The sequence below is a fragment of the Pantoea sp. AG1095 genome (assembly GCF_003208415.1).
Lineage (GTDB): Bacteria > Pseudomonadota > Gammaproteobacteria > Enterobacterales > Enterobacteriaceae > Pantoea > Pantoea leporis.
Map to the genome: position 1 here is coordinate 56,459 of NZ_QKMJ01000008.1, position 57,209 is coordinate 113,667.

Annotated in this window: 54 protein-coding genes and 1 pseudogene (2 of these 55 running past the window's edge); 19 read left to right on the top strand and 36 right to left on the bottom strand. The window is 56.7% G+C overall.

Annotation, left to right across the window (positions count from 1 at the left end):
• Positions 1-870, bottom strand: the 5' portion of a protein-coding gene (locus tag DEU53_RS16340) for an aldehyde dehydrogenase family protein (RefSeq protein WP_110867746.1). Its footprint begins 651 nt before the window's first position; 870 of the gene's 1,521 nt are visible here — the first part of the coding sequence; its start codon is at positions 868-870; its stop codon lies off the left edge, out of view.
• A 275-nt stretch (positions 871-1,145) separates the two neighbouring features.
• Between DEU53_RS16340 and DEU53_RS16345 the strand changes: the two genes are divergently transcribed.
• A complete protein-coding gene (locus DEU53_RS16345) occupies positions 1,146-2,918 on the top strand; it encodes a sigma-54-dependent Fis family transcriptional regulator (RefSeq protein ID WP_110867747.1) in 1,773 nt (590 codons plus the stop codon).
• On the opposite strand, the gene DEU53_RS16350 is transcribed toward DEU53_RS16345, so the two are convergent.
• Positions 2,915-3,406, bottom strand: a complete 492-nt coding sequence (locus tag DEU53_RS16350; protein ID WP_110867748.1) for a YajQ family cyclic di-GMP-binding protein — start codon at positions 3,404-3,406, stop codon at positions 2,915-2,917. The two genes, DEU53_RS16345 and DEU53_RS16350, sit on opposite strands and share 4 nt — an antisense overlap.
• Positions 3,407-3,531: 125 nt before the next feature.
• Here DEU53_RS16350 and panE point away from each other — a divergent pair, with 125 nt between their 5' ends.
• Positions 3,532-4,452 carry a 2-dehydropantoate 2-reductase gene (panE, locus tag DEU53_RS16355; RefSeq protein WP_110867749.1) on the top strand — a complete coding sequence of 307 codons (921 nt, stop codon included), beginning with the start codon at positions 3,532-3,534 and terminating at the stop codon, positions 4,450-4,452.
• Complete coding sequence (yajL, locus tag DEU53_RS16360; protein ID WP_101762434.1) at positions 4,406-5,014, top strand: protein deglycase YajL; 609 nt, start codon at positions 4,406-4,408, stop codon at positions 5,012-5,014. Before panE ends, yajL begins: the two co-directional genes overlap by 47 nt.
• Before the next feature lie 114 nt (positions 5,015-5,128).
• Here the strand turns inward: yajL and thiI are convergent, their stop codons facing one another.
• Positions 5,129-6,577, bottom strand: a complete 1,449-nt coding sequence (gene thiI, locus DEU53_RS16365; RefSeq protein ID WP_110867750.1) for a tRNA uracil 4-sulfurtransferase ThiI — start codon at positions 6,575-6,577, stop codon at positions 5,129-5,131.
• 237 nt (positions 6,578-6,814) lie between these two features.
• Between thiI and xseB the strand changes: the two genes are divergently transcribed.
• The 4 genes from xseB (at position 6,815) to DEU53_RS16385 (ending at position 10,907) form a co-directional block, all read left to right on the top strand.
• Complete coding sequence (gene xseB / locus DEU53_RS16370; RefSeq protein WP_101762436.1) at positions 6,815-7,057, top strand: exodeoxyribonuclease VII small subunit; 243 nt, start codon at positions 6,815-6,817, stop codon at positions 7,055-7,057.
• Complete coding sequence (gene ispA / locus DEU53_RS16375; protein ID WP_101762437.1) at positions 7,057-7,956, top strand: (2E,6E)-farnesyl diphosphate synthase; 900 nt, start codon at positions 7,057-7,059, stop codon at positions 7,954-7,956. The genes xseB and ispA overlap by 1 nt, the downstream gene beginning before the upstream one ends.
• A 19-nt stretch (positions 7,957-7,975) precedes the next feature.
• Positions 7,976-9,841 (top strand): 1-deoxy-D-xylulose-5-phosphate synthase, encoded by a 1,866-nt coding sequence (gene dxs, locus DEU53_RS16380; RefSeq protein ID WP_110867751.1) that lies wholly within the window; start codon positions 7,976-7,978, stop codon positions 9,839-9,841.
• Between the two features lie 91 nt (positions 9,842-9,932).
• The gene (locus DEU53_RS16385) at positions 9,933-10,907 is read left to right on the top strand and encodes an aldo/keto reductase (RefSeq protein ID WP_110867752.1); all 975 of its coding nucleotides are present in this window, start codon (positions 9,933-9,935) and stop codon (positions 10,905-10,907) included.
• A 166-nt stretch (positions 10,908-11,073) separates the two neighbouring features.
• On the opposite strand, the gene thiL is transcribed toward DEU53_RS16385, so the two are convergent.
• From thiL to nrdR, 5 genes are all read right to left on the bottom strand, one after another.
• A complete protein-coding gene (thiL, locus tag DEU53_RS16390; protein WP_101762440.1) occupies positions 11,074-12,051 on the bottom strand; it encodes a thiamine-phosphate kinase in 978 nt (325 codons plus the stop codon).
• Between the two features lie 46 nt (positions 12,052-12,097).
• Complete coding sequence (nusB, locus tag DEU53_RS16395) at positions 12,098-12,517, bottom strand: transcription antitermination factor NusB (RefSeq protein WP_007887007.1); 420 nt, start codon at positions 12,515-12,517, stop codon at positions 12,098-12,100.
• Between the two features lie 19 nt (positions 12,518-12,536).
• Positions 12,537-13,007 carry a 6,7-dimethyl-8-ribityllumazine synthase gene (ribE, locus tag DEU53_RS16400; RefSeq protein ID WP_007887008.1) on the bottom strand — a complete coding sequence of 157 codons (471 nt, stop codon included), beginning with the start codon at positions 13,005-13,007 and terminating at the stop codon, positions 12,537-12,539.
• Between the two features lie 90 nt (positions 13,008-13,097).
• Positions 13,098-14,201: a bifunctional diaminohydroxyphosphoribosylaminopyrimidine deaminase/5-amino-6-(5-phosphoribosylamino)uracil reductase RibD gene (ribD, locus tag DEU53_RS16405; RefSeq protein ID WP_110867753.1), complete on the bottom strand. Its 1,104-nt coding sequence runs from the start codon at positions 14,199-14,201 to the stop codon at positions 13,098-13,100.
• Between the two features lie 3 nt (positions 14,202-14,204).
• Positions 14,205-14,654: a transcriptional regulator NrdR gene (gene nrdR, locus DEU53_RS16410; protein ID WP_008103978.1), complete on the bottom strand. Its 450-nt coding sequence runs from the start codon at positions 14,652-14,654 to the stop codon at positions 14,205-14,207.
• Between the two features lie 205 nt (positions 14,655-14,859).
• Between nrdR and lysM the strand changes: the two genes are divergently transcribed.
• Together lysM and DEU53_RS16420 are read left to right on the top strand one after the other, a co-directional pair.
• Positions 14,860-15,300, top strand: a complete 441-nt coding sequence (gene lysM / locus DEU53_RS16415; RefSeq protein ID WP_110867754.1) for a peptidoglycan-binding protein LysM — start codon at positions 14,860-14,862, stop codon at positions 15,298-15,300.
• Between the two features lie 14 nt (positions 15,301-15,314).
• On the top strand, positions 15,315-15,875 hold the full coding sequence (locus DEU53_RS16420) for a DUF3251 domain-containing protein (RefSeq protein WP_110867755.1): 561 nt from the start codon (positions 15,315-15,317) through the stop codon (positions 15,873-15,875).
• Positions 15,876-15,933: 58 nt separating this feature from the next.
• Here the strand turns inward: DEU53_RS16420 and secF are convergent, their stop codons facing one another.
• Genes secF through queA form a run of 5 tightly spaced genes read right to left on the bottom strand, consistent with a single transcriptional unit; the run spans position 15,934 to position 21,372 of the window.
• Positions 15,934-16,902: a protein translocase subunit SecF gene (gene secF / locus DEU53_RS16425; RefSeq protein WP_101762444.1), complete on the bottom strand. Its 969-nt coding sequence runs from the start codon at positions 16,900-16,902 to the stop codon at positions 15,934-15,936.
• 10 nt (positions 16,903-16,912) lie between these two features.
• Positions 16,913-18,760, bottom strand: a complete 1,848-nt coding sequence (secD, locus tag DEU53_RS16430; protein WP_101762445.1) for a protein translocase subunit SecD — start codon at positions 18,758-18,760, stop codon at positions 16,913-16,915.
• 25 nt (positions 18,761-18,785) lie between these two features.
• A complete protein-coding gene (gene yajC, locus DEU53_RS16435; protein WP_008103990.1) occupies positions 18,786-19,118 on the bottom strand; it encodes a preprotein translocase subunit YajC in 333 nt (110 codons plus the stop codon).
• A 24-nt stretch (positions 19,119-19,142) separates the two neighbouring features.
• Complete coding sequence (gene tgt / locus DEU53_RS16440; protein WP_061717469.1) at positions 19,143-20,267, bottom strand: tRNA guanosine(34) transglycosylase Tgt; 1,125 nt, start codon at positions 20,265-20,267, stop codon at positions 19,143-19,145.
• A 34-nt stretch (positions 20,268-20,301) separates the two neighbouring features.
• Positions 20,302-21,372 carry a tRNA preQ1(34) S-adenosylmethionine ribosyltransferase-isomerase QueA gene (queA, locus tag DEU53_RS16445; RefSeq protein WP_110867756.1) on the bottom strand — a complete coding sequence of 357 codons (1,071 nt, stop codon included), beginning with the start codon at positions 21,370-21,372 and terminating at the stop codon, positions 20,302-20,304.
• Between the two features lie 183 nt (positions 21,373-21,555).
• On the opposite strand from queA, the gene DEU53_RS16450 reads away from it, so the two are divergent.
• The 3 genes and pseudogenes from DEU53_RS16450 to DEU53_RS16460 all read left to right on the top strand — a co-directional run bounded on the left by DEU53_RS16450 (position 21,556) and on the right by DEU53_RS16460 (position 24,480).
• Positions 21,556-22,137 carry an ACP phosphodiesterase gene (locus DEU53_RS16450; RefSeq protein ID WP_110867757.1) on the top strand — a complete coding sequence of 194 codons (582 nt, stop codon included), beginning with the start codon at positions 21,556-21,558 and terminating at the stop codon, positions 22,135-22,137.
• A gap of 92 nt (positions 22,138-22,229) precedes the next feature.
• A pseudogene (locus tag DEU53_RS16455) lies at positions 22,230-23,480 on the top strand (mechanosensitive ion channel family protein).
• Between the two features lie 190 nt (positions 23,481-23,670).
• Entirely contained in the window at positions 23,671-24,480 is an 810-nt protein-coding gene (locus tag DEU53_RS16460) for an inositol monophosphatase (protein ID WP_101762449.1), read from the top strand.
• Positions 24,481-24,814: 334 nt separating this feature from the next.
• Here the strand turns inward: DEU53_RS16460 and proY are convergent, their stop codons facing one another.
• The 6 genes from proY to phoB form a co-directional block, all read right to left on the bottom strand.
• Positions 24,815-26,170 (bottom strand): proline-specific permease ProY, encoded by a 1,356-nt coding sequence (proY, locus tag DEU53_RS16465; protein ID WP_101762450.1) that lies wholly within the window; start codon positions 26,168-26,170, stop codon positions 24,815-24,817.
• Between the two features lie 67 nt (positions 26,171-26,237).
• Complete coding sequence (gene brnQ / locus DEU53_RS16470; protein WP_101762451.1) at positions 26,238-27,557, bottom strand: branched-chain amino acid transporter carrier protein BrnQ; 1,320 nt, start codon at positions 27,555-27,557, stop codon at positions 26,238-26,240.
• Positions 27,558-27,959: 402 nt separating this feature from the next.
• A complete protein-coding gene (locus DEU53_RS16475; protein ID WP_110867758.1) occupies positions 27,960-29,063 on the bottom strand; it encodes a cobalamin-independent methionine synthase II family protein in 1,104 nt (367 codons plus the stop codon).
• A gap of 166 nt (positions 29,064-29,229) precedes the next feature.
• Positions 29,230-30,156 carry a PstS family phosphate ABC transporter substrate-binding protein gene (locus DEU53_RS16480; protein WP_110867759.1) on the bottom strand — a complete coding sequence of 309 codons (927 nt, stop codon included), beginning with the start codon at positions 30,154-30,156 and terminating at the stop codon, positions 29,230-29,232.
• 117 nt (positions 30,157-30,273) lie between these two features.
• A complete protein-coding gene (phoR, locus tag DEU53_RS16485; RefSeq protein WP_101762454.1) occupies positions 30,274-31,584 on the bottom strand; it encodes a phosphate regulon sensor histidine kinase PhoR in 1,311 nt (436 codons plus the stop codon).
• A gap of 20 nt (positions 31,585-31,604) precedes the next feature.
• The gene (gene phoB, locus DEU53_RS16490; RefSeq protein WP_007887040.1) at positions 31,605-32,294 is read right to left on the bottom strand and encodes a phosphate response regulator transcription factor PhoB; all 690 of its coding nucleotides are present in this window, start codon (positions 32,292-32,294) and stop codon (positions 31,605-31,607) included.
• Between the two features lie 197 nt (positions 32,295-32,491).
• Here phoB and sbcD point away from each other — a divergent pair, with 197 nt between their 5' ends.
• The gene (gene sbcD / locus DEU53_RS16495) at positions 32,492-33,709 is read left to right on the top strand and encodes an exonuclease subunit SbcD (RefSeq protein WP_110867760.1); all 1,218 of its coding nucleotides are present in this window, start codon (positions 32,492-32,494) and stop codon (positions 33,707-33,709) included.
• A complete protein-coding gene (locus tag DEU53_RS16500; RefSeq protein ID WP_110867761.1) occupies positions 33,706-37,389 on the top strand; it encodes an AAA family ATPase in 3,684 nt (1,227 codons plus the stop codon). Before sbcD ends, DEU53_RS16500 begins: the two co-directional genes overlap by 4 nt.
• Positions 37,390-37,490: 101 nt before the next feature.
• Here the strand turns inward: DEU53_RS16500 and DEU53_RS16505 are convergent, their stop codons facing one another.
• The 3 genes from DEU53_RS16505 to DEU53_RS16515 are packed head-to-tail and all read right to left on the bottom strand — an operon-like array spanning position 37,491 to position 39,189.
• Positions 37,491-38,144 (bottom strand): DUF799 domain-containing protein, encoded by a 654-nt coding sequence (locus DEU53_RS16505; RefSeq protein ID WP_110867762.1) that lies wholly within the window; start codon positions 38,142-38,144, stop codon positions 37,491-37,493.
• The gene (locus tag DEU53_RS16510; protein ID WP_101762458.1) at positions 38,141-38,500 is read right to left on the bottom strand and encodes a DUF4810 domain-containing protein; all 360 of its coding nucleotides are present in this window, start codon (positions 38,498-38,500) and stop codon (positions 38,141-38,143) included. The genes DEU53_RS16505 and DEU53_RS16510 overlap by 4 nt, the downstream gene beginning before the upstream one ends.
• An 11-nt stretch (positions 38,501-38,511) precedes the next feature.
• Positions 38,512-39,189 (bottom strand): CsgG/HfaB family protein, encoded by a 678-nt coding sequence (locus DEU53_RS16515; RefSeq protein WP_101762459.1) that lies wholly within the window; start codon positions 39,187-39,189, stop codon positions 38,512-38,514.
• A gap of 154 nt (positions 39,190-39,343) precedes the next feature.
• On the opposite strand from DEU53_RS16515, the gene DEU53_RS16520 reads away from it, so the two are divergent.
• Positions 39,344-39,763 (top strand): cell envelope integrity TolA C-terminal domain-containing protein, encoded by a 420-nt coding sequence (locus DEU53_RS16520; RefSeq protein WP_110867763.1) that lies wholly within the window; start codon positions 39,344-39,346, stop codon positions 39,761-39,763.
• On the opposite strand, the gene DEU53_RS16525 is transcribed toward DEU53_RS16520, so the two are convergent.
• Both DEU53_RS16525 and DEU53_RS16530 read right to left on the bottom strand, forming a co-directional pair.
• On the bottom strand, positions 39,693-40,784 hold the full coding sequence (locus tag DEU53_RS16525) for an AraC family transcriptional regulator (RefSeq protein WP_110867764.1): 1,092 nt from the start codon (positions 40,782-40,784) through the stop codon (positions 39,693-39,695). The genes DEU53_RS16520 and DEU53_RS16525 overlap by 71 nt on opposite strands.
• Before the next feature lie 151 nt (positions 40,785-40,935).
• The gene (locus tag DEU53_RS16530) at positions 40,936-41,940 is read right to left on the bottom strand and encodes a phosphotransferase enzyme family protein (RefSeq protein WP_110867765.1); all 1,005 of its coding nucleotides are present in this window, start codon (positions 41,938-41,940) and stop codon (positions 40,936-40,938) included.
• Between the two features lie 259 nt (positions 41,941-42,199).
• On the opposite strand from DEU53_RS16530, the gene eat reads away from it, so the two are divergent.
• Positions 42,200-43,564: an ethanolamine permease gene (eat, locus tag DEU53_RS16535; protein WP_061717487.1), complete on the top strand. Its 1,365-nt coding sequence runs from the start codon at positions 42,200-42,202 to the stop codon at positions 43,562-43,564.
• Positions 43,565-43,785: 221 nt separating this feature from the next.
• Here the strand turns inward: eat and mak are convergent, their stop codons facing one another.
• Positions 43,786-44,697 carry a fructokinase gene (gene mak, locus DEU53_RS16545; protein ID WP_110867766.1) on the bottom strand — a complete coding sequence of 304 codons (912 nt, stop codon included), beginning with the start codon at positions 44,695-44,697 and terminating at the stop codon, positions 43,786-43,788.
• Between the two features lie 145 nt (positions 44,698-44,842).
• On the opposite strand from mak, the gene rdgC reads away from it, so the two are divergent.
• Complete coding sequence (gene rdgC, locus DEU53_RS16550; RefSeq protein WP_110867767.1) at positions 44,843-45,754, top strand: recombination-associated protein RdgC; 912 nt, start codon at positions 44,843-44,845, stop codon at positions 45,752-45,754.
• Between the two features lie 127 nt (positions 45,755-45,881).
• On the opposite strand, the gene ppnP is transcribed toward rdgC, so the two are convergent.
• From ppnP to aroL, 7 genes are all read right to left on the bottom strand, one after another.
• Positions 45,882-46,166: a pyrimidine/purine nucleoside phosphorylase gene (ppnP, locus tag DEU53_RS16555; RefSeq protein WP_101762466.1), complete on the bottom strand. Its 285-nt coding sequence runs from the start codon at positions 46,164-46,166 to the stop codon at positions 45,882-45,884.
• Positions 46,167-46,270: 104 nt separating this feature from the next.
• A complete protein-coding gene (locus tag DEU53_RS16560) occupies positions 46,271-46,948 on the bottom strand; it encodes an AroM family protein (RefSeq protein ID WP_110867835.1) in 678 nt (225 codons plus the stop codon).
• Positions 46,949-46,950: 2 nt separating this feature from the next.
• Positions 46,951-47,883, bottom strand: a complete 933-nt coding sequence (locus DEU53_RS16565) for a DUF1177 domain-containing protein (RefSeq protein WP_110867768.1) — start codon at positions 47,881-47,883, stop codon at positions 46,951-46,953.
• A 15-nt stretch (positions 47,884-47,898) separates the two neighbouring features.
• Positions 47,899-49,458: an OPT/YSL family transporter gene (locus DEU53_RS16570; RefSeq protein WP_110867769.1), complete on the bottom strand. Its 1,560-nt coding sequence runs from the start codon at positions 49,456-49,458 to the stop codon at positions 47,899-47,901.
• A 189-nt stretch (positions 49,459-49,647) separates the two neighbouring features.
• Positions 49,648-50,400, bottom strand: coding sequence for an IclR family transcriptional regulator (locus DEU53_RS16575; RefSeq protein ID WP_101762470.1), 753 nt, complete (start codon positions 50,398-50,400; stop codon positions 49,648-49,650).
• Between the two features lie 357 nt (positions 50,401-50,757).
• The gene (locus tag DEU53_RS16580) at positions 50,758-50,949 is read right to left on the bottom strand and encodes a YaiA family protein (protein ID WP_101762471.1); all 192 of its coding nucleotides are present in this window, start codon (positions 50,947-50,949) and stop codon (positions 50,758-50,760) included.
• Between the two features lie 108 nt (positions 50,950-51,057).
• A complete protein-coding gene (gene aroL, locus DEU53_RS16585) occupies positions 51,058-51,582 on the bottom strand; it encodes a shikimate kinase AroL (protein WP_110867770.1) in 525 nt (174 codons plus the stop codon).
• A gap of 283 nt (positions 51,583-51,865) precedes the next feature.
• On the opposite strand from aroL, the gene DEU53_RS16590 reads away from it, so the two are divergent.
• Positions 51,866-52,558 carry a DUF2076 domain-containing protein gene (locus DEU53_RS16590; RefSeq protein WP_110867771.1) on the top strand — a complete coding sequence of 231 codons (693 nt, stop codon included), beginning with the start codon at positions 51,866-51,868 and terminating at the stop codon, positions 52,556-52,558.
• Here DEU53_RS16590 and DEU53_RS16595 read toward each other — a convergent pair whose 3' ends face one another.
• On the bottom strand, positions 52,559-53,002 hold the full coding sequence (locus tag DEU53_RS16595) for a YaiI/YqxD family protein (protein WP_008106050.1): 444 nt from the start codon (positions 53,000-53,002) through the stop codon (positions 52,559-52,561).
• Between the two features lie 147 nt (positions 53,003-53,149).
• Between DEU53_RS16595 and proC the strand changes: the two genes are divergently transcribed.
• Positions 53,150-53,962 (top strand): pyrroline-5-carboxylate reductase, encoded by an 813-nt coding sequence (proC, locus tag DEU53_RS16600; RefSeq protein WP_110867772.1) that lies wholly within the window; start codon positions 53,150-53,152, stop codon positions 53,960-53,962.
• A gap of 153 nt (positions 53,963-54,115) precedes the next feature.
• On the opposite strand, the gene DEU53_RS16605 is transcribed toward proC, so the two are convergent.
• From DEU53_RS16605 to DEU53_RS16615, 3 genes are all read right to left on the bottom strand, one after another.
• Entirely contained in the window at positions 54,116-55,645 is a 1,530-nt protein-coding gene (locus DEU53_RS16605; protein WP_110867773.1) for an FAD-dependent oxidoreductase, read from the bottom strand.
• Between the two features lie 125 nt (positions 55,646-55,770).
• Entirely contained in the window at positions 55,771-56,940 is a 1,170-nt protein-coding gene (locus tag DEU53_RS16610; RefSeq protein ID WP_110867774.1) for an N-acetylglucosamine-6-phosphate deacetylase, read from the bottom strand.
• Positions 56,933-57,209, bottom strand: partial view of a glucosamine-6-phosphate deaminase gene (locus tag DEU53_RS16615; RefSeq protein ID WP_110867775.1) — the 3' end only. The gene runs 497 nt beyond the window's last position; 277 of the gene's 774 nt are visible here — the last part of the coding sequence; its start codon lies beyond the right edge, outside the window; its stop codon occupies positions 56,933-56,935. Before DEU53_RS16615 ends, DEU53_RS16610 begins: the two co-directional genes overlap by 8 nt.

The following is a 57,209-nucleotide window of genomic DNA, read 5'->3' on the forward strand; positions in this document are numbered from 1 at the left end:
TAAACCTTCCACCGCCTTCTCAATAAACTCGTCCTCACCATCCATCACATCAGCGAAGTAGATATTCGGCGACTTGCCGCCCAGCTCGACGGTACAGGGAATGATGTTTTCAGCAGCGCAGGCCATAATGTGGCGCCCCACCGGCGTTGAACCGGTAAAGGCGATTTTGGCGATGCGTTTGCTGGTCGCCAGCGCTTCACCCGCTTCACGACCAAAGCCCTGCACCACATTCAACACGCCAGCCGGGAAGAGATCGCCAATCACCTCCATCAGCAGAGTAATACCGAGCGGCGTCTGTTCCGCCGGTTTCAGCACGACACAGTTGCCCGCCGCCAGCGCTGGCGCCAGTTTCCACGCCGCCATTAACAGCGGGAAGTTCCACGGAATGATTTGCCCAACCACGCCGAGCGGTTCATGAAAGTGATATGCCACGGTGGTTTCATCGATCTCCGCGGTGCTGCCCTCTTGCGCACGCAGGCAACCGGCGAAGTAACGGAAGTGATCCACCGCCAGCGGAAGATCGGCGTTCAGGGTTTCGCGAATCGGTTTACCGTTATCCCAGCTCTCCGCTACCGCCAGTTTTTCGAGATTGGCCTCAATGCGATCCGCCACCTGCAACAGGATGTTGGCGCGATGCTGCACGCTGGTTTTTCCCCAGGCATCGGCCGCCTGATGCGCCGCATCCAACGCTAAATCGATATCGCGCGCATCCGAACGCGGGAACTGCGCGATATCGCTGCCATTCACTGGCGAGGTGTTAGTGAAGTATTGGCCGCTGAGCGGCTCGACGAATTTGCCCGCAATGTAGTTGCCGTAAATCGCCTGGAATGAGACCAAAGCGCCGGGCGTACCGGGATGTGCATAACGCATCGCAAACTCCTTTATGTAGGGTCAGATATTCTGAAGGCTCAGTCGCCTTCCAGAAAACGTGCTGTCAGAGGAGCTATTGCAGCGGGCGTGCCAGCTTTTTTCATCAGACGATATTTCATTAAAAAACCAATATCATCATTAAGTTAAGAGCCGCCGCACAACATGACCTGGCTATGTTGTGCAGAAAAGTTCACCATCTGTGTTGCGTATCGCAACAGTACAGAAACCGACCCGCTACAATGTCGCAACACTTTCGCTTGGGCATGAGGTCATCAATGCAGGGACATCCATCCGCGTCTGCCGTTAACGCCAATCCGCTATTAAGCGACTCCTGGTTCCGTAGCCAGCTGTATGGTCTCGATCGCACCGCCGATGATTTTCCGCGTGTTCGCCAGGGTGAACTGGCCGATGTGCTTGCCAGCAATGCCGGGCTGCAGCAATTCGCGCAGCCGGTGATCAAACAGCTGGCGCAGAAGCTGGCCGAGAAGCAATCGGTGGTGATTTTGTCGGATGCCACCGGTTTGGTGCTCAATACCTTTGGCGATATGCCCTCGCTGGAAAAAGCCCAACGTTATGCGCTGGCGCCGGGTAATTTATGGAGTGAATGCGGGCGTGGCACCAATGCGATTGGCACCGCGCTGGCGATTGATGATGGCTGCGAGATTCAAGGTCATCAGCACTTCCTGACGCTCAATCAAGGTTTGTACTGTGCGGCGATGCCGCTGCAAATGCCCAACGGTCAGATTGCTGGCGTGCTGGATATTTCCGGCCCGGCGCACTTCCCGCATCCGCAGACCTTTAGCTGGGTGAAAGCTGCGGCGAAACAGATCGAATATTTGTGGGTGAAGCAGAGCCTGCACCCGCAGCAATGGTTGATGAGCCTGCATCTGCAGCCGCAGGGTATTGATACCAGCGATGAACTGCTGCTGGTGTTCTCGGATAACGTCCTGACCGCCGCCAATCGTCTGGCGATGCGCGAACTGGCGCTGAGCGTCGGGCAACTCGGCAGCGTGACCTTTCAACAACTGTTTCCGCAACAGCAGCAGCACGCCAACAGCATTCCCGCTCCGCTCGATTACGCTACGCAGCGCTACTATTTTCGCCTGCGAGCACCGCAGCGCAGCCATTTTGCCACGCCGAGCGAACCCGCCAGCGAGCTGCCTTTCTCGCTGGGGCGCGATGGCGAGAAGATGGTGCGACTGCTCAATGCCGGCGTTTCACTGTGCATTCACGGCGAAACCGGCAGCGGCAAAGAGTATGTCAGCCGCGCACTGCATCAGCAAAGCCGCTGGCGCGAAGGCAAATTCGTTGCCATTAACTGCGCGGCCATCCCCGAAGCGCTGATTGAATCTGAGCTGTTTGGCTATCAACCCGGCGCGTTCACCGGCGCGAGCAAGAATGGTTACATCGGCAAAATTCGTGAAGCAGATGGCGGCGTGCTGTTCCTCGATGAAATTGGCGATATGCCGCTGGCACTGCAAACCCGCTTGCTACGCGTGTTGCAGGAGAAAGAGGTGGCGCCGCTCGGATCCAGCCGCAGCTGGCCGGTAAATTTCGCGGTGATCAGCGCCACGCACCGCGATTTGGCACAGCGTGTAGCTGAAGGTGAATTCCGAGAAGATTTACTCTATCGTCTGCAGGAATTCTCGATGACCATTCCGCCGCTGCGCGCCTGGCCGGATGTGGAAGGTTTTATCCGTCGATTATGGCTGGAGCTGGGCGGCGCGGATCGCGATATTCAGCTCTCACCTGCGCTGTTGACGGCTCTGGCGCAGCTGCCGTGGCCGGGCAACGTGCGGCAATTGCGCAGCTTGTTACGCGTAATGTTGGCACTGGCGGATGAAGGTGAAGAAGTGACAGAGGTCCATTTACCGGCAGAGTATCGGCGTGCGGCGGTGCAGCCACAGTCCGATCGGCAGAGTCATGATAGGCGGTTGATCAGCGAAACGCTGCAGCGCTTCAATGGTAATATCAGTAAAACGGCGGAAGCCTTAGGCGTCGCGCGCAGCACGCTTTATCGTCGTGCGGCGCGCGACAAACGCGATTAGTCGCGGAAGTTTTTGAACTGGAAAGGCTGACCGAGGTTGCCACCGCGCACCAGCGCCATCGCACCTTGCAGGTCGTCGCGTGACTTACCGGTTACGCGCAGTTCTTCACCCTGAATCTGCGTCTGCACTTTCAGCTTGCTGTCTTTAATCAGCTTCACCAGCTTTTTCGCGATATCACTTTCGATACCTTTCTTCAGCTTGGCTTCCACCGACCAGTTTTTACCGCTGTGCACGATCTCTTCTGGCACTTCAATCGCCGCGCCTTCAATGCCACGCTTCAGCAACTTTTCGCGCAGAATATCCACCAGCTGTTTGACCTGGAAATCAGATTCGCTGCTGAGTTTGATGGTCTCGTTCTTTTCGTTGAGCTCAATGGTTGCACTCACGTTACGGAAATCGAAACGAGTTGAGATCTCGCGGTTCGCATTCTCCACGGCATTTCGCACTTCCGACAATTCGACTTCGGAAACGATATCGAAAGATGGCATCTTTTCTTCTCCTGATACTAAAGTGACATGCATAATACGCGTCTTGTGGCGCTAATAAAACACGATACGCGGAAAGCTATACTTACCCGTAACGTGAAAACAGGAACCCGCCCACGGGAGGCAAAATGAAAATTACCGTGTTGGGGTGTGGCGCCTTAGGTCAAATTTGGCTCGCCGCTCTCGCCCGTCAGGGACATGAGGTGCAGGGCTGGTTACGTGTACCGCAGCCCTATTGCTCAGCCAACGTAGTCGATCCGCAAGGCGAGGTGAGCAATCACACCTTTATTGCCAACGATCCGCTGTTCCTCGCCGAAAGCCAGCTGTTACTGGTGACGCTCAAAGCGCCCCAGGTTTCCCCTGCGGTGAAAAATCTGCAAAGCGTGCTGCCGACGCACGCGCCAATTCTGCTGCTGCATAACGGCATGGGAACGTTGGAAGAGCTGAAAGATTTGCGTCAGCCGCTGTTGCGCGGCATCACCACGCACGCGGCAATGCGCGACGGCACGGTGATTAAGCATATTGCGCACGGCATCACCCATATCGGCCCTGCTAATAGTGAGAGCGCCGCACTCAGCGATATCGCTGATATTCTGCATCAGGCGCTGCCGGATGTGGCCTGGCATGACAATATCGCCGCCGCCAGCTGGCGCAAGCTGGCAATCAACTGCGTGATCAATCCGATGACCGTTGAGCACGATTGCCAGAACGGGGCGCTGCGCGCCTGGCCGGAACAAGTCGCGCTGCTGTGCGAAGAGATCGCCTGGGTGATGGAGCGCGAAGGCCAGCACATGGCGGTGGATAATCTGCGCGACATCATTTACGACGTGATCGATAGCACCGCCGCCAATACCTCATCAATGTTGCAGGATGTGCGCGCGCAGCGTCTGACCGAAATTGATTACATCACCGGCTACCTGTTGCGTCGCGCCCGCGCGCAGGGCATTTCACTGCCGGAAAACACCCGTTTGTACGATCTGATTAAACGTAAGGAGTCCCACTATGAGCGCGAACGCATCGGTTCTGGTTTGCCTGGCACATGGAAGTGAAGAGACCGAAGCGGTCACCACTATCGATTTGCTGGTACGCGGCGGATTAAGCGTCACCACCGCCAGCGTGGAGAGCGATGGCACGCGTGAGATCGTCTGTTCGCGCGGCGTGCGGCTGCTGGCGGATGCGCCTTTGGTTGAGGTGGCGGATAACGACTACGATGCGATTGTGCTGCCCGGCGGTTTGAAAGGCGCGCAGACCTTCCGCGACAGCCCGTTACTGGTGGAAACCGTGCGCCAGTTCCATCTCTCCAGCAAGATTGTGGCGGCGATTTGTGCCGCGCCGGGCACGGTTTTGGTCGCGCACGATCTGTTTCCGGTCGGCAATATGACCGGTTTTCCCGGCCTGCGTGACACCATTCCCGACAGCAAATGGATGGAGCGCCGCGTGGTGTGGGATCCGCGCGTTAATCTGCTGACCAGCCAGGGACCGGGCACCGCAATGGATTTTGCGTTGAAGCTGATTGATTTGCTGGTGAATAAAGAGACCGCGCGTGAAGTGGCTTCACAGCTGGTGTTAGCAGCAGGGATTTATAATTATCAGGAGTTTGAAGAGCGGTAACGTTGTTACAACAGACTGCACATGATTGTAGCGGCGTGATTAATTGCGCATTTCACTGCAACACTGATGCCGCATGAAATACGCGTGATTCATCGCGCCGCTACGGTTTATCGCTTATGGACGATAAACCTTCACGTTTTTGAAGCCCTGCTCATGCAGATAGAGCGCCTGCAAGCGACTCATCACACCGCGATCGCAATACAGCAGCCAGGTTTTACTCTGGTCCAGGTCGCCAAACTGGGTGCTGAGTTTATAGAACGCCAGAGTCTTCACTTCAACGCCTTCAACGATCAGCGGATTCGCCTCCTGCTCATCGGCCGAACGGATATCCAGCACCACGTCGTTGCTGATGAAGGAGTCAACGGTTTCAACTTCCACCACTTCTTCTTCCGTCTGCTCGGCGATTTCACGGATATCGACGTTGCTGGCTTCCTGCACCACGCGATGAAGTATCTCGAAATCGAAGTTTTGCTCTTCCGCTTCGATCTTGCCCTTCACCGCTTTAACGGTTGGGCTTTTCGAAATCACGCCGCAATATTCTGGCATGGTGCGGGCAAAATCTTCGGTGCCGATCTTACGTGCCACATCAATGATGTGCTCTTTGTCATGGGAGATCAGCGGACGCAGAATCAGCGTATCGGAGGCGTTATCGATCAAACGCAGGTTGGTCAGCGTCTGGCTGGAAACCTGGCCCAGCGCTTCGCCGGTCACCAGCGCCTGCACGCCGTAACGTTCCGCCACCATTGACGCCGCACGCACCATCATACGCTTCAGCACCACGCCCATTTGGCCGTCGTCCACTTTCTCAAGAATCTCACCGACTACCGGCTCGAAGTTGATCGCTACGAAACGTACGCGGTGTGAGCGACCAAAGCGCTGCCACAGGTAATGTGCAACCTGGCGCACGCCAATCTCGTGTGCCGCACCGCCAAGGTTGAAGAAGCAGTAATGCACGCGGCAGCCGCGACGCATCAGCATGTAGCTCGACACGCCAGAATCAAAACCGCCGGAAATCAGTGACAGAACATCTTCCTGGGTACCAATCGGGAATCCGCCTAAGCCTTCATAGCGTGCGGTGATCAGCAACAGGCGATCGTCGTCGATCTCCAGATTCACCGTTTCTTCCGGACGATTGAGCTGCACGCGCGCGCTGGCGATGTGTTGGTTAAGGCCGCCGCCAACGTAGCGTTCCACGTCCTGCGAGCTGAAGCTATGCTTGCCGCGACGCTTGACGCGCACGCAGAAGCTTTTGCCTTCCAGACGCTCGCGGTTCAGCACCAGCGTCTGCTCGAAGATGTCGTGCATATCGGTGTAGGCGCGATCTTCCACCGCCAGCACATGGTGAATGCCCGGAATGCGCGTCAGTTCGGTGACAAGGGTCTCGCGCAGCGACTCATTCTTAGAACGCACTTCAATGTGGTCCCAATGGCGCACGACTTTAATCTCTTCATCCACGGTGCGCAAAATATTACGAATGCTACTGGAGAGAATTTTGATAAAACGCAGACGTACCGACTGACTTTTGATGGTGATTTCTGGAAACAGCTTGACGATAAACTTCATGGCGACAGGGGTTCGTTTGGACAAATAAGTGCTAAAAGCATCGGCACTTAACTGTTAAAATCATATAATTGCGGGTTAATTCAGGAGCCCCCGCATCCGAGGCGCAAAAGTATATCACCTTTGCCGGGTGACTGCTTTAAGCAACCTTCATCACATTCATTATTTTGCTAATTAATCCTCGTCAGCTACCATGACCGATTGCAAGATGATCTCCTAACCTGTGAGTCGACACTGATTATGCCGAAAAAAGCCGAAGCGCCTGCCAGTTTTGAAAGCGCATTAGAGCAGCTGGAACAGATTGTTAGCCGCCTGGAAAGTGGCGAGCTGCCGTTAGAGCAGGCGCTGAACGAATTTGAACGCGGCGTACAATTGGCACGTACCGGTCAGCAAACCCTGCAGCAGGCAGAGCAGCGTGTGCAAATTCTGCTTAGCGATGAGAAAGATGCCGCCCTCGCCCCTTTTACCCCGGAAAATGAGTAATGGATTTTGCTAAACTGCTGAGCGCTTACCATCAACGCGTTAATCAGGCATTGACGCGCTTAATAGATCCACTTCCTTTTCAGAGTTCTCCTCTGGTGAATGCCATGGAGTATGGGGCATTATTAGGCGGTAAGCGTCTGCGTCCCTTTCTGGTGTACGCAACAGGCGAAATGCTAAAGGCCGATGCCGCCAGCCTCGATGTGCCGGCTGCGGCCGTGGAATGCATCCATGCTTATTCCCTGATTCATGACGATCTGCCGGCGATGGACGACGATGCGTTACGCCGCGGGCAGCCAACCTGCCATATTAAATATGGTGAAGACACGGCGATTCTCGCCGGCGATGCTCTGCAAACTTTGGCCTTTTCGATTCTGGCCGATCAGCCGATGCCTGGCGTCAGCGCCGACGCGCGTATTGCGATGATTTCCGAACTGGCGCAGGCCAGCGGCGTGGCAGGCATGTGCGGCGGTCAGGCACTGGATTTGGCGGCGGAAGGCAAAAGCATCGATCTGGCGCAGCTGGAACAGATTCACCGCCATAAAACCGGCGCGTTAATTCGCGCCGCGGTACGTCTTGGCGCATTAGCCGCCGGCGATCGTGGCCGCGCCGCGATGCCGCTACTGGATACCTACGCCAATGCCATCGGACTGGCGTTTCAGGTGCAGGATGACATCCTCGATGTGGTCGGCGATACCGCCGTGTTAGGAAAAACACAGGGCGCGGATCAGGCATTGGGTAAAAGCACCTATCCTTCATTGATGGGGCTGGAAAATGCCCGCAGTAAAGCCTGGGATCTTTATCAAGAGGCGCTCGGCGCGCTCGATATTCTGGCGGCACAGTCTTACAACACACTCGCCTTACAAGCGCTGGCAAGCTTCATAATTGAACGCGATAAATAACTTTCATAATGAGTCTCTGATGAGTTTTGATATTGCAAAATACCCGACACTGGCGTTAGCCAACACGGTTCAGGAATTACGTTTATTACCGAAAGAAAAACTTCCGGAGCTGTGTGACGAACTGCGTCAGTATCTGCTGGATAGCGTGAGCCGATCTTCCGGCCACTTTGCATCGGGTCTGGGCGTCGTCGAGCTAACAGTGGCGCTGCATTATGTTTATAACACCCCCTTTGATCATCTGGTGTGGGACGTGGGACATCAGGCCTATCCGCACAAAATTCTGACCGGACGCCGCGATCGCATCGGCACCATCCGCCAGAAAAATGGCCTGCATCCGTTCCCGTGGCGCGGTGAGAGTGAGTACGACGTGCTGAGCGTAGGTCACTCCTCCACCTCGATCAGCGCCGGGCTCGGCATGGCGGTTGCCGCCGAACGTGAAGGCAAAGGCCGCCGCACCGCCTGTATTATTGGCGATGGCGCGATCACCGCTGGCATGGCGTTTGAAGCCATGAACCACGCCGGTGACATCAAGCCGGATATGCTGGTGATCCTCAACGACAACGAGATGTCGATCTCCGAGAACGTGGGTGCACTCAACAATCGCCTGGCACAGATTCTCTCCGGGAAAACCTATTCACGCCTGCGCGAAGGCGGCAAGCGTGTATTGGGCGGTTTGCCGCCGATCAAAGAGCTGGTGAAGCGCACAGAAGAGCACCTGAAAGGCATGGTGGTGCCGGGTACGCTGTTTGAAGAGCTAGGCTTTAACTACATCGGCCCGGTAGATGGTCACGACGTGCTGACGCTGGTGAGCACGCTGAAGAACATGCGCGATCTGAAAGGTCCGCAGTTCCTGCACATCATGACCAAAAAGGGCAAAGGTTATGCCCCTGCGGAAGAAGATCCGATTACCTGGCATGCGGTACCGAAGTTCGATCCCGCCAGCCTGGCGCTGCCGAAAAGCGTGCCCGGCTTGCCAAGCTACTCGAAGATTTTCGGCAACTGGCTGAGCGAAATGGCGGCTGACGATCCGCGCCTGATGGCGGTCACGCCAGCGATGCGCGAAGGTTCGGGCATGGTGAGCTACTCACGCGACTATCCGCAGCAATATTTTGATGTGGCGATTGCCGAGCAGCACGCGGTAACGTTCGCGGCGGGTATGGCGATTGGTGGTTACAAACCGGTTGTGGCGATCTACTCGACCTTCCTGCAGCGCGCCTACGATCAGCTGATCCACGACGTCGCCATTCAGAAATTGCCGGTGCTGTTTGCTATCGATCGCGGCGGTATTGTCGGCGCGGACGGTCAAACTCATCAGGGCGCATTTGATATCGCGTTCTTACGCTGCGTGCCAGAGATGGTGATCATGACGCCAAGCGATGAAAACGAATGTCGTCTGATGCTTTACACTGGATATCACTATCAGGATGGCCCAAGTGCGGTGCGTTACCCGCGCGGTACCGGCACCGGCGCAACGCTGGAACCGCTGGCGAGCTTGCCGCTGGGCAAAGGTATCGTGAAGCGTCGCGGCGAAAAGCTGGCGATCCTTAACTTCGGTACTTTGCTGCCAGAAGCCGCTGCCGCTGCGGAAGCGCTGAATGCCACGCTGGTGGATATGCGTTTTGTGAAGCCACTCGATGAAGCACTGATTGCCGAGCTGGCGGCCAGCCACGATTCGCTGGTTACGCTGGAAGAAGGCGCCATCAAAGGCGGCGCCGGCAGCGGCGTCAACGAGTACGTGATGGCAAAACGCCTGCGCGTGCCGGTGCTCAACCTCGGCCTGCCGGATGAGTTCATCCCGCAAGGTACGCAGGAAGAAGTACGTCAGGATTATCAGCTGGATGCCGCCGGTATTCAGCAGCAAATCTCTGACTGGCTCGCCCAGTAATCTGCCCGACTCGCTCACCGCCCGGTGAGCGAGCCTGCTCTTATGCTTAGGGAACGATTTCCCTCAAGCATAAGAGCAGGAGCCCAAATAGATGAAAACCATTCCCCTAGGCCAAACCGACTTACAGGTTTCACGTCTCTGTTTAGGCTGCATGACTTACGGCGATCCCACGCGCGGCAATCACGCGTGGACGCTGCCTGAAGAGAGCAGCCGACCGTTGATCAAGCAGGCGCTGGAAGCCGGCATCAACTTCTTCGATACCGCTAACAGCTATTCCGATGGCAGCAGCGAAGAGATTGTGGGCCGGGCGCTGAAAGATTTTGCCCGTCGCGATCAGGTTGTGGTCGCCACCAAGGTCTATTTCCCGCTGAGTAATCTGTCACAAGGCTTGTCGCGCCAGAATATCCTGCAATCGATTGATGACAGCCTGACGCGCCTAGGTATGGAGTATGTCGATCTGCTGCAGATTCACCGCTGGGATTACGCCACGCCGATTGAAGAGACGCTGGAAGCGCTACATGAAGTGGTGAAATCCGGCAAGGCGCGTTACATCGGTGCATCATCAATGCACGCATCGCAGTTTGCTCAGGCGCTGGATCTGCAAAAGCAAAATAACTGGGCGCGCTTTGTCAGCATGCAGGATCAGTACAACCTGATTCAGCGTGAGGAAGAGAATGACATGCATCCGCTGTGTCAGCGCGAAGGGATCGCGGTGCTGCCGTGGAGCCCGCTGGCGCGCGGTAAACTCACGCGTCCATGGGGCGAAACCACCGCACGTTCGGTATCGGATAATGTGATGGAGAAGCTGTATACCGGCACCGAAGAGAACGATGCGGCAATTGCAGAGCGTCTGGCTAACGTAGCCGCCGACAAAGGCGTGACGCGCGCGCAGGTGGCGCTGGCGTGGCTATTACATAAACCGGCGGTCACCGCGCCGATCATTGGCGCTTCGCGCGAGCAACAGTTCGCCGAGCTAGTGAAAGCGGTGGATGTTGAGTTGAGTGAGAATGAGATTGCCGAGCTGGAAACGGTATATCAACCGCACCCGGTGGTGGGGTTTGAGTAAGGTAGACTATTCCCCTCACCCCAACCCTCTCCCGCAAGCGGGCGAGGGAGCGGAACGTGCAGTACCCACCTAATTGTCCCCTCTCCCACTTGTTGGAGCAGAACGAGCAGTCCCTACCTAATCGTCCCCTCTCCCACTTGTGGGAGAGGGTTAGGGTGAGGGCAATTTACTTCGCGCCGAAGTGATCAAACCCTTTCACATCTACACTGCGCGGTTTGCCGTTCTCCAGCAAACTCAGCCCTTCCGATTCGGGTGCAATCTGCCCAATACAGGTATAAGGCACACCAAAATGGCCGAGCGCCACGTCAATCGCGCCACGGTTCACTTCTGGCACGGTAAAGCACAGCTCGTAATCTTCGCCGCCGCTCAACGCCCATTTCAGCACCAGTTCAGGCTCGAAGTGATCGCGCAGGGCCGCTGAAAGCGGTAACGCGTCGAGATTGATGCGAGCGCCAACGCGGCTGGCGGTCAGCACATGGCCGAGATCGGAAATCAGGCCATCAGAGATATCGATCGCCGAGGTTGCCAGCCCCCGCAGCGCCTGGCCTTGCAGCACGCGCGGCATTGGACGCAAATGGCGTTTGATCAACGCTTCGTGCACCGCCGGATCGTTCAGGCGATGGCGATGCTGCAGCAGCGATAAACCGGCCGCGCTGTCACCCAAGGTGCCGGTGACAAAGATCCAGTCGCCTGGCTTCGCGCCCGAACGTTTCAGCGCCCTTCCCACTGGCACTAAACCGTGAATGCCGAGCGTCATGCTCAGCGGTCCGCGCGTGGTATCGCCACCAATCAGCTGCATGTCATAGTAATCCAGCAGCTCAAACAGGCTGTCGCTAAAGGCCGCCACCCACGGTTCATCAATTTCAGGCAGCGTTAATGCCAGCGTCAGCCAGGCCGGATCGGCGCCCATGGCGGCTAAATCACTGAGATTAACGGCGACGGCTTTGTAGCCGAGATCGGCGGGATGGATATCACGTAAGAAGTGGACGCCTGCAACCAGCGTGTCGGTGCTGATGGCAAGTGTCTGTTTTTCTGGCACGTTAAGTAACGCGCAGTCGTCACCAATTCCTTTCTCCACATCGCGGCGGGAGCTGGTGACGCGGTTAAAGTAACGTGCAATCAGTTCGAATTCACCACAAGACATAAGTCAGGTCTCAATGAGAAAAAGGCCGGATAACCGGCCTTTAACGCTATTTTTTGTTTGGTCGAATTTGCGGGGCAGCTTTGTCGAGCACACCGTTGACGAATTTGTGGCTGTCTTCAGCACCAAACACTTTTGCCAACTCGATGCCTTCGTTGATGGCCACTTTATACGGCACATCAGAACGCTTGCTCAGCTCATACAGCGAAATACGCAGGATGGCTTTTTCTACCTGGCCCAGCTCTTCCAGCTGACGCGACAGGTAAGGCTTCATCAGACCGTCCAGGTACGCGCTGTTAGTCGCCACACCGGCCAGCAATTCGCGGAAATAGCTAATATCGACGTCTTTGACGTCTTGTTCCGCCAGAAACTGGTATTCCACATCGGCAATGTCGTTCTTAGACAGCTGCCAGGAGTAAAGCGCCTGGACAGCGCACTCACGGGCGCGACGACGAGCAGCAGGTTTCACAAAATTCCCCTTACAAAAATCAGGCTTTGATGGCTTTCAATACGTTGATCATTTCGAGTGCAGTCAGGGCCGCTTCGGCACCTTTATTACCTGCTTTCGTGCCGGCGCGTTCAATCGCCTGCTCGATATTTTCAGTGGTCAACACGCCGAAGGTCACCGGGATTTCGCTGGTCATCGCGACGTGCGCAATGCCCGAGCTGGCTTCACCGGCCACATATTCGAAATGTGCGGTGCCGCCACGGATGACAGTGCCCAACGCAACAATGGCGTCGTGCTTACCGGCTTTCGCCAGTGCGCGTGCTGCCAGCGGCAGTTCGTATGCACCTGGAACCCAGACAACGGTGATGTTATCTGCTTTCACCTGGCCGATGCGCTTAAGTGCGTCAATCGCGCCGTCCAGCAGGCTGTCATTAATGAAGTTGTTAAAACGCGCAATTACGATGGCAATGTTTGCATCAGGCGTGGCAACAGGAGCTTCGATAACTTTCATACATATCCTTTGGGTTGTTTTATGGCCCCGCAGAAGGGGGCGGATTCTATCATACTCTTTGGCGACGCGCTCAGGCTTTTCCGCGCGCTTTCAGCGCGGCGTCAGCGTCAGGCGCAGGTCATCGCCAACCAGGCGCACATCGCTAAAATTCAGGGCCGGCGCATCGGCCAGCTGTTCCAGTCCGGGCAGCGTGCACAGGCCGCGTGCGGCATTCCCTAACAGCTTTGGCGCCATGTAAACAATCAGCTCATCCACCAAGCCCGCTTGCAGCAAAGCACCCGCTAATCCGGCACCCGCTTCCACCCACACGCTGTTGATCTGGCGCTGGCCGAGCAACATCATCACCGCGACCAAATCAAGCTGTTCACCACGCTGCGGCACCGCAATCTGGGTCACGCTGGCGGGCCACGCGTGTTGATCGGGCTCGCAGCGCATTAGCCAGGTTTCGCCTGGCTGGTCAATCAGTCGGTGTTGCGGCGTGACGCGCTGTTGGCTGTCAATCACCACGCGCACCGGCTGACGCAGCTGGCTTTCATCAAGCTGCGCACGCACCTCTTCATTCAATTGCCTCCAGCGTACCGTGAGCGACGGATTGTCAGCCAACACCGTGGCGCTGGTGCTAAGAATAGCTGAACTCTGGGCGCGTAAACGTTGCACATCGCGCCTTGCGGCCGCGGATGTGATCCACTGACTTTCGCCACTCGCCATGGCGGTGCGGCCATCAAGGGATGCGCCGAGTTTCAGCTGGATCCACGGGAATCCGGTCCGCATACGTTTGAGAAAACCCCGGTTCAGCGCTTCCGCTTCGTTCATCATCAGGCCATGACTGACGTCGATGCCCGCCTGCTGTAAACGGTAGAGTCCACGTCCTGCCACCTGCGGATTGGGATCCTGCATCGCGGCGACCACGCGCGTCACGCCTGCGGCAATCAGCGCATCGCAGCACGGCGGCGTGCGTCCATGGTGGCTACAAGGTTCCAGCGTGACATACGCGGTTGCGCCAGCAGCTCGTTCGCCCGCCATACGCAGCGCATGCACTTCGGCGTGCGGTTCGCCGGCGCGCTGATGCCAGCCTTCGCCGACAATCTCGCCCTCGCGCACAATCACGCAGCCGACGTTGGGATTAGGTGTGGTGGTAAAGCGTCCGCGCCGCGCCAGTTCCAGCGCGCGCGCCATATAGCGTTCGTCAGTCATGGATTAGTCCTGTAGGCGGGCGATCTCTTCACCAAAATCGCGAATATCTTCGAAGCTGCGATAGACCGAGGCAAAGCGAATGTAGGCCACTTTATCGAGCTTTTTCAGCTCATCCATCACCAGATTGCCGATCAGTGCGCTTGGCACTTCGCGTTCACCGGTGGCACGCAGCTGAGTTTTAATATGATTGACCGCGCTTTCAACCGCATCGGCGCTGACGGGGCGTTTTTCCAGCGCCTTAATCATGCCGCTGCTGAGCTTGTCTTCATTGAAGGGTTCACGCACATCGTTGCTTTTTACCACGCGCGGCATCACCAACTCTGCCACTTCAAAGGTGGTAAAACGCTCATGACACACCAGACACTGACGACGGCGACGCACCGACGATCCTTCACTAACCAGACGAGAATCAATCACTTTGGTGTCCACAGCGGAGCAGAATGGGCAATGCATGAGGCTTCCTGATGCGAGATAAATAGGCCACACAGTGTAGCGCGATCGCGCCACAAAATGTATGTGTGTGGCACATAATGTGTGAATCCCCGTTTGTGACGTTAAGCCAAATGCAAGACATCACCTACATGACCACAGGCAAAAAACCACTACGCTTAAAGAGCCGCCAGCAAGGCGGCCAACATCATAAAAATCTGGAGGATGTATGGGTCTGTTTGATTTCGTGAAAGATGCTGGAGAAAAACTGTGGGATGCCGTCAGTGGCGGCGGCGACGATGCCAGCAAGAAATTGCAGGATCACATCAACAAACTCGGTTTGCCCGACAGCGATAAGGTCAAGGTGGATGTCAAAGGCGATACCGTTACTGTGACTGGTGATGGCATCTCTCAGGAGTTAAAAGAGAAGATTCTGGTGGCCGCCGGTAACGTCGCGGGCATCACCAAGGTGGATGACAAGGTCACCGCCAGCGATGCCGCTACGCCTGCTAAATTCTACACCGTGAAAAAAGGCGATACCTTGAGTGCAGTATCGAAAGAGGTCTACGGAAATCCTAATCAATACAACAAGATTTTCGAGGCGAACAAGCCAATGCTGACGCATCCTGATAAGATCTACCCTGGCCAGGTTTTACGAATTCCCGAATAAAGAAAGGACATTGCATGACGATCAGGACGTTTTGGGCTCCGGCAGCACTCTCTTTGCTGGTTCTCAGTGGTTGCAGTTCAACGCCGGTTTCACCGCAGGTCAAAGAGTTGCATCAGGAGGTGAGTCAGCTTAATCAGCAGATGCGCAAGCTGACCAATCAGGCAACGGCGCTGGAGATTCAGGGACAGCTGAACAGCCAATCCACCCAGGGCGCGTGGCTGTTGCCGCAAGCCAATACGCCGGTGGAGTTACAGACGCAGCTAGGTAAATTGCGTTTGTCACTCTCGCAGGTGGCGGGTGAAGCCAGCGGCAGTCGCGCCAATCTGAATATCCGCTCAACCGATGATCAGCCGATTCCGGCACTGCGCGCGACCGTGGTATGGGGCGAAATGGATCCGGCCAGCGGCAAACCGCTTAACGCGGGCAGCCTGAGCCAGACCATCGAGGTTCCTGCACAGTTAATGCCGCGCAGTTCCGTTAGCGTACCGCTGCGACTCAGCGGGTTAACTCCGGAGCAACTCGGCTACGTGCGCGTGCACGATGTTGAGCCTCCAGCGATGAAAACCACGCCCTGATCGACAGGCATAAAAAAACGGGCTGCCAATGGCAGCCCGTTTACTTTCTGACTCCGCGTTACGGCAGAATCGAAGGCTGATCTGCGCCCTCTTTTTCCACTTTCTGTACCAGCATATGTTCACGCTTCATGCCGAGTTTCAGCGCCAGCGCTGAAGAGACATAAATCGATGAAATGGTACCAATGGTGACACCGATCAGCATGGTCAGTGAGAAACCTTTCAGCAACGCACCACCAAACACGAACAGGATCATGATCATCGCCAGCGTGGTGATGGAGGTGATCAAGGTACGGCTCAGCGTCTGGGTCAGCGACACGTTAGTGATGTCGTAGGAAGAACCGCGGCGGATCTTGCGGAAGTTCTCACGAATACGGTCGGATACCACGATCTTATCGTTAAGCGAGTAGCCAATTACCGACATCAATGAGGCGACAATCGTCAGGTCGATTTCGACGTGCGCCAGCGACAAAATGCCACAGGTGATGATCACATCGTGCGCCAGCGCCAGTACGGTGCCGAGCGCTAAACGCCACTCAAAGCGGAAGCCGATGTAGATCAAAATCGCAATCAGCGCTGACAGCAGCGCCATCGCACCGGCCTGCGCCAGATCGCTACCCACGCTTGGGCCAACGAACTCGATGCGTTTCACGGTAGCGTTCTGCTGCGTGGTCTGGCTAATGGAAGCCAGCACTTTATTGCCCAGTTCGGTGCCGGCATTGCCGGTGGCCGGAGGCATACGCACCATCACATCACGGCTGCTACCAAAGTTCTGCACCAGCGGCTCTTCAAAGCCCGCTTTCACCAAACCTTCACGCAGCGCGTCGAGATCCGCGGGTTTTTCCAGGTTAATCTCAATCACCGTTCCGCCGGTAAAGTCGAGGCCCCAGTTGAAGCCTCGCACACCGACAATGACGATAGATGCCACAATCAGCAGACCGGAGATGATGAAAGCCAGCTTATCCCAGCGCATAAAGTCGACGACTTTACGCCCGTGGTTTAGCTGCTCAATACTATATTCCTGTGCCACAACGCACTCCTCAGATAGACAGCTTGTTGATGCGTTTGCCGCCGTACACCAGGTTAACGATGGCACGGGTGCCGACGATAGCGGTAAACATTGAGGTTGCGATACCGATAGCCGTAGTAATCGCAAAGCCTTTGATTGAACCGGTACCGACCGCATAAAGAATGATCACTTTGATAAGCGTAGTGACGTTGGCATCGACGATACTGGAGAAGGCGCCTTTATAGCCTTCATGAATCGCCTGCTGTACCGAGCGTCCGTTACGCAACTCTTCTTTAATACGTTCGTTAATCAACACGTTAGCATCGACCGCTACCGCCAGCGTCAGCACGATACCGGCAATACCCGGCATGGTGAGCGTCGCGCCTGGCAGCAGTGACATGATGCCGACAATCAGCACCAGGTTACACAGCAGCGCGCTGGTAGCGATAAGACCAAACTTCTTGTAGAACACCACCATGAACAGGATCGACGCAATCAAACCCCACAGGCAGGCTTCGAGGCCTTGTGTGATGTTCTGCTGACCCATGGTTGGGCCGATAGTACGCTCTTCTACAATCTGGATTGGCGCAATCAACGCACCTGCACGCAGCAGCAGCGACAGCTGACGTGCTTCGTTTGCATTATTGATACCGGTGATACGGAAGCTGTTACCGAGGCGCGACTGGATGTTCGCCACGTTAATCACTTCTTCCTGTTTCACCAGAATCGACCGGCCGTTGGCATCTTTCTTACCGCTGTCTTTGTACTCCACAAACAGTGTCGCCATCGGCTTACCGATGTTGTCCTTGGTGAAGTTGGACATCATGTTGCCGCCCGCGCCATCCAGTGAAATGTTCACCTGCGGCTGGTTGTACTCATCCATGCTCGACGTGGAATCGGTGATGTGATCACCGGTCAGAATCACACGCTTGTACAGCACCACTGGCTGCCCGTCGCGGGTTTTCTTCACTTCCGAATCGCCTGGCACACGGCCGCTGGCCGCTGCGGTTGGATCCACGCTGGTGTTCACCAGACGGAATTCCAGCGTGGCAGTTGCGCCCAGAATCTCTTTGGCGCGCGCGGTGTCCTGAATACCCGGCAGTTCCACCACGATGCGGTCAGAACCCTGACGCTGCACCAGCGGTTCGGCAACGCCGAGCTGGTTCACACGGTTACGCAGAATGGTGATGTTTTGCTGCACCGCATATTCACGCGCTTCGCTCAGGCGCGCATCGCTCATCACCGCACGCAGCGCATCGCTGCCCTGGCTTGAGATCACCAGATCGCGATGGCGAGTAGACAAGTAGCTGATTGCCGCATCACGGCTGGCGCCGTCACGGAAACGCACTTCTACGCCATAGTTCGCGATTTTATTAACGGTGGTATACGGAATGCTTTTGTCGCGCAGATCGCTGCGCAGGCTGTCGGCGTTCTGCTCTTGCAGTTTGCCCAGAGCCGTATCCATATCCACTTCCATCAGGAAGTGAACGCCGCCGCGCAGATCAAGACCGAGTTTCATCGGTTCCGCGGACAGCATGCTCAGCCAGCGAGGCGTTGCCGGCGCAAGGTTGAGGGCCACAATGTAGTCTTCGCCCAGCGCGCTGGTGAGTGCATCACGCGCGCGCAACTGTCCATCCTGCGTTGCAAAGCGGGCCAGAATGGCACCATTTTCCAGAGCGAGGGATTTGCTCTCGATATTGTCTTGTTTTAATACGGTCTGGATCTGATCCAACGTTTGCTCACTGGCGGCGCCACCGCGCGCACCAGTGATCTGAACGGCCGGATCCTCACCATAAAGGTTAGGAAGCGCATAGAGCAGGCCGACGAGAATCACGACGACCAGCATGATGTACTTCCACAAAGGATAACGGTTTAACACGGCAGTTCCCTTCGGGAAGAAAAAATTACAGCGCCTTCAAAGTACCTTTCGGCAGAACGGCGGCCACGAAATCACGTTTAACAACTACTTCAGTGGTGTCGTTCAGGGCAATAGAAACATAGCCAGTTTCTGCCACTTTGGTCACACGGCCAACTAAACCACCGCTGGTCAGCACTTCATCACCTTTAGAGATGGAATCCATCAGTTTCTTGTGATCTTTAGTACGCTTCTGCTGTGGACGCAGAATCATGAAGTAGAAGATCAGACCAAAGACCACCAGCATGATCACCAGAGAATACGGACTTCCCTGAGACGGTGCGCCTGCTGCGGCTACGGCGTCAGAAATGAAAAAGCTCATTAAATTTCCCTCATTGATGAATTATCAGACGTTCAGCGGAGGAACCGCCTTCCCCGTCCGTTGGTAGAACTCGCTAACAAAGTGCTCTAATTTACCCTCTTCGATAGCCTTACGTAAACCGGCCATCAAACGCTGGTAATAGCGCAGATTGTGAATCGTATTCAGGCGTGCGCCCAGTATTTCGTTACAGCGATCAAGATGATGCAAGTAGGCGCGGCTATAATTGCGACAGGTGTAACAATCACACTCTGCATCCAGCGTTGCGGTGTCATCTTTATACCGGGCATTACGAATTTTCACCACGCCATCGGTAACAAACAGATGACCATTGCGCGCATTGCGCGTTGGCATAACGCAGTCAAACATATCGATACCGCGGCGAACGCCTTCCACCAGATCTTCTGGCTTGCCGACGCCCATCAAATAACGCGGTTTGTCTTGCGGAATTTGCGGACAGACGTGCTCCAGGATTCGGTGCATGTCCTCTTTAGGTTCACCCACCGCCAAGCCGCCCACAGCGTACCCATCAAAGCCAATCTCTACCAGACCTTTAACCGAGACATCTCGTAAATCTTCGTAAACACCGCCCTGAATAATGCCGAATAATGCATTTTTATTGCCGAGTGAATCGAAGCGATCGCGGCTGCGTTGTGCCCAGCGCAACGACATCTCCATCGAACGTTTGGCGTAATCCCAATCCGCCGGATACGGCGTACATTCGTCGAAGATCATCACCACGTCAGAACCGAGATCGAACTGAATTTCCATCGACTTTTCCGGATCGAGGAAAATCGGATCGCCGTTGATCGGGTTACGGAAGTGCACGCCCGCTTCGGTGATCTTACGGATATCGCCAAGGCTGAACACCTGGAAGCCGCCGGAATCAGTAAGGATCGGTCCTTGCCAGTTCATGAAATCGTGCAGGTCGCCGTGCAGTTTCATGATCTCCTGACCTGGGCGCAGCCACAGGTGGAAGGTGTTGCCGAGCAGGATTTGCGCGCCGGTCTCTTTCACTTCCTCCGGCGTCATGCCTTTCACCGTGCCGTAAGTGCCCACGGGCATAAATGCTGGGGTTTCAACAACGCCACGATCAAAGACCAGACGGCCACGGCGCGCGCGCCCGTCGGTAGTATCTAATTCAAATTTCACATTAACCTCTGATCAGAGAAACAGTCTGATTCAATTATGCGCCGACGCTTTCGTCAGGCGCTTGTGGATTACGGGTGATGTACATCGCATCCCCGTAGCTAAAGAAACGGTACTGCTCTGCCACCGCGCTGTGATAAGCCGCCATGGTGTGCTGATAACCAGCAAAGGCCGAAACCAGCATAATCAGGGTCGATTCCGGCAGATGGAAGTTGGTGATCAGCGCATCGATCACCTGATAGTGATAGCCGGGATAGATGAAAATCTGTGTGTCATCGAAGAAGGGTGCAATCAGCGCATTCTGGCTGGCCTTCGCGGCGCTCTCCAGCGAACGTACTGAGGTGGTGCCCACGGCGACCACTTTGTTGCCGCGTGCTTTACACGCCAGCACCGCATCCACCACATCCTGCGGCACTTCCGCGTATTCGGCATGCATGATGTGATCCTCGATGGTTTCAACGCGCACCGGCTGGAAAGTCCCGGCACCGACGTGCAGCGTGACAAACGCCATCTCGACGCCTTTAGCTTTCAGCGCTTCCAGCAGCGGCTCGTCAAAGTGCAAACCGGCGGTCGGTGCGGCGACGGCGCCGGGACGCACGCCGTACACGGTCTGGTACAGCTCACGGTCAGCATCTTCATCCGGACGATCAATATACGGCGGCAGCGGCATATGGCCGACGCTGTTGAGAATATCCAGCACCGCGCGATCGTCTTCGAAGGCGATCTCAAACAGTGTGTCATGGCGCGCCACCATCGTGGCTTTGACACTTTCGTCATCGCCCAGCAGCAGCGCTGCGCCCGGCTTGGGCGCTTTGGAGGCGCGCACGTGCGCCAGCACGCGCTTATCGTCCAGCATGCGCTCAACCAGCATCTCGATTTTGCCGCCGCTGGCTTTACGCCCAAAGACGCGCGCCGGAATCACGCGGGTGTTGTTGAACACCAGCAGATCGCCCGGATTGAGCTTATCCATCACGTCTGTAAATACGCCGTGGCTTAACGCGCCGCTTGGACCATCCAGCGACAGCAAGCGGCAACCGCTTCGCTGCGCCTGCGGATAGTGGGCGATTAAGGATTCTGGCAACTCAAAGGTAAAATCGACTACGCGCATGCTTCACTTCTTCAGGACTTAAAATCAGGCGGCATAGTCTAGCGGAAAAGCGGCAAATTCTGAACAACTGGCTGCGCTTCTGTGATTCTGCGAATACACAAAATAATTCGAGGTGCAGGCAGGCGGCAAACGAGAGCAGCTCCCGCACCTGTAACTTGAAGTATGACGTGTATATAATGCGCCATGAACTTTCTCGCTCACCTTCACCTGGCGCAGCTGGCTAACAGCTCTCTGCTGGGCAATCTCATGGCCGATTTCGTGCGCGGCAACGTGCAATCACAATGGCCTGCATCGGTGGTGGATGGCATTGCCATGCATCGTCGCCTCGACGTCCTGACCGATAACCTGCCCGAAGTGCGGATTGCGCGTGCGCTATTCCGTCCGGAAACGCGCCGCGTGGCCCCCATCACGCTCGACGTGATTTGGGACCACTTCCTCGCGCTACACTGGGATGAATTCCACCCAACGCAGTCGCTGGTGGCGTTTACCGCGGCGGCTGAACAAAACATCGTGCCGCAGCTGGCGGGCACGCCGGAAGGTTTCATCGAGCTGAACGCAGTGATGTGGCGCGAACGCTGGTTTGAGCACTATGCCGAACCAACGCGGCTGGCACGCGTGCTCAACGGCATGGCGCATCGCCGTCCGCGCTTAGCCGCGCTGCGCGACTCCTATCAGGATTTTGTTGATCACTACGAGCAACTTGAGCCGCTGTTCTTCCAGTTTTATCCGCGCTTAATGGCCGCCGCGCGCGCGCAGGAATTGTAATATTAGGTAATTCAAGACCCGTCTGTTGGACGGGAAATTTCCCATCACCTACCCTGCGTGACCTTAATCTTCGTCACACTCAGGGAAATCTCATGCAGCATCTTATTGCCAACCGGCTCGCAGAAGCCGGTCTTAGCTACACGCACATCCTGGCATTGGGGATAGTGATTGCCATTATCTTTGCCATCTCACTGCTTACTCACGCCATTCTGCACCGCGCTATCTTGCCGCTGCTGCGTCGCTACACCGAGAAAAGTAGCCGTCAGTGGCCAAAAGCGCTGATTAACAGTCGCCTGTTTAGCCGCAGCGTCTGGCTGATGCAAGGTGTGCTATTCAAATTACAGACTGAACTCTTCCTGCACGACAGTGCTCAGATCTACGCAGCGCTGCTGATTTTCGCCCAGCTGTGGATGATGGTCTTCGCCCTGCTGATGTTGTTCTCCTTGCTGGATTTACTGCAGCAGCTCAGCGTGAACAGCATGCTAGCGCAGCAATTGCCGCTGCGCGGTATTATCCAGAGCGTGAAATTGATCGCCGCCATTTTAATGGTAATCATGATTATTTCACTGCTGTTGGGTAAATCGCCTGGCGTATTGATCACCGGACTCGGTGCCATGACCGCGGTGCTGATGCTGGTATTTAAAGATCCAATTCTGGGTCTGGTGGCCGGTATTCAGTTAGCGGCCAATAATATGCTGAAAATGAATGACTGGCTGGAAATGCCGAAATATGGCGCGGACGGTGCGGTCATCGATATTTCTTTAACCACGGTAAAAGTGCGCAACTGGGATAACACCATTGTTACCATTCCCGCTTACGCCTTAATTTCCGACTCCTTTAAAAACTGGCGCGGCATGTCGGAATCCGGTGGGCGTCGCATTAAGCGCAGCATTCATATTGATACCACCAGTATTGGCTTCCTTGATGATGCCATGATGCAGTAGCTGAAAAGTGCGCATCTGCTGGCACCGTATCTGGATAGCAAAAGCGAAGAAGTGGCCGCATGGAATGCGCAACTGGGCTGTGATTTAGATTCGCCACTCAACGGTCGCCGCCTGACGAATATCGGTACCTTCCGCGTCTGGCTGCAGAGCTGGCTGGAGCAGCATCCGCGTATTCACAAAGAGATGACGTTAATGGTGCGGCAGTTAGCGCCAGGTGAAAACGGTCTGCCGCTGGAAGTGTATGTGTTCACCAACACCACGGTGTGGAAAGAGTACGAGAATATTCAAGCGGATATCTTTGACCATATTTACGCGGTGCTACCTACTTTTGGTCTGCGCGTCCATCAATCGCCAACCGGTAATGACATGCGTCAAATTGGCGTAAGAACCCGCCACTAAGGCTTCATCCCGTATTACCCGCCAGTAAGAAGAAAAATTTCACTGGCGGGCTTTTCCCCCTCTTGTCACGCGCAGCCATCTGCGGCTTAATGAAGCCTTTCTTAACTTTTGTTAACTTCGTCACACAGCCAATACGCCATTTTTGGCGTCTGTTGTTGCTTCGCCAGCCTGAAAATCATAAGAGGGAAAGATGTCATCAGCTTCGCTTACCGAACTCGACGCACGTTATCATTTCGCCTGTGATGTTGCCAAAACCGCCGCCAGCCGGGCTCTATCCTGGTATCAGCAACGTCATCAATTAGTGGTTGAGCATAAGAAAGATCTGCAGGATGTGGTCAGCGAAGCCGATCGCAACGTTGAGGCCTTGGTCAAGCATCTGATCCACGAACGCTTTCCTGACGATGCGGTGTTGGGTGAAGAGAGCGGCGGCAATACTGCTGGCGCACGCTTTATCTGGGTGCTCGATCCGATTGATGGCACCAGCAGCTTTCTTAACGGCTTGCACAACTGGTGCGTATCGCTGGCGATCGTTTGTGAAAACGAAGCGGTGATTGGTGTGGTGTGCGATCCCAATCATCATGAAACCTTTCACGCCTGCCGCGGCAAAGGTGCTTGGGTTAATGATAAGCGCATTCAGGCGCACAGCGCGCAGCAGCTCGATCAGGGATTGCTTGGTCTGAGCAGCTCCAACAGCCAACCGATTGAACCGCTGACCACTTTTATCAGCGCATTACTGGCGCAGGGCGGCATGTTTATCCGCAACGGCTCGGGGGCGTTGATGAGCGCATGGGCGGCGGCCGGTCGCTTAATTGGTTACTACGAAGCGCATATGAATCCGTGGGATGGCTTGCCGGGCATTGTGCTGATGCGCGAAGCGGGCGGCATTACCAACGATTATCTGGCTAATCACGGCTTGCAGAACGGCAATCCGGTGCTGCTGGCTAATGCGGTGATTTATCCGCAGCTGAAAGCGCTGCTGCCTGGGCATTTATCTTTATAATTTCCGTAATCGGTTAAGTTCGTTAATTTATGCGAACTTAACCTTCATGCAAAATTACTTAAGCGCGCTGTAAGTAATATTCTATTCCGAAGTGAGAATTTTCTCTTTTTTTCTTAAACATCCCGGCATCAATAAAAATACGATATGCTGCGCAAGTCAAACATCCCTTAGTAATACTTATTTTCTCCTTTTTTGTTGTTCTTTTTCGGCGCCAGGATGCGCCGAGATATTTTTCGGCATTTTATTATTTCGGGATGGCGTGATTATTTTTTAATATTATTTTTAATCGTCATCGATAAAAAAGGTCGCCATCAATGGCGACCTTACAATATCATCAGCTTTTACGCTTTTTCACTAGCGGCCATGCCAGTAATAGCAGCGCAATCCACGCAAAACCAACGTACAGCGACACGCGCGTATCCGGGAAGTAACCAATCAGCCCAATAATGAAGGCCAGGAACAGCACGCCGAACCATGCGGTGGCGCTACCGCCCGGCATGGCAAAATCCAGCTTACCGGCTTGCTCTTTGCCAATCTTGCGGCGGAAGGCGATCTGCGACAGCAGAATCATGATCCACACCCAAACGGTAGCAAAGGTCGCCAGCGAGGCGATCACCAGGAACACTTTCTCTGGCATCAGGTAGTTGAGATACACCGCAATCAGCATCGCCAGCATCATCACCAAAACGGTCACCCACGGAATTCCGCGATTCGAAACCTTCTGGAATACCTTCGGTGCGTGGCCCTGTTGCGCCATGCCGTGCAGCATACGCCCCACGCCAAACACATCGCTGTTAATCGCCGACAGCGACGCTGTCAGCACCACGAAGTTAAGAATTGATGCCGCCGCCGCAATCCCCAAATGCTGGAAGGTCAGCACGAACGGACTGCCAGAAGTGCCCACCTGATTCCACGGATAAATCGACATGATGACGAACAGCGTACCAACGTAGAACACCAGAATACGCATCGGTACGGAGTTGATGGCGCGTGGAATCGATGTCTTCGGATCTTCCGCTTCACCGGCAGTAATCCCGATAATCTCTATGCCGCCGTAGGCAAACATCACCATCTGCAGTGACAGCAGCATGCCAACAATGCCGTGCGCGAAGAAACCGCCGTTGGTCCACAGATTGTGAATGCCGGTCGGCTGGCCGCCGTTGCCGATGCCCCAGAAAATCATGCCGAAGCCGGCGAGAATCATGATGATGATGGTGGCGACTTTGAAAAAGGAGAACCAGAACTCCACTTCGCCAAAGACTTTCACGCTCATCAGGTTGATGGCGCCAATAATCAGCACCACGCTCAGCACCCAAATCCAGTGCGGCACATCGGGGAACCACACGCCCATGTAGATACCAAAAGCCGTTACGTCGGCAATCGCCACAATCAGGATTTCAAAACAGTAGGTCCAGCCGGTGATGTATCCGGCCAGCGGGCCGAGATAATCCTGCGCATAGCGCGAGAATGAGCTGGCCTGCGGATTGTTGACCGACATTTCCCCCAACGCACGCATGATGATGTACGCCACCGCACCGCCGATGATGTACGCCAGCAGCACGCTTGGGCCCGCCATTTTGATAGCATCTGCCGAGCCGTAAAACAGCCCGGTGCCAATCGCCGATCCCAGCGCCATAAAGCGAATGTGGCGCGTGCTCAGTCCGCGTTTGAGCTTATTGGTTTCTTGCATAACACTCAGTACCTTGAAAATGAAAAACCACGGGCAAGCCCGTGGTTGGAATTAACAGCAATGTCGCTTACTGATGAACCGCGACCTGCTCACGTCCTTTTGCCCGATCAACTACCGCGGCAATCACCAGCATCGCCAGCGATGGCGGCAACCAGGAAAGTCCCTGATCGGCCAGCGGCAGATGCTGACTGAACAGCGGCAACACATCTTTGAAGCTGGTGGTTTTGATGGCATCAACGATACCGAACAGCAGGCTTACCAGCATGGTCGGCGCGATAATACGCGAACTTTTGTTCCAGAACTTCAGCGTGAAGCTCAGCACCACCAGTACGATGCATGGCGGATAAATCGCCGTCAGCACCGGAATCGAAATCTGAATCAGATGGCTCAGACCGAGATTCGACACCACCATCGAGAACAGACCCAGAATAAATACCAGCGTTTTATACGACAGCGGAACATATTGCGCAAAGAATTCTGCACAGGCGCACGTCAGGCCCACCGCCGTCACCATGCAAGCGACGAAGATCAGTGCCGCAAGGAAGAAGCTGCCCATGCCGCCGAAAGTCTGCTGCACATAAGCATGCAGAATTTCAGCACCGTTCGCGCTTTGCGCCACTAATGCGCCGCTATCGTTACCGAGTTTGAACAGCGTCAGGTAAATCAGCGTCAAACCGATACCGGCGATGATGCCCGCCAGCATGGTGTAGCGCGTCAGCAGTTTGGCATCTTCCACACCGCGTGAGCGCGCCGCATTGACGATGACGATACCGAACACCAGCGCTCCCAACGTATCCATGGTCAGATAACCATTAACGAAACCGCTGGAGAAGGCGGCACGCTGATACTCTTCGGTGCCCGGCGAAACGCCACCGGCCGGCCAGATCAGCACGGCAACGCCGAGCACAATCAGCGCCAGAATTTTCAGCGGAGCGAGGAAGTGGCCGACGGTATCCAGCAGTTTGCCCGGATACAGTGAGATGCCAATCACCAGCGCGAAGTAAATCAGGCTGTAAATGAACAGCGGCAGTGTGCCGTCGCCGGTCAGCGGTGCAATACCTACGGCAAAGGAAACGGTGGCGGTACGCGGCGTGGCAAACAGCGGGCCAACAGCCAGGTAACACACGGTCGCCAGCAACAAGCCTGCGGCTTTACCAATCGGCGAGCTCAGCGCATCAATGCCGCCGCCCACACGCGCCAGCGCGATGACGGTGATCACCGGTAAGCCAACAGCCGTAATCAGGAAGCCGAAAGCCGCAATCCAAACGTGTTCGCCAGACTGAATCCCCACCATCGGTGGGAAGATGATATTTCCTGCGCCAACGAACAGGGCAAACGTCATGAAGCCCAGCGCCAGGATATCCTTGGAGGTTAAACGATGTGTCATAAACTTCTGTACTGCCTGTAGCTGATGTTGCGGTGGAAGTTGAGTTCGTGTTGTCCTCTGGATGCGCTAAAACAAGGGCTTATCAGGCAAGACCAGCGTGTTATGCGGGACTAATCGTTAAAGCGCAGGTGATTTAATCTACTTTTCTTCTGTTCGCAGAGGGATAAATCGACAACGGCGCAAATTAGAACGTTTATAGCGAAGAAAGGCAATACAGGATCGAAAAACCAGAAGGATATAACAAGATAGTGGGAGAAAGCAGTGAATCACGGTGGAATAGCGGCAAAACACCTCAGATGATTTGCTAAATGTTTCCTCGATGCGAGAGATCTCTTTGCATAAATCAGCCTGCAGATGCACAAAAGGCGCGATTTACGCGCCTGTTTGGCTAACTTTACAGCATTACCAGACTGTTCTTGCTATATCGACCACCAGACGAATCTTCTGCCACTGCTGCTCTTCGCTCAGGCTGTTGCCCTCTTCGGTTGAGGCAAAGCCACACTGCGGGCTGAGGCAGATTTGATCAAGGCTCACGAACTGTGCTGCTTCCTGCAAACGCGCTTTCACCTGCTGCGCATCCTCCAGCTCGCCGGTTTTGGTGGTGATCAAACCCAGCACCACTTGCTGATGACCCGGCTTGAGGAAGCGCAGCGGCTCGAAACCACCTGAACGTTCGTTGTCATACTCAAGGTAGAAAGCATCGATATTCACGCCGCCAAACAGCACTTCGGCGACCGGCTCATAGCCACCTTCGGAAATCCAGGTTGAGCGGAAGTTGCCGCGACAAACATGCAGCCCAACGGTTAGATCCTCTGGCTTACCTTCCAGTGCAGTATTCAGCACTTCAGCATAGATGCGCGCCAGTTCCTGTGGATCTTCACCACGCTCGCGGATCTGCTGCTGCTGTTCGGTTGAGCACAGATAGGCCCACACCGTGTCATCCAGCTGCAGATAACGGCAACCAGCCGCATAAAACGCTTTGATGGCGTCTTTGTAGGTCTGCGCCAGATCGGCGAAGTACTCTTTCAGATCGGGATACACCGTGGCATCGATCACCTTACGGCCACCGCGGAAGTGCAGCACGCTTGGGCTGGGAATGGTCATCTTGGCAACCGCATCGCCCGCCACGCTTTGCAGGAAGCGGAAGTGCTCCAGCATCGGGTGTTGAGGATTAAAAGCCACTTTACCAGTGACTTTCACGCCGTGCGCTTTGGTCTGCACGCCGTTGAACTGAATGCCCTGCTCCGCTTCGAACAGCTCGACGCCGTGCAAATCGCCGAAGAAATCGAAGTGCCACCAAGCGCGACGGAATTCACCATCGGTAACGATCTGCAGGCCGTTGGCACGCTGCTGCTCCACTACATGGCGGATTTCGCGATCTTCAACCTGACGCAGTTGATCAGCGTTGATTTCGCCATTGGCAAACTGCACACGCGCCTGCTTGACGGCAGCGGGACGCAGAAAACTGCCGACGGTATCGGCGCGGAACGGGTTATGACGTGGCATTTTATCTCCTGGCTGAGCGCATAGTTGCGTCAGGGTATAATTTCGCTGAGTTATTTTAGCCATCTGGACGGCTATATGTCCAGGAAGAATGCCACGCTATTACCCTTTCGGCAACGGAAGAAAATTCAGCTTACATGAAACTATTTCATGTTCAGATGCACGTTCTTCAATTTCCCTCAATTGCCGCTCGCGCTTGCGCCATCTGGCTATCTGACAACGGCAGATAACCCGCTTCGCTCACCCGACGCTGACCTTGTGGCGATAACACCTGATGCAGAAAGGCATTCACCAGCGGCGGCAGCGGTTTGCCGGGTGCTTTGTTGACGTAGATATAAAGCGGGCGCGACCACGGATAGCGGCCGCTGCGAATCGATTCGGCATCCGGCATCATGCTGTCGCCGTTCGCCGTGACCACCGGTAGCATTTTCACGCCGCTGAGATGAAAGCCAAAACTGGCATAACCGATGCTGTTGGGTGTGGCGGCAACGGCTTGTACCACCGCCGCAGAGCCGGGGAATTCAGCGACATCAGCACGGAAATCACCTTTGCACAGCGCCTGCTGCTTAAAGAAGCCCCACGTTCCCGACGCCGAGTTGCGGCCATAGCGCTGGATGCTGCGCGTGGCCCACTGGCCTTCGCTCAGGCCGAGATCGCCCCAGCGCTGCGGCACTTGCTGCCCGCCGCACAGACGCGTGATGGAGAACAGCGCATCGAGTTGTTGCGGCGCGATGCGCGTCAGCGGATTGTCCTGATTAACCACTACCACCAGCGCATCCATCGCTACCGGCACCGCCAGCGGCGGATAGCCGTAGCGCGCGGTAAAAAGTTGACGTTCGTCGATCTGCATCGGCCGGCTCATCGCGCCCAGTTGGGCAGCACCTGCCGCCAGCGCGGTCGGCGCAGTAGAAGATCCCGCCGCCTGCACCTGAACGTTGACGCCCGGCGACTGGCGGCTGAAATCCTCGCCCCATAATGTCATCAGATAACCCAGCGTATCCGATCCAACGCTGCTCAGATTGCCGGTTAGCATGGTTTGTTGGCCGTGTGCCAAAGCAGAGCAAAGCAGCAAGAGGGAGATCAACAGCGATTTCATTGGCGATTCCGCAATTCAGTAAGACGCCTATTCTGGAGCGGTGCGATTTATCGCGCAATACATTGCGTATGGGTTGTTAATGAGGCAGCGGTCGCCATGAATAGCGATCCTACGACCTTAATTAACCCGCTCTTGCATCACGTTAGCCACAATCAAGCGTGGCGGCAGCAGGAAGCTGAAACAGGTTTCCTGATGCGGCACGCTGGTGATCTCCAGCCGCGCGTTGTGATGTCCCAACGCATGCTTCACGATCGCCAGCCCCAATCCGCTGCCGCCGGTGGCGCGCGAACGCGCTTTATCCACGCGATAGAAACGCTCGGTGAGGCGTGGCAGATGCTGCTCGCTAATGCCCGGCCCGTCATCACACACCTTAAACTGCGCGCCTTGTTTGGTGCGCAGCCAGCTGATGTCGATGCGCGTGCCATCGGGCGTGTGATTCACCGCGTTATAGACCAGATTGGAAATGGCGCTACGTAGCTGCTCATCATTGCCGAACACTTTCAGATGCGGATCGGTATGGAAATGGATGGTGTGACGTCCCTGACTCAGCGTTTCCGCTTCACGCTGCAACAGCATCAGCATGCCCGGCACATCCACCGTCTCTTTGAGATCGATGGCTGGCGCCGCTTCGATACGCGATAAGGTCAGCAACTGCTTCACCAGACTGTCCATGCGGCGCGTCTGCTCTTGCATGGTATGCAACGCCTTGCTGCGCGTGCGCTCGTTCATCACCGAGTCGTCCATCATTTCCAGATAACCCTGCAATACCGTTAACGGCGTGCGCAGTTCATGACTGACGTTAGCAAAGAAGTTGCGTCGCGCGCCTTCCAGCTGATGCATCTGAGTGACATCACGTGCCACCATCAGCCACTGACCTTCGCTGTAAGGCATCACGCGGAATTCCATATGACGCTGATTATTGAGGATTTGGGTCAGCGGCATGTCGAACTTGCGCTGGCGGATATAGCGGGAAAATTCAGGATAACGCAGCAAATTGAGGATATTCTGGCCGTTATCTTCCGGCCAGCGCAAGCCAAGGTGCTGCTGCGCCAGGCCGTTGCACCAGAAAATAGTGCCCTCTTCGGTGGTCAGCACCACCGCATCCGGCAGCGATTCTGCTCCGCTGCGGAAACGTTTGATCAGATTGCCCAGCTCGCGCCGCCGCCGCCGGTTGCGCAATTGCATCTGGTACAGGCCATAAAACAGCGGTTCCCAACTGCCGCGTCCGGTGGGCGGCGTCATTGAACGATCGACCCACAGCCAGTGCGATAGACGCATCAGATTTCTGAAGTGCCAGAACATCACGCCGGTCACCGCAATCAGCAGCAGCCACGGCAGATATCCGAACAACAGACCCAACACCAGCGCAGGTAAACAGACCAGCGCCAGCTCGGTCAACAATCTCTTCCAGGAGAGTCGTTCCAGCACGGTAAACACTCCGTTTACGTTTAATAGCGGGCAGAGAAACGATACCCTGTTCCGCGCACGGTTTGAACCATGCGATCGTGGCCGGTTAATTCCAGTGCTTTACGTAAACGGCGAATATGCACATCGACGGTGCGATCTTCGACATACACATTGGTGCCCCAAACATGGTTCAGCAGCTGTTCGCGGCTGTACACGCGTTCCGGGTGGGTCATAAAGAAGTGCAGCAGTTTGTACTCGGTCGGTCCCATCTCCAGCGGCGTGGTTTCCGACATCACGCGATGTGAGGAAGGATCCAGGCTCAGGCCCTGCATCTCAATCACCTCTTCCACCGCCATCGGCGAAATACGGCGCATCACCGCTTTGATACGCGCCATCAGCTCTTTCGGTGAGAATGGCTTGGTGATGTAATCATCCGCGCCCACTTCCAGACCGCGCACGCGATCTTCTTCTTCACCGCGCGCCGTCAGCATCATCACCGGAATGTCGCGCGTCATGGCTTCACGCTTCAAATGCTTAATAAACTGAATCCCGCTGCCGCCGGGCAACATCCAGTCCAGCAGAATCAAATCAGGCCAGGGTTCGATCAGCTTACCAATCGCGCTGTCATAATCTTCCGCCTCAATAGGCTGGTAATCATTCTGTTCCAGCACGAAACATAACATTTCTCGGATGGGAGCTTCGTCTTCCACAACCAAAATGCGCTTAGCCATTGTAACTCCTGCTAGTGTGACACCGTGTCACTGGGATTTGCGGCGCCATTATGCGTCAGTTTTGTGACACTTTTATGAAAACACCGCCCTAAGATAGATAGATAAAAAACAGAAATGTCACAATAAAATTCTGCTTTTTTTCTTTGTGATCTTAAGTGGTTATAATTCGCCTTCGCTAAGCAGAGCACGGAGCAAACATGCGCATCATTCACACCGCTGACTGGCATCTCGGTCAGTTCTTTTACAGCAAAAGTCGCGCGCGGGAACATCAGGCGTTTCTCGACTGGCTGCTGGATCAGATTGTGCAGCATCAGGTGGATGCGCTGATTATCGCCGGCGATCTGTTTGATACCGGTTCGCCGCCGAGCTACGCGCGTGAAATGTTTAACCGTTTTGTGGTGGCGCTGCAGCCAAGCGGCTGCCAATTGGTGGTGCTGGCGGGCAATCACGACTCGGTGGCGACGCTGAATGAATCGCGCGAGCTGCTGGCCTGCCTGAATACGCAGGTGATCACCAGCGCCACGCCGCAGGGCGAACAGCAGGTGTTAACCCTGAAGCAGCGCGACGGCGCGCCGGGCGCGCTGCTGTGCGCCATTCCTTATCTGCGTCCGCGCGACATTCTGCGTAGCCAGGCTGGCCAATCCGGCCGCGAGAAGCAGATCTCGCTGCTGGAGGCGATCGAGCAGCATTATCAGCACTGCTTTGCTGCCGCGCAGGCGCAGCGCGATGCGCAGGACGTTACGCTGCCGATCATCGCCACCGGTCATCTCACCACTGTTGGCGTGACTAAAAGCGATTCGGTGCGCGACATCTATATCGGTACGCTGGATGCCTTCCCGGCGCAGGCGTTTCCGCCCGCCGATTACATTGCGCTCGGTCACATCCATCGCGCCCAGCGCATCGCCAACAGCGAGCACATTCGTTACAGCGGTTCGCCGATTCCGCTCAGTTTTGATGAGCTTGGCCGCGAGAAAAGCGTCTTCCTGCTGGAATTCAGCACCACGCTCGATACCGTTACGCCGCTAACCATCCCGCACTTCCAGCCGATGCAGATGCTGAAAGGCTCGATGGCGGAGATTGAACATCAGCTGGCGCAGTTCAGCGCGAGCGCCAGCGAACAGCCAGTCTGGCTGGATATTGAGATCACCACGCAGGAATATCTTAGCGATCTGCAACGTCGCATTGAAGCGCTCACCGAAAATCTGCCGGTCGAAGTGCTGCTGGTGCGCCGCAGCCGCGAACAGCGGCAGCGCAGCCTCGAACGGCTGGAGAACGAAACCCTGAGCGAACTAAAAGTGGAAGACGTGTTTGCTCGCCGACTGGCGCAGGAAGATCAGCTGGATGCCGGGCAGGCCGAGCAGTTAACGCAGCTGTTCCGCACCCAGCTTGCCGCGCTGGAGAATCCATCCGCATGAAAATTTTGACGCTACGTTTTAAGAACCTCAATGCGCTGCGCGGCGAATGGTTTATCGATTTCCGTCGTGAGCCCTTTGCCAGCAACGGCTTGTTTGCCATTACCGGCGCCACCGGGGCGGGCAAAACCACCTTACTCGATGCGATTTGCCTGGCGCTCTATCACCAGACGCCGCGCCTCGGCACGCTGTCGCAAACCCAGAACGAGCTGATCACCCGCGACACCGCCGAGTGTCTGGCGGAGGTGGAGTTTGAGATCAAAGGCGAAGCCTGGCGCGCCTTCTGGAGCCAGAACCGCGCGCGCGGCCAAGCCGACGGTAAGCTGCAGGCACCGCGCGTCGAGCTGGCGCGTGTGGCCGATAATCAGATCATCGCCGATAAAGTTGGCGACAAGCTGAAAGCGATTGAGACCCTGTCGGGGCTCGATTTCGCCCGTTTTACCCGCTCAATGATGCTGTCGCAAGGCCAGTTTGCCGCCTTCCTGAATGCCAAACCCGGCGAACGCGCCGAGCTGCTGGAAGAGCTGACCGGCACCGAAATCTACGGACAAATCTCGGTGCAGATCTACGAGCGCTGGCGCACCGCGCGCAGCGAGCTGGATACGCTGCGCGCCCGCGCCGGCGGCATGTCGCTGCTCGATGAAGCGCGCCGGGCAGAATTGACGCAGCAGCTGGCGGAACTTGGCACGCAGGAGAAAATCCTGAGCGAACAGCTAACGCTGGCGCAGCATCAGCAGCAATGGCTGGTGCAGCAGCAACAGCTAACGCAAGAGCAGCAGCAGGCCGAACAGACGCTGCTTGCCGCGCAACAGGCCTGGCAGCAGGCGGATGGCGATCGTCAGCGGCTGGCGCGCGCCGAACCGGCAGAAAAACTGCGCGAGAAGTTGCAGCAGCGCGAACAGTTGCAGGGCGATCTCCGTGCGCTGGAACAGCAATCGCAGCAGCTGCAAGCGCAACGGCAGCAAGCCAAAACCGCGCTGCAACAGGGCGAAAACCATTATCAGGCTGCGCAGCAGGCGCGTGAACAGGCGTTACAGCAACAGCAGCAGCTTGAAATGCTGCTCACCGAGCAGGTTATCCCGCTCGATCAACGCATCACCACCCTCGCGCAGCAGCTGGATGAACAGCAGCGATTGCATCTGCAGCAGCAACAGGCGCTGCAATCCAGCCAAACCGCACTCAGCCAGCAACAGCAGGTAAGTGAACGTTTACAACAACAGCTGGCGCAGCAGCAGGAATTTCGTGTCCGCGAAGCCGCTGTCGCCCATTGGGGCGCGGAATTAACGCGCTGGCAGGCGGAGATTGCCCGGCTGGATGAGCGCGAGCAGACGCTGACGCAGCTCATCGCACAGCATCAACAGCAGCGCAGCCAGCTGGAGCAGCATCAACAGGCGCAGGCTCAGCGTGAACAGGCGGCGCAACCGTTGCAGCAAGCCGAAGCGCAGGCCGCGCAGCAGCGCCTGCAAGCGGAGCAAGCACTGACTTCACTTGAGGCGGAGATCGGCAGCGTACAATTGCGCGACGCCCTGACGCAGCATCAAACCCAACGCCCTGCGCGCCAACAGCTTAACCTGCTCGCCGCGCAGTGGCGCGCGCTGCAACCGCAGCGGTTACAGCGTCAGCAGAAACTGGCGCAGCTCCAGCAGCAGCATCAGGACGCGGAACAGACGTTGCAGGCGCTGCGCGAGGAGTACAAACGGGAACATCAGGCGCTGCTCGATGTGCGCAAAATCTGCGAGCTGGAGCGCACCATCGCCCAGCTGGCCGACGAGCGCGCTAAACTGCAGCCGGATCAGCCCTGCCCGCTGTGCGGCTCGTGCCAGCATCCGGCGATTGCGCAATATCAGCAGCTTGAGCCCGGCGCCAATCAGCAGCGTTTAACCGCGCTGGAAACGCGCGTGGCGCAGCTAAAAGAGTCCGGCACCGCCAAAGGCGAGCAGCAGAAACTGTCGCTGCAACAGCAGCAGGCGTTGCAGCAGGAGATCAGCGATTACGATCAGCAACTGGCGACGGTGAACACCCAATGGCAAGCGCTGAGCGGTGAGCTGGCACTTACCTGCACGCTGGAGCAGCAGGACGATTTTGCGCAGTGGCAACAGCAGCAGGATGCGCAGGAACAGCTGCAGCAACAGCAGCTGCAGACGCGGGAAAACGCTGCGCGTGCGCTGCAGCAGGCAAAAGATGCGCATCTGCAACAGCAGCAGCTGTGGCAGCAGCATCAGAATCAGCAGCAGCTGGCGCAGCAGCAGATCGCCAGCACGCAGCAGACGCTGGATGAAATCAGCCAGCGCGAGGCCAGCGAACGCAGCGCCATGCAGCAACTGGCGCAGCAGCTGGAACAGCAGCTGACGCAGCATCAGCTCGTCCTGCCAGATGTCGCTGAGCGGGAAAGCTGGCTGCGCACTTTACAGCAACGCTGGATCGCATGGCAGGAAAATGAACGTTTACACGGCGAGTTACAGCCACAGCTGGCGAAAGCCGAAAGCGAGCGCAGCAGCCTGCAGCAGAATCTGGCGCGTGAACAGCAGCGGCTGGATGAGCTGCAGCAGACGCTCAGCACTTTGCAGCAGCAGCGCCAACAGCAGCAACAACAGCGTCAACAGCTGTTTGGCGATCGTCTGGTGGCAGAAGCCCGGCAGCAGCAGCATGCCGCGCTGCAACAGTGTGAACAGGCGCTGGCGCAGCAGCTTCAGCAGTGGCAACAGGCGCAAAGCATGCTGCACGGCCTGAATGGCCAGTGCGAGCAGATCGCGGCGCAGCAACACACCTTACGTGAGCGCGCTGCCGCCGCAGAAAGCGCCTTCCTCGCCGCGCTGCAGCAGAGTGATTTTGACGATGAGCGCGCGCTGCGTGCCGCCCTGCTGGAGGAGCGCGAGGTGCAGCAGCTGCGCCAGCAGTTGCAAACGCTCGATCAGCAGCGCCAGCAGCAGCTCACCCTCAGCGAACAGCTTATGCAGCGCTGGACGGCGCATCAGCAGCAGCGGCCTGCGGATCTTAGCGATGAGATTGCCGCCACGATTCAGCAGCAGCTGGAACAGCTGCGCGTGACGTTACGTGACAATGCCCGTCAACAGGGCGAAGCGCAGCAGCAGTTACACAGCGATGCACAACAGCGTTTGCAGCAGCAATCGTTGCTGACGCAAATCGCCACCGATGAAGTGGAACTGGCGCAGCTGGGGCGTCTGAACGATCTGGTGGGTTCGGCCAAAGGCGATAAATTCCGCCGCTTCGCACAAGGTCTGACGCTCGACCATCTGGTGTGGCTGGCGAACCGTCAGCTCGATCGCCTGCACGGTCGCTATCTGCTGCAACGCCGCATCAGTGAAGAACTGGAGCTGGAAGTGGTTGATACCTGGCAAGCCGACGCCACGCGCGATACGCGCACGCTATCGGGCGGCGAGAGTTTTCTCGTCAGCCTGGCGCTGGCGTTAGCGCTGTCCGATTTGGTGAGTCATAAAACGCGCATCGAATCGCTGTTCCTCGACGAAGGCTTCGGCACGCTGGATGCCGAGACGCTGGATACCGCGCTGGATGCGCTCGATGCCCTCAACGCCAGCGGCAAAACCATCGGCGTGATCAGCCATGTCGAAGCGATGAAGGAGCGTATTCCGGTGCAGATCCGTGTCCGCAAGATGAATGGCCTGGGTTACAGCAAGCTGGAGTTGCCGGGCGATCTCGCTTAAAAACGCACAATTCGTAGCGGCGCAATTTATTGCGCTTGTTAAGGCGGTGCCCATCCGAAAAGAGCGCGATAAATCGCGCCGCTACGATTCACTGCGTTCTTTTATCGCGTACTCACCAACTTATAACGGGGGCCGGCCAGCAAACCGCCCTGCTCGTTCTGCGCCAGCAGACGGGCGCTGGTCACACCGGCGATGGTGTGTGCCTTATCCGACACATTGCTGGCGATCTGCTTGATTGCCGCTGACACCAACATGCCAATGATACCGCCATTATTGTTGTTGCCATCTTCCGCGTCGCTGGCGGTGGCAATGCCTTGCCACAGCTCTTTACCGCTGCGCAAATCCACCAGACGCGCCGTCGCCGACACCCTGGTCACGCTCTGGATCACCTGATAGCTGCTGCCGTAATCGGTCACTGAAATGTACAGCGCGCTGTCGGCGTGGAAGATGTCATGCAGACGCTGCGGTCTGACAGCCTGAATTTCATGGCCGTTGGTCAATCCGTTCTGCTGGAAGGTTTCATCCACCACCGCCACCGGGAACACGTAATAGCCCGCTTCCGCCAGCGGACGCGTCACCAGCGAGGTGAAGCTGTTCGCCGCGTTCACATCCGGCGCGCGGTTATCCGCAGGCAGCACCAGAATTGAGGCCGGCTTGCTGGCGCGGAAGGCGCTGTAATCGTATGGTTTTTTATGCGCGCAGCCGGTCAATAGCAGCGTGGCCAGCACGCCTAAAGACACAATCAGCTTGTTCACTGGGCAACTCCTTGTTTTTTCTTCATCAGAAAGTCCATATAGGGTGCAGATTCCGGGAACAGCTGCTTCTCGGTGGCAAACTGGCCGAAGGCTTTATCGGTAGCACCGGTTTTGGCGTACAGCAGGCCGAGCTGCGCGTGCAGGCCCGGCGCAACCGGTTTGTTGACCGATTTGGCTTTTTCAATATCCAGATTCAGTGCTTCGATCTGCTTCTGCGGATCGCTATCTTTTTTGTAGTAGCTATAGATCTGCTGCTGGTAATCGCCCCAGTAATAGATCGGTTCCGGCCCTTTTGGCGCACAGCCAGCCAGCACGCCCGCAGCGATCAACGCCGCACTCAGTTGCAACCCTTTCATGCTCAATATCCTTATTTTGCCGGACGCCATGCGCCGCTGTTAATACCATCCACTAAATGATCTACCGCTTCACGAATCGCCAAATCCATCACTTTCCCGTTGAGAGTGGAGTCATAGCTGGCGGTGCCGCCGAAACCGACGATCTCACGCGCTGACAGCTTGAATTCACCCGCGCCCTGCGCGCTGTACACCACTTCTGAGGTGGTGACATCCACCACATTCAGGTTGACTTTGGCATAGGCGATCTGGTTCTTACCGCGCCCCAAAATGCCCCACAGCTGCTGATCGCCCACTTCTTTGCGACCAAATTCGGTGATATCGCCGGTGATGATGTAAGTCGCACCTTTGATGTTCTGCTCGCTCTTCTTAAAGCCGGCTTCCTGCTGCAACTCTTTCAGGTTGCTGCGATCCAGCACGTTGAAGCGATTGGTCTGCTGCAGGTGCGTGACCAAAATGGTTTTCGACTGATTGCCAAGACGATCCACGCCATCGGAGAAGATGCCGTTCATGTACGAGGAGCGGTTATCAAACTGGCCAACCGCAATCGGGCTGCGCACGCCCTGATACGCGGGCTGGCTGGCCGCACGCACCTGTGGCGCTTCAATGGCGCGTGACGATTCGGTCGCGCAGCCGCTTAGCAGCGTGGCGCTTAACAAGGAGAGTGCCGCAAGGGCATATTTTTTCTGCATTTCTAATCCATGAATCAAAAGGAGATAAAGCCGCGAGGCTGCGGCAAATTCTGGTTCTGCCGACAGTCAGAGTAATGCCATAGCATTGGTTGAGTCGGTCTGTAGACTGTCGGCAGTGAGAGAGAGGAACTTTAGTGAAAATGCAGGCATATTAATGAATTTAATTAATCGAATGGCGGGATTATTGGGCGGATTAATGATTGTTGTGGGCCTCAGCGCTTGTCAGCATTCTCAGCCAAAGCAACAGGATAGCATCGCCAACCTGTGTCAGCCGCAGAGCGCGCCGGGCAGCGCATCCTGCAAATGGACTGATGAGATGCAGCATCAGCTCAACCAGCATTTCCGCGATGCGCGCCGTTATGCCGGTCAGCAATGTCTGGTGCGGCTTGAGTGGCAAAACAGCGGGCGCTACGCGGTGACACAGACGCAAGGCGACGAAACGCTGTGCCTGCGCGCCTGGCAGTTGATTGGTCAAAGCAAAGATTTACCGCCGCCGCCGGACGCTAGCCAGCCAGCGTGGTTCGGTTTTGCCCCGGCAACGCCGAGCCATCCTGGCGCCACTGGCGCGGGCTGATGCCAAACCAGCGGCGGAAGGCGCGGGAGAAGGCGCTGACTTCGGAATAGCCGAGCAGCAGCGCCATCTCTGAGATTGGCAGCTGCTTCTGTTGCAGATAGTGCGTCGCCATCTCGCAGCGTACCTTGTCCACCAGCGCCGTGAAACTGATGCCCTCTTCACGCAGCCGCCGTTGCAGCGACCAGCTCGACAGGCCCATTTTTTCGGCAATATCTTCCAGCACCGGTTCGCCCTGCATCAGTGACAGATTGACCTGCGATCGCGCCTGTTCCACCACGCTTTGCAGGCTGGCACAGCTGTTCAGGCGGCGGATAGCATCCTGCATCACCATCAGCAACATCGGATCTTGTTCCGGCATGCTGCGCAGCAGATCGCGTTTCGGAATCAGTAATGAGTTGAACGGTTGATCAAACCACACCGGCGCATCAAATACTTTGCAGTGCTCGTGCCACTGCTCCGGGCGCGGATGTTCGAAGTGCACTTCACGCGGTGCCCAGTTTTTGCCGGCAACGTGGCGGATCAAGTTGAGAAACATACCGAGCGTCAGCTCCGCATCCTGGCGTCTGGAGAGGATCGCGCCGTGGCGCACCTGATAATCGAGCCGCCAGCACTCGCCTTTATCCACCAGCCGCGTCAGCGTGTCGTGCTGATGCCACGGAAAGGCGTTCACCACGTTGTGCAGCGCCTGCTCCAGCGTGGGCGAACAGAGGCCGATATACCCAATCAAGCCTAATGACTGCGGTTTGAACTGCTTGCCGTAATGCAAACCGAAGTTATCAAAACCGGAATGACGCGCTGCCTCTTCCATCACGCGGCAGTAGTTCACCAAACCCAGGCTTAGCGTGGGGCTCGCCAGCAGTTCGGAGTTGATGCCGCTGATGCCAAAAATACGATCGACATCGCCGCCTTTGTCAGTGATAAACCCGCTCAGTCCGGTGGCCGCCGCCGCCAAAACGCCGCGGTTGCTGGCGCTGACGGACAAGGCGCTCAAGGCTTCAGTGGGTGTTATGAGTGATTGCATCGGAACCTCTGCGTGTGGCGCGAGTGAAACAGGTTGAGGATTCCAGCAATATTCGTACCAGGCGGATGATTTGCGGATTTTGTCGCAGGGTCGCCATGAATGGCGACCTTTGCTGCGCCGCGACAGCGCAAAGCTGCTCACTGCTGGTGCATCAGACGCCAACTGGCAGCTGATTGGTTTCCAGATAACGTCGGCAGAGGCGCACCGAGTGATCGGCCCAGCGCGGCCCAAGGCTCAATGCCATTTCCGTTTCCGCGTGTGATCCCATCCACGCCGTCATCTGAATGCGGCGCTGGATCAGCAGCGTCGGCACCAGCGCCATCTCGTCATCACTGATGTGCGCCACTTTTTCGTAACCGAGGATCCAGTTATCCACCCATTCGGCGGCGCGAGGGTGGTGCTCTACAAAACTGATCGCCGCCGCCAGATCGTGCAGATACCAGCCGAGTCCGCAGTCATCAAAGTCGATCACCCGCGTTTCGCCTTTATGCAGCAGCAGGTTGGTCAGACGCAGATCGGCGTGGATCAAACCATAACGATCCGCCCCTTTGCCAAAGCCCTGCAGCTCCTGCCCGACGCGCGCTACCGCTTCGGCGACGATGCCGTGATCGGCCGGATTGAGGTTCGGCGCATCCTGCCAGCGTCCCCAATGGCTATGATCGCTGACCATGGTGTGATGATCCCAGATGATGCGCTGAAAACCCTCCGGTTTCTGCCAGCTGCGGCTGTGCTGATGCAAGCGCGCGGTGATGTGACCCAGCTGCTGAAACGCTTTGGGATCGACATCGGTGGTGGGCATGTCACCCTCAATCCAGTGGAACAACACGGCGTAGCGCTCGGCGCCGTTTGCCATCGGCAGCGTCAGCACGGTCTCACCCTCACTGGCCGGGATCGCCTGCGGCACCATGATGCCAATGTCACGCAGCGCATCCAGCCACAGCAGCTCGCTCTGAATGTCCGCTTTGCTGTGATAGTTAGGACGATGCAGACGCAGCGCGTAGCGTTTGCCCGCCGCCTGCAACAGGAAGGTGGCATTTTCCGACCGGCACAGCAGCTTGAGTTCGCCGCGCAGTGCCGCGGGATAACGGGCCAGCGCCTGATGCGCCAGCAGGGTGATTTCAGTATCGGTTAAGGTATCGGACTGTTCGGCACTCATTCATCAATCTCCAGCATCAAGCAAGTGGTATCAGCATGGGATGACGTCGTCCTGACTGCTTGACCGCAGACAACCCAAAGTTGACCGCAGCGTGCATCTGGCACTTTTCTTGCCTCAGAGTTGACCGTGGAGGACAAAACTCACTGCGCCCGCGTCAAGTTTTCCCGCGTCCGGCAGCGGCATTATCACTTCACTGTAGCGCAAAGATAAAAAAGCGCGGTGAAGCTGCCGCACCAACAATGACGACGGGGAGAAGATGATGACGAATAAGCTCAAACCCACGCTGGGCACCCTGCATTTGTGGGGCATTGCGGTTGGACTGGTGATTTCCGGGGAATATTTTGGCTGGAGTTACGGCTGGGGCGTGGCGGGCACGCTAGGGTTTCTGATCACCACCGCGATGATCGCCACCATGTATACCTGCTTCATTTTCAGCTTTACCGAACTGACCACCGCGATTCCGCATGCGGGCGGTCCGTTTGCCTATAGCCGCCGCGCGTTCGGTGAAACCGGCGGCTTGATCGCGGGCCTCGCCACGCTGATTGAGTTCGTGTTCGCACCGCCGGCGATCGCCATGGCGATTGGCGCTTACCTCAACGTGCAATATCCCGATCTCAATCCGAAAACCGCCGCGGTCGGCGCCTATATCGTCTTCATGACGCTGAACATTCTCGGCGTTAAGCTGGCGGCGATGTTCGAATTGGTGGTCACCGTGCTGGCGGTTCTGGAGCTGCTGGTGTTTATGGGCGTGGTGTCGCCGGGCTTCAGCATCGCCAACTTTGCCGCTAACGGCTGGGCGGGCAGCGATCACTTCGGCATGCCGGCGATGTCTGGCATCTTTGCCGCAATTCCGTTCGCCATCTGGTTCTTCCTGGCGATTGAAGGCGCGGCGATGGCGGCCGAAGAGGCCAAAGATCCCAAACGCACCATTCCCAAAGCCTATATCACCGGCATTCTGACGCTGGTGGTGTTGGCGATTGGCGTGATGCTGCTGGCCGGTGGCGCTGGCGACTGGCGCAAGCTGTCGGACATCAACGATCCGCTGCCGCAGGCAATGAAGATGATTGTCGGTGAAAATTCCAACTGGATGCACATGCTGGTGTGGATTGGTCTGTTTGGTCTGATTGCCAGCTTCCACGGCATTATTCTCGGCTATTCGCGCCAGTTCTTCGCCCTCGCCCGCGCCGGTTATCTGCCGCAAAGTCTGGCGAAGCTGTCGCGCTTTCAGACGCCGCACCGCGCGATTATCGCCGGCGGTTTGATTGGCATCGCCGCGATCTACAGCGATGGTTTCATTAATCTGCAAGGCATGACGCTGACCGCTGCGATGATCACCATGGCGGTGTTCGGCGCGATTGTGATGTATCTGATGAGTATGCTGAGCCTGTTCAAACTGCGTCGCACTGCGCCAGAGATGGAACGCAGCTTCCGTGCGCCTGGCTATCCGATTGTGCCGGGCATTGCGCTGGTGCTGTCGCTGGTGTGTCTGGTGGCGATGCTGTGGTTCAACCCGGTGATTGGCGGCTTGTTTGTGGCGATTATGGCGGTGGGATATGTCTACTTCCTGGCGACGAAAGCCCAGCGCGATAACGCGCCGCAGGATTCGATGTTAGTGGGTGAGTGAGTGGGTTAGTGCTGGCTGTCCCCCATCCCGGCCTTCCCCCGCAAGCGGGGGAAGGAGACGCTGCCACATGCAGCTTCCTCACTGACATGTGGCAGCATCTTCCTCCCCCATTTATGGGGGAGGACCGAGGAGGGGGAAAGCGAGCACAAACCGAGGAGGGGGAAAGCGAGCACAAACCGAGGAGGGGGAAAGCGAGCACAAACCGAGGTGCGTGCCAGAAACTACCCTTTCAACGGCCACAACCACGCCGCCCCGCGCACGCCGCTCGAATCGCCATGCACCGCCTTCAGCACTGGCGTTTCACACTCGCGGCCAAACACCCACTGCTTCATCAGCGCCGGCACGGTTTGGTACAGGCGATCGTTGTTACTCATGCCGCCGCCCAACACAATCACATCGGGATCCAGCAGATTCACGACCTGCGCCAGTGATTTCGCCAGACGCATTTCGTAGCGATTCATCGCCAGTTCCGCCACCGGATCCTGCTGCTCAATCAGCTTGATGATCTCCGCGCCTTTCAGCGCTTTACCGCTCAGACGCTGATAATCGATAGCGAAGCCGGTACCCGATACAAAGGTCTCAATGCAGCCCTGCAAGCCACAGTAACAGGGCACTTCCGCGCGATGGCGCAATTCATCCTCATCCATCCACGGCAGCGGATTGTGGCCCCACTCACCGGCATTGCCGTTACCGCCAATGCGCGACTCACCGCCAATCGCTACGCCCGCGCCCGATCCGGTGCCGATAATCACCGCAAATACCAGCGGCTGACCCGCGCCCGCGCCATCTACCGCTTCGGAAACCGCCAGACAATTCGCGTCGTTGGCGATGCGCACGTCACGATTCAGCGCCTGCGCTAAATCCTTATCCAGTGGCTGACCGTTCAGCCAGGTGGAGTTGGCATTCTTTACCCGCTGCGTGTAGGGCGAAATCGTGCCGGGAATGCCGATGCCGACCGTGCCCTGCTGGCCGGTTTTCTCCTCCGCCAGCAGCACTAAATCGACAATCGCCTGAACCGTGGCAGCGTAGTCGTCACGCGGCGTGTTAACGCGATGACGGAACAGCTCCTGACCCTGATCAGACAGTGCAATCACTTCAATTTTGGTCCCGCCTAAATCAATCCCGATGCGCACGATTTATTCCTCATTATTCGTTCTGGTGACCAATACAGTAGAAGGCTGAATCGGGAAAGGCAATGAAACCAATCCGATGTTTCGCTATCATGCGCGCTGACTTTGAGACTTGTGCGCCCGATCGCACCCACGGTAAGGAATCCCGATGTTGTGGTTTAAAAATATGATGGTTTATCGTCTGAATCGTGACATTCCGCTGTCCGCAGACGATCTGGAAAAACAGCTCGACGCCTTTACCTTTTCACCGTGCGGCAGCCAGGATATGGCGAAAACCGGCTGGGTTTCACCGATGGGCAACCGCAGCGAAGCGCTGACGCATGAAATCAACGGTCAGATGGTGATTTGTGCACGCACCGAGCAGAAGATTCTGCCGTCGCCGGTGGTGAAGCAGGCGCTGGAAGCCAAAATCGACAAGCTGGAAGCAGAACAGAGCCGCAAGCTGAAGAAGACCGAGAAAGATTCGCTGAAAGATGAAGTGCTGCACAGCTTGCTGCCACGCGCGTTTAGCCGTTTCAGCCAGACGTATATGTGGATCGACACCGTTAACAATCTGATCATCGTCGACTGTGCCAGCGCCAAAAAAGCCGAAGACACGCTGGCGCTGCTGCGTAAAAGCCTCGGTTCGCTGCCGGTGGTACCGCTGACGCTGGAGAATCCGATCGAGCTGACGCTGACCGAATGGGTGCGCTCAGGTGAGCTGCCAGCCGGTTTTGCCCTGATGGATGAAGCCGAGCTGAAAGCCATGCTGGAAGATGGCGGCATGATCCGCTGTAAGAAGCAGGATCTGATTTCCGACGAAATCGCTACACACATTGAAGCCGGTAAAGTGGTCACCAAACTGGCGCTCGACTGGCAGGAACGCATTCAGTTCGTTATCGCCGATGATGCTTCAGTGAAGCGTTTGAAGTTCAGCGACACGCTGCGTGAGCAGAATGATGACATCGACCGCGATGATTTCGCCCAGCGTTTCGATGCCGATTTCATTCTGATGACCAGCGAACTGGCCGCGCTGATCGGCAATCTGGTCGAAGCGTTAGGCGGCGAAGCGAAGCGTTAATCCTCTCGATCCTGGTCGCCATTAAGGGTGACCCCACGACAAACCAGCAGGATTTTCGTGGGGTGCGCAATAAAAAAACCTGCGCTTCAACAGAAGTCGCAGGTTTAAGATGTTCTAAAGCTTGAGTTTAGAGGTAGCGGCACAGATAAGAAGAAGGCTCTGCCACCTGCAGATGGAATTCGCTTTGGCCTGGCACGTTGAAGCTGGTGCCAGCTTCGTACCATTTCCACTCGGTTTCGCCCGGCAGCAGCACTTTCAGCGCGCCGCTCACCACCGTCATCTCTTCCGGTTGATTGGTGCCGAAGGTGTATTCACCTTCCGCCATCACGCCAACGCTGGCACGGCCAATGGTCACGCTGTCGAAACCAATGGATTTCACTTTTCCGTCGAAATACTCACTTGTATTGAGCATATTACTTCCTCACAGCACATTATCGTGACTGGCAGATTACTAAGGAACTCGCTGATCTGTCACGCGAATTAGCGCCACAGATCGCAACTTGTGATCTCCCTGCGCTAGACGATCAATTCTGCCGCCAGCTTGGCCACCAGCACGTTCGACAGCAGCACCGGGATACCCAGCATTTTCTGCAGGAAATCGCGGTGCTGCTGGTGATAGCCGATGCAATCCAGCACCACCACATCCGCGCCCTGCTCCTGCAGCGACAATCCCGCTTCCACCAAATCGGCCTGCTCCGCCAGATACGGGCTGGCAACGGCAAAACACGGCGGAGTGATCAAGTTGCGCCACTTGTTGGCCTGCTCGGCAATCTGCTCTTCCACCGGCACCACAATCCCGACTTTATGATCTTGCACAATCGCGCGTACCAGCGGCGGGATGATGCGATCGGGCTCCAGCAGCAAAGCGGATTGGGTTTTCAGCGCGCCAAACTCGCCGGTGCACAGCAGCAAAATGGTGTCATAGCCCTGCTGCTCCAGCGCGTTGATCTTACGTTGCAGTCCCTGCTCCACTTTTGCTACGGACAGGCGCACCTGCTCGCCGCTGGTCATACGCGATACCAGCACCTTGTCGCCCGGCGCGGGCGCATACTGCAGCTCAACTTCGGCTAGCGTCAGGCCGTCGAGTAAACCGGCATGCGCTACCTGCTCGGCGGGCAGATGTTCCAGCAGCAGCGGCAGAATGTCGCTGCGCGGTGATTGACCAATCGTCAGTGTGACCAGGGAGATGTTCATCATCAGGCTTTCCGGGTGCGCAGATGGCTGAGACTACCATACAAAGAGAGCAGCAGCGCGTACTCTTGTGGGTCGTAGAAGTGACAGGTTTCACGCCCGAACTCTTTCGCCACTTCGACCGCAAACTTCACGGCTAAAGCGATATCCACTTCGTGGCTGGCGCCGGTGCCGCAGCCCGGCACCACCGATTCGGCACAGATCGCCACGCCGACCACCGGTACATCCGTCGCGGTGGAAGGTTGCAAAATACTGTTGAGGTGATAAACCCCGTTGCCGTATGGCGTGATGTCCTGCGTGGTGATCGGGAAGGTAACCGCCGGTTTGCCGCTGGTCATCTCCATGATGCGTAACAGATCTTCTGACACGCGCAGGATGTAGCCCTCTTTCACCGTCGGCGACAGCGCGTAGCCTTTGTGATTGAGAATGCGGTTACCTTTGGTGGTATCGATCGACAGAATCGCATCAACACCAGCGATCACTTCGTTGTCATTCATGGTGATGTCGTCGCACGGCGAATCCATGAAATCGACTGGCTCGTGCGGACGGGTTGGCGCATCCGGGCAGATGTGGGTGGTGATAATCACATCACCGGCCAGCACGTCGCCTTTGGTCTGCATCTGCGCCAGCTTCAACGCGCTGCTCACCGCCGCGACGGCGCCATCGGCATCCGATACCATACCAATGCGCGTTGGACGCGCACCAATACCGCCGAGACGGCCAATGATGCCGAGTGTTGGCGCACTGCCGCCGTTGCTTTTGCCCTGCGCACCGGGGATATCGATGCGGACGAAATCGGTCCGCCCTTTTGGCCCGCTAACGCGTTTCGTGCTGGCGGTGACGCCCGGATAGGCCGCGAACAGATCGACCACCTGTTGGCCATCAATGTAAGCGCTATCGAGTAACTCAAAGACCTGCAGTGTCTGCTGTAAACTCATCATCAATTTCCTGGATTATTTTTTGCTGCCGCTGGCAAAAAGTGAATGGAAGAAGCTGTAGAGCGCGTCGCCCGCGATAAATCCGGCGGCCATCACCTCCATCGGTGAACGTCCACGCTCGCCCCACACGCGCAGGATGATAATGCGCAGCGCGATGCCCACCATCACCGCCCAACCTGCCGCGGCGTTGTTGATTAACAAGCCGGTCGCCAGCAGGACGCCAAGCTGACGCTTCGGTCCGCCGATCAACTGAATAATCGCGCCCGGAATCGCCCACATCAGCAGGTTGCCGGCAATCCCCGGCTCCGCACCGGCCTGAATAGTTTTGGCATAGACGCGCGCCACCGGCGGCAGCAGATTCTCGGCAAAGAAAATGGTGTGCGCGTACCACACCACGGGAATACAGATCACAAAGGCAATCATCGCGGCGATCAGCTGGATACGGCGACCCCACAGCTCTTGCTGCACATCGGCACCGTTACCGCGCAGGATAAAGCCGGCTTTCAGGTCATAACCCATATCGGCAAACGCCGGACCGGTAGCGGCGGTAAAACCACACAGCAGGCACAACGCCAACGGCGGGAAGCCGAGCAGAATACCGAGAATCAGGGTAATCAGCGCCACCGCAAAGGCCGGGAACCAGCCAGAGTGCATGGCGGCGATACCAACAATCAATTCATGCACGAAGGCAGCAAAGGCGGCGTAAAGGATAAACAGCACCAGCATCGGCAGGCCCATCTGGCTCCACAGACCGCCCGCCAGCGCCAGCAGCGTGGAGATGACGATGTAACCGACGGTGCCGAAACCCAGCGAACGTTTGACTTCGCTGTCGCTACGGCTGACGTTGACCTGATCATTGCGGCGGCTGCGAATCACCTGCACCACCTGAATTAACGCCACCAAACCGGCACCGACCATCACGCCGTGCGGAATATAGAGTGCGTTGATATCAATGCCAGCAACCGGTTGCGCGTAGGCGCGTAGCAGGAAACCCATACCTAGCATGCTGAGCGCCCAGATATTACCGATAAACGCGGTACCAAATGCCGACATCGGGATCTTCAGCATCGAACCCACGATGCCGCCAACAATCCCCACCACCAGCAGCCAAGCCTGACGACCGCCTTTGTCACCGGCTTTGATCGCTTCGGCTGCCGCCACGCCCGGCGGCCACGCATTGCTGGCCGGGAAGACGCGGGTATCAAATAGACGATAGAGTAAATAAGCATCGAGCAGCATCGCCGCGCTGACGCCAACAAACAGCGGCAGCACCAGCTGCGGCTCACCCAGCGCCCACGGCACCGCAATCGGCATCAACAGGCTGTTGGCCGCACCGAAGGTGGCCGAGGAGATGGCGGTTTGCGCGAGGTTTTGTACTTCAATGGAGCGATAGCGACGAAACCATTGCAGCGGAATACGCGCCAGCAGCATGGCAAACAGCGCGCCGATAATAGAGGTATTGGGTGTTACCCCAATGGTGGTAATAAGCTGAACCCCAATGATGGCGCCGGCAACGGACAGCAGAACCAGCATTAAGGCAACGCCAACGCTTTTTATTGGATTATTTTGACGCATGAGATCCCCGTATTTTCACCCTGTAGAAAACGCTTTAATTCGAAGTGCCCGACACGCGGGACATCAACGTTTTTATATTAATCGTTCCCTGATTATTGAAATAAGCAGGTCCGAAGACCTGCTATTTCCCTGGTGTGGCGCGAATAAACGCCTTCAAAACTAAAATAGGGTTTCCTGTTTTGGACAGGATTATGCGCCGTATTTTTCGGCCATCAGTGCAGCCGTTGCGCGTAGTTCGCTGAGCAGCCTCTCCGGATATCCGGGCGCCGCTTCTTGCGATAAAAACGAGAGACAGAGCGCAGCACTTTCACCGCGATGTTTATTGGTTACCGCGACCGCCAGCGAACTGATGCCCGGCAGCGTCTCATTGCGCGCCAGTGCCCAGCCTTGCTGGCGAATTACCGCTAACTCTTTGCATAACGCATCGACGCTCAGCGGCGAGTTCATCGAAGCCGCCTGCCAGTTGCTGGCAAAACGTTCGCGAACCTCGTCATCACTGAGCTGCGCCAGTAGCACGCGTCCGGTCGAAGTGCCGGTTAATGAAACGCGCGAGCCCGGCGGCGTCACCAACTGGGTGAAGAAGCGGCCGTGATACATGCGCATCACCAGCACATCGTCGCCATCCAACACCGAGATATAACCCATGCAACCGCTGCTGGCCGCCAGCCGCGCCATCGGCGCCGACGCGCTATCCACTAGCGGCGTCGACAGATAGTGACCCGCCACCGACAGCAGCACGCGACCAATCTGGAAGCAGCGACTTTCAGTGTCACGCTCAAGTAAGCCTTCACTCTCCATGGTCGCTAACAGGCGCGAGACCGTGCTTTTCGGCATGCCTAACGCATCCACCACCTCGGTAAAGGTCAAGCCGGGATGGCCCTGCGTCACGCCAAAGCGCTGAAACAGCTTCAGTACAGCGGAGGCATTTTCAAGTGTGGTCATGGCGTCGGTTTCACTATATGGAACACAGTTCCTCTTTCATTAACCAGAAAGTAAAGCGCGACGCTTTGACGGTCAAGCGCAAATTTTAAGCCGGACGTTTCTGAGGGAATTTAAGGCAGAATAAAATACGGCGTGAAGTGGGAAATAAATGACGTAATCAGGTGAGTTAAATATTCCGCAGGAAAGTGTGTAACTTTTTTGGAATATTGCAGTTTTTCGGCTGAATTCTTTACCCTATAGAGTTCAAGTTGCAGGGAGGCGGCAAATGGGTGAATCCCCCAGGAGCTTACTTAGGTAAGTGACTGGGGTGAACACATGCAGCCAACGCACCTGCAGCTTGAAATATGACGGGTAAACTTAATCTTTTTCAGCGTCTTCGTAGCGCTCTTTGGCATCTTGCGCTTCGGTTTCGCTTTTGTGTTCGCTTATTAATGTATCGGGTTTGGGATGGTCGGCACGTAATTCATACCAGGTGACGGTTTGATCCGCCGAACCTTTTTCAACGGCGACAATACGCGCGACGCGCGGATAGGGTGGTTTCGTTGGCATTGTTTTCCCTCTTCTATCAGTTGTCCACAGACAGCGGTGATCCTCTGCCTAACGCTAAGTATAGACAACTGAGGATCGCTGCAAAAAAACAGAGAGAAATCTGAGGGTTTAGCTGGCGCGCGCTAAAGAGAGCGATTGCAGAATTTGCTCTACTACGCGATCGGGCGATTGCATCGCGTTGACTTCATGATGCGCGGTTTGGCGATACAAATGAGCACGCTCACGCAAAATATCGCCCATCTCTTCGGCAATCGGGCGGCCGGTTAAGGTGGGACGCTGCGCGGCTTCCGGCTGATGTTCCAGACGATCGGCCAGCACGTCTGAAGGCGCGTTCAGCCAAATCACCTGGCCGTGTTCGCGCATAAAGCGACAATTCACTTCCGCCAGCACCATGCCGCCGCCAGTGGCGATGACCGTATTCGGAGCGGTGACCGCGCGCAGCGATTCCGTTTCGCGGGCGCGGAAGCTATCCCACCCTTCAGATGCCACAATCTCCGCCACGCTGCGTTGCGTAGTGAGTTGCAAATAGTGATCGGTATCGTTAAAGGCATAGCCCAGCGCTTGCGACAGCGCCTGGCCAACCGTGGTTTTACCGCAACCGCGTGCGCCGATCAGATAGATGGGTAATGACATCCGGGCTCATCCTCCGCCGTAATGTGCCGCACGGGCAACGTCATCAGGTCAATAATGCGTCGCATAATACCTGGATTTTATTTTATCAGCCACCCGCGAGGCACGATTTACGCGTATTTCAGTCACATCCTAAGCTAGTCCTTTGATTAAGCTGCAAAAAACAATGCATGAATCGTGCATCGGGCCAAATGTAACAGCGGCCAACATTTCCTTACCAGGCCGCTGATTTACTTTCTCTGGTCGCGCCCTCATATATGAGGCATACCTTAACGGAGGGTTCCCCATGCAAAGCGAAGAACAACAACTTATTGAAAACCTGTTCAGCCGACTGAAACAGGCTGAGACGCAAAGCGGCCCGCGTGATGCTGGCGCAGAGCAGTTAATCAAACAGCATCTACAGAATCAGCCCGGCGCGCCTTACTACATGTCGCAGGCGATCCTGATTCAGGAAGCGGCGCTGAAAAAGCTTAATGCGCAGGTTACGGATCTGGAAAATCGTCTGGCGCAGGCGCAGCAGCAACAGGCACCGCAGCAGAGCAGCGGCGGTTTTCTCTCCAGCCTGTTTGGTGGCGCATCGCGCCCGGCGGCACAGCAGCAGCCAGCGTGGGGGAATCCACCGCCGCAGCCACAACAGCAGTATGCGCCTCCGCAGCAGCAATCTGCTGCGCCGGCGGCACGCGGCACCGGCTTCCTCGGCGGCGCATTACAGACGGCCGTTGGCGTGGCGGGCGGCGTGGTGATGGCGGATATGCTGACCAGCATGTTCCACCATTCTCAGCCGGAAGAGATCGTTAACATCATCAACGAACCGGCGCTGCCGCAGGTCGATAACAGCCTCGACACCTTTAACGGCAACGACAGCAACAATGCGTTCCTGAATGATAACTCGGGCTGGGATAATAACCTGGCGGACAACAATGATTTCGGTGACTTTGGCAGCGGCGGCGACTTTGACGACGATGATAGCTTCGTCTGATCAGCGTTGACGTAACCACTTATCCAGTTCATTGGCGAACAGTTGGCGGTCGCGTTGGCTTAAGGTCGACGGGCCGCCACTCTGAATCCCGCTGGCGCGCATCGTTTCCATAAAGTCACGCATGGTTAAGCGCTGACGAATGGTGTCTGTCGAATAACGCTCTCCGCGCGGATTGAGCGCCGCAGCGCCCTTCTCCAGTACTTCTGCCGCCAGCGGAATATCGCCGGTAATCACCAGCTCGCCGGGTTGCACCCGTTTCACAATCTCGTTATCCGCCACGTCAAACCCGGCAGCAACCTGCAGCGTTTTCAGCCACGGCGACGGCGGCACGCGCAGCGGTTGGTTGGCGACAAAGGTCACGGTAACTTTGGTGCGCTCAGCCGCGCGGTACAGCACTTCTTTGATGACATTGGGACAGGCATCGGCATCAACCCAAATCGACATGATGACTCCTTTTTCACAGACAATGAGGCTGATCTTGCCGTGCTACGGCAGAATGGCAACTGTTTTTGCTGGCCGCCCGCCTTGTTATTAATCCTCGCTGACGTAAGCTTACCCCCACAGAAAATGAACCACTTAGAGGATAAAGCGATGCTGGATAAAAAAATCGGGTTTGTCGGCTGCGGCAATATGGCGAAAGCCATCATTAGCGGACTGGTCAACAGCGGGCAGATCGCCCCCGCCAATATCTGGGTGTTCGACCGTAAGCCCGCCACCAATCAGGCGATGGCGCAGCAATATGGCGTCACCGCCGCAGACAGCGTGGAAAGTCTGGCGCGCGAAGTGGATATCCTGTTTGGCGCGGTGAAACCCAATGTGATTCTCAAAGTGCTGAAAGATCTTGCCGGCCAGCTGAAGAAAGATGTGCTGGTGGTCTCGATTGCCGCAGGCGTGACGCTGGATTCTCTGGCATCGGTGCTCGGCCACGATCGCAAAATCATCCGTGTGATGCCCAACACGCCATCGCTGGTCAACGAAGGTATGACCTCGGTGACGCCAAACGTGCTGGTGGAAGCGCATGAAGTGGATGAAGTGGTGGGGATTTTTGAAAGCTTCGGCAAAGCGGCGGTGGTAAATGAATACCTGATTCACGCGGTGGTTGGCGTGAGCGGCTCAGCGCCAGCCTATGTGTTTATGTTTATCGAAGCGATGGCCGATGCGGCGGTGCTCGGCGGCATGCCGCGTGCGCAGGCATATCAGTTTGCGGCACAGGCGGTCAAAGGTTCGGCGCAGATGGTGCTGGAAACCGGCAAGCATCCCGGCGAGCTGAAAGATATGGTGTGCTCGCCAGGCGGCACCACCATCGAAGCGGTGAAAGTGCTGGAAGAGAAAGGCTTCCGCGCCGCGGTGATTAATGCGATGCAGCAGTGTATGGCGAAGTCAGAGGCGTTGAGTAAGCAGTGATCGGTGCGCTTTGCCCCTCACCCTAACCCTCTCCCGCAAGCGGGAGAGGGAACGGATCGAGCATGTGGCGAACTCGCGCATGCGGGAGAGGGGTCCGATCGGGCATGTGGCTGCGTCTCCCTCTCCCTGTGGGAGAGGGCCGGGGTGAGGGCATCAGGCCGCTGCGTACGCCTCATACAGCGCAATACCCTGCGCCAGCGTCATGGGCTGCTGCATCTCCTGCACCAGCGCTGCTGTCAGCGTATATAACCCGGCAGAACACACCGCCGCAATCATCCCCTCCTGACAATAGAAAGCGATAAACTGCTTATTCTGCAGCGATCCCAGGAGCCGGTAATCGTCCCACTCTTCCGCATGCCCCAGATACTCATAGCGGGTACCGTAATGCGCGGTCCAGAAGAACGGCACGCGGTCATACAGGATCTTTTTCCCTAACATATTCAGCGCCGCGATGCGCCCTTGCTGGTGCGCAACGCGATAGTGCTCAATGCGTTGTGGGCCCTGCACTGACGGATAACTGGCGATATCACCGGCCACCCAGATGTTATCGGCCACGCGCAGCTGGCTGTCGGTAAGCAAGCTGCCATCGTCCTCCAGCGGCAGGTCGTGGATGAATGAGGTCGCTGGCACCACGCCCGTGCCAAACAGCACCAGGCTGGCATCAACTTTTTTGCCACTCTTCAGGCGCACGGCAGTGACTTTGCCCTCGCCTTCCAGCGCCACGGGATCGCCTTCGACAAACTTCACGCCGTTGCTGCGATGCAGATCGTAAAAGTGGCGGCCAATCTCTTCGCCAAACTGTTTAGCAAACGGCAGCGGCTGGCGCGCAATCACCGTGACATCAACATCACGATTACGCAGCGAACCTGCCATCTCCATACCGATAAAGCTGTTGCCGATAATCACCAGCTGCTCGGTTTTATCCACCTCTTTGAGTAACTCATCGGCCTGATTAAGCGATCGCAGCAGATGCACGCCGTCGAGATCGTTACCCGGCATATCGAGCGGTTGCGGCACGCCGCCGCTGGCAATGAGCAGTTGGTCAAACTTCACTTGCTGACCGCCTTTAAGGATCAGCGTTTGCTCAAGCGCTTTGAGCTGCTCGACATCGCCCTGAATCCGCTCCACCGTGCCCAGCACATCCTGCTGCAGCAGCTTAGGTACATCCTCAATCGCCATTTTGCCGGACGGCACGAATTTGCTCAGTGCGGTGCGATCGTAAGGTGCGGCCGATTCCCGCTCGATCAACACAATATGCCCTTTAAAACCTTCATCGCGCAGCGTCCAGATCGCCGCACTCCCCGCCGCGCCCGAACCAAGAATCACGCATACCGGTGACTCGCCTTGTACGGAGGGCGCACTGGCGGGCGACATCGCCTGCGGGCTGACCAGCACGTTGCCTTGTTCGATGCGCACCGGATAACGCTTGAGATTCGCCAGCGCCAGCGGCTCGCACATCTGCCCATCCTGCAGCTGAAACACCGCTTTGTGCCACGGACAGATCAGCTTGTCGCCACACACCGCGCCCTGCTCTAACGGCGCCCCGGCGTGCGGGCATTTGGCCTGAAACGCCTGCACCCGCTCATCGTCACGAATCAGTACCACATCGGTGTCGCCGACGGTAAATTTGGTGGGTTTGCGCTGTGCCAGCGACTTGAGTTCCACGACAGTTTGATAGCTCACGTTAGGCCTCCTTTCTTGTGGTTTTTGAGGTAATCAGCAAATCCCTACAAAGAGTAAGCCTGGCAAAGCATGGTGATTTGTCCGCATCGACAACGCGCTACGGTAGGTAAGTTATTGTTTATTCGCTAAAGATAATCTTCACCATCCCGCCACACGACAGCGCCTTGCTTCACACAGCCGCGTAAAGCCACGCCGCCGTCCGCCTGAGCAGCCAGCAGCAGCACATCGGCGGGTGCGCCGCAGGCCAAACCTTGTTGCTGCGGCAGATTGAGCTGCCGCGCCGGACGAACAGACGCCATCTCAATCGCCTGCGCCAGCGTCGCCAGCTGATGGCGCAGCAGGAAGTTCACGCCCTCCAGCAAACCACGCGCCGATCCCGCCAGCAGCTGCGGCGCATCGGCGATGCTCAGGCGTCCGCTAGCGCTAAGCTGCACGCGGCCGCCAATCGCGGTGTCGTAGATGCCCGGCGGCTGCCCAGCGAACGAGGTGACGTCACTGACCAGCAGCGCCTGCTCGCCTTTGGCACGCAGGAACACTTTCAACACGTCCGCCGGCAGGTGATCGCCATCGGCAATCAACGTGGCCGTCAGCGCATCTTCCGCCAGCTGCTGCCAGATGTAATTGGGATGACGCGGCAGTTGCAGATGCGCGCCGTTGCCGAGATGGGTGGAGAGCGTGGCGCCCGCGTCAACCGCCGCGTGAATTTGCGCTGGCGTGGCGGACGTATGCCCAATGGCGACGCGCACCTGCTGCGCCACACAATGTTTGATCAGCGCATCGCTGTGCGGCCATTCCGGCGACAGCGTGAGCAGGCGAATATGCTGCTGCGCGGCTTGCTGCCAGCTGTCGAACAGCGCAATATCCGGTGCGCGAATCGCCTCGCGCGGATGCGCACCGCGCGGCCCATCTTCAGGCGACAAAAAAGGTCCTTCCAGATGAAACCCCGGAACGGCGCGTGCCACGTCAGGATGATGCTGGCGGGCGCTGGCGAGTCGCTGCATCGCCTGCGCAATTTCCTCCGGCATGGCGGTGATCACCGTCGGCAGAAAGCTGGTGACGCCCTGCTGCCACAGCGCGCGCATGGCGTGCAGCACATCCTCTTCGCTAAAAGGAAAGTGGTTGAAATCGACGCCCTGAAAGCCGTTGACCTGCAGATCGACCAAGCCCGGCGCGAGGATAATCTCCTCTTCCAGTTTATTCAGCGCGCGCACATCACTGATGGTGCCGTGCTCAATCTCCAGCTCAATCGGTTGCAGCGTGCGGTAATCGCGACCGCGCAAAATGAGGTTAGTCAAAGGTCACCTCCGGGCAGGCATCGCTGTCGGTATAGAGCGTGCAATCGGCATGCTGGCGCAGACACGTCGCCGGACACGCGGTGGAGATCGCATCCTCAAGCGTTGCGCGCACCGCCGCGCGTTTGCTCGCACCCGGCACCATGCAGAACAGCCGCGCACCACTCATCAAGGCGGGAATCGTTAGCGTTACGGCATGCGTCGGTACCGCCTCAACAGTGGCGAAACAGCCATCGTTGACCTGCTGCTGGCGGCAGGCATTATCCAGCTGC

What these genes read in the sequence shown, in the direction of transcription:
- DEU53_RS16575 (WP_101762470.1), bottom strand. Translation starts at nt 50,400, where the DNA reads ATGACCACACTTGAAAATGCCTCCGCTGTACTGAAGCTGTTTCAGCGC.
- DEU53_RS16560 (WP_110867835.1), bottom strand. Translation starts at nt 46,948, where the DNA reads ATGAACATCTCCCTGGTCACACTGACGATTGGTCAATCACCGCGCAGC.
- xseB (WP_101762436.1), top strand. Translation starts at nt 6,815, where the DNA reads ATGCCGAAAAAAGCCGAAGCGCCTGCCAGTTTTGAAAGCGCATTAGAG.
- brnQ (WP_101762451.1), bottom strand. Translation starts at nt 27,557, where the DNA reads ATGACACATCGTTTAACCTCCAAGGATATCCTGGCGCTGGGCTTCATG.
- DEU53_RS16520 (WP_110867763.1), top strand. Translation starts at nt 39,344, where the DNA reads ATGAATTTAATTAATCGAATGGCGGGATTATTGGGCGGATTAATGATT.
- phoB (WP_007887040.1), bottom strand. Translation starts at nt 32,294, where the DNA reads ATGGCTAAGCGCATTTTGGTTGTGGAAGACGAAGCTCCCATCCGAGAA.
- DEU53_RS16590 (WP_110867771.1), top strand. Translation starts at nt 51,866, where the DNA reads ATGCAAAGCGAAGAACAACAACTTATTGAAAACCTGTTCAGCCGACTG.
- yajL (WP_101762434.1), top strand. Translation starts at nt 4,406, where the DNA reads ATGAGCGCGAACGCATCGGTTCTGGTTTGCCTGGCACATGGAAGTGAA.
- dxs (WP_110867751.1), top strand. Translation starts at nt 7,976, where the DNA reads ATGAGTTTTGATATTGCAAAATACCCGACACTGGCGTTAGCCAACACG.
- panE (WP_110867749.1), top strand. Translation starts at nt 3,532, where the DNA reads ATGAAAATTACCGTGTTGGGGTGTGGCGCCTTAGGTCAAATTTGGCTC.
- rdgC (WP_110867767.1), top strand. Translation starts at nt 44,843, where the DNA reads ATGTTGTGGTTTAAAAATATGATGGTTTATCGTCTGAATCGTGACATT.
- DEU53_RS16580 (WP_101762471.1), bottom strand. Translation starts at nt 50,949, where the DNA reads ATGCCAACGAAACCACCCTATCCGCGCGTCGCGCGTATTGTCGCCGTT.
- DEU53_RS16385 (WP_110867752.1), top strand. Translation starts at nt 9,933, where the DNA reads ATGAAAACCATTCCCCTAGGCCAAACCGACTTACAGGTTTCACGTCTC.
- queA (WP_110867756.1), bottom strand. Translation starts at nt 21,372, where the DNA reads ATGCGCGTAGTCGATTTTACCTTTGAGTTGCCAGAATCCTTAATCGCC.
- proY (WP_101762450.1), bottom strand. Translation starts at nt 26,170, where the DNA reads ATGCAAGAAACCAATAAGCTCAAACGCGGACTGAGCACGCGCCACATT.
- thiI (WP_110867750.1), bottom strand. Translation starts at nt 6,577, where the DNA reads ATGAAGTTTATCGTCAAGCTGTTTCCAGAAATCACCATCAAAAGTCAG.
- lysM (WP_110867754.1), top strand. Translation starts at nt 14,860, where the DNA reads ATGGGTCTGTTTGATTTCGTGAAAGATGCTGGAGAAAAACTGTGGGAT.
- DEU53_RS16480 (WP_110867759.1), bottom strand. Translation starts at nt 30,156, where the DNA reads ATGAAATCGCTGTTGATCTCCCTCTTGCTGCTTTGCTCTGCTTTGGCA.
- DEU53_RS16570 (WP_110867769.1), bottom strand. Translation starts at nt 49,458, where the DNA reads ATGCGTCAAAATAATCCAATAAAAAGCGTTGGCGTTGCCTTAATGCTG.
- thiL (WP_101762440.1), bottom strand. Translation starts at nt 12,051, where the DNA reads ATGTCTTGTGGTGAATTCGAACTGATTGCACGTTACTTTAACCGCGTC.
- DEU53_RS16350 (WP_110867748.1), bottom strand. Translation starts at nt 3,406, where the DNA reads ATGCCATCTTTCGATATCGTTTCCGAAGTCGAATTGTCGGAAGTGCGA.
- ribE (WP_007887008.1), bottom strand. Translation starts at nt 13,007, where the DNA reads ATGAAAGTTATCGAAGCTCCTGTTGCCACGCCTGATGCAAACATTGCC.
- proC (WP_110867772.1), top strand. Translation starts at nt 53,150, where the DNA reads ATGCTGGATAAAAAAATCGGGTTTGTCGGCTGCGGCAATATGGCGAAA.
- DEU53_RS16420 (WP_110867755.1), top strand. Translation starts at nt 15,315, where the DNA reads ATGACGATCAGGACGTTTTGGGCTCCGGCAGCACTCTCTTTGCTGGTT.
- DEU53_RS16565 (WP_110867768.1), bottom strand. Translation starts at nt 47,883, where the DNA reads ATGAGTTTACAGCAGACACTGCAGGTCTTTGAGTTACTCGATAGCGCT.
- ppnP (WP_101762466.1), bottom strand. Translation starts at nt 46,166, where the DNA reads ATGCTCAATACAAGTGAGTATTTCGACGGAAAAGTGAAATCCATTGGT.
- DEU53_RS16530 (WP_110867765.1), bottom strand. Translation starts at nt 41,940, where the DNA reads ATGAGTGCCGAACAGTCCGATACCTTAACCGATACTGAAATCACCCTG.
- DEU53_RS16515 (WP_101762459.1), bottom strand. Translation starts at nt 39,189, where the DNA reads ATGCAGAAAAAATATGCCCTTGCGGCACTCTCCTTGTTAAGCGCCACG.
- yajC (WP_008103990.1), bottom strand. Translation starts at nt 19,118, where the DNA reads ATGAGCTTTTTCATTTCTGACGCCGTAGCCGCAGCAGGCGCACCGTCT.
- nrdR (WP_008103978.1), bottom strand. Translation starts at nt 14,654, where the DNA reads ATGCATTGCCCATTCTGCTCCGCTGTGGACACCAAAGTGATTGATTCT.
- DEU53_RS16345 (WP_110867747.1), top strand. Translation starts at nt 1,146, where the DNA reads ATGCAGGGACATCCATCCGCGTCTGCCGTTAACGCCAATCCGCTATTA.
- DEU53_RS16510 (WP_101762458.1), bottom strand. Translation starts at nt 38,500, where the DNA reads ATGAAAGGGTTGCAACTGAGTGCGGCGTTGATCGCTGCGGGCGTGCTG.
- DEU53_RS16525 (WP_110867764.1), bottom strand. Translation starts at nt 40,784, where the DNA reads ATGCAATCACTCATAACACCCACTGAAGCCTTGAGCGCCTTGTCCGTC.
- eat (WP_061717487.1), top strand. Translation starts at nt 42,200, where the DNA reads ATGACGAATAAGCTCAAACCCACGCTGGGCACCCTGCATTTGTGGGGC.
- DEU53_RS16595 (WP_008106050.1), bottom strand. Translation starts at nt 53,002, where the DNA reads ATGTCGATTTGGGTTGATGCCGATGCCTGTCCCAATGTCATCAAAGAA.
- DEU53_RS16500 (WP_110867761.1), top strand. Translation starts at nt 33,706, where the DNA reads ATGAAAATTTTGACGCTACGTTTTAAGAACCTCAATGCGCTGCGCGGC.
- aroL (WP_110867770.1), bottom strand. Translation starts at nt 51,582, where the DNA reads ATGTCATTACCCATCTATCTGATCGGCGCACGCGGTTGCGGTAAAACC.
- DEU53_RS16475 (WP_110867758.1), bottom strand. Translation starts at nt 29,063, where the DNA reads ATGCCACGTCATAACCCGTTCCGCGCCGATACCGTCGGCAGTTTTCTG.
- sbcD (WP_110867760.1), top strand. Translation starts at nt 32,492, where the DNA reads ATGCGCATCATTCACACCGCTGACTGGCATCTCGGTCAGTTCTTTTAC.
- DEU53_RS16450 (WP_110867757.1), top strand. Translation starts at nt 21,556, where the DNA reads ATGAACTTTCTCGCTCACCTTCACCTGGCGCAGCTGGCTAACAGCTCT.
- ispA (WP_101762437.1), top strand. Translation starts at nt 7,057, where the DNA reads ATGGATTTTGCTAAACTGCTGAGCGCTTACCATCAACGCGTTAATCAG.
- DEU53_RS16460 (WP_101762449.1), top strand. Translation starts at nt 23,671, where the DNA reads ATGTCATCAGCTTCGCTTACCGAACTCGACGCACGTTATCATTTCGCC.
- ribD (WP_110867753.1), bottom strand. Translation starts at nt 14,201, where the DNA reads ATGACTGACGAACGCTATATGGCGCGCGCGCTGGAACTGGCGCGGCGC.